The following is a 49,615-nucleotide window of genomic DNA, read 5'->3' on the forward strand; positions in this document are numbered from 1 at the left end:
GAAGCCGGTCTGGCCGAGAACTTCCAGATCCTCGACGGCGACGATCAGCAGCGACTGGTCAAGCGGGTGATCCGCGACCTCGGCCTCGACGAGCAGCGCTGGCCGGCACGCCAGGCCCAGTGGTTCATCAACGGGCAGAAGGACGAGGGCATCCGCCCGCAGCACATCCAGGCCGGCGGCGATCTGTTCCTCGGCACCATGCTGAAGATCTACGAAGCCTACGAGGCCGCCTGCGCGCGCACCGGGGTGATCGATTTCTCCGAGCTGCTGCTGCGCGCCCTCGACCTCTGGCGCGACCGCCCGAGCCTGCTGGAGCACTACCAGCGGCGCTTCCGCCATGTGCTGGTGGACGAGTTCCAGGACACCAACGCCGTGCAATACGCCTGGCTGCGCCTGCTCGCCAAAGGCGGCCAGAGCCTGATGGTGGTGGGCGACGACGACCAGTCCATCTACGGCTGGCGCGGCGCGCGGATCGAGAACATCCAGCAGTTCTCCAGCGACTTCCCCGACACCGAGGTGATCCGCCTGGAGCAGAACTACCGCTCCACCGCGGGCATCCTCAAGGCCGCCAACGCCCTGATCGCCAACAATCAAGGGCGCCTGGGCAAGGAGCTCTGGACCGAGGGCGAAGAAGGCGAACCCATTGGCCTGTATGCCGCCTTCAACGAGCACGACGAAGCCCGCTATGTGGTGGAGAGCATCGAAAGCGCACTGAAGGACGGCATGGCACGCAGCGAGATTGCCATCCTCTACCGTTCCAACGCCCAGTCGCGGGTGCTGGAAGAGGCCCTGCTGCGGGAGAAGATTCCCTACCGCATCTACGGCGGCCAGCGCTTCTTCGAGCGCGCCGAGATCAAGAACGCCATGGCCTACCTGCGCCTGCTCGACGGCCGCGGCAACGATGCCGCGCTGGAGCGGGTGATCAACGTGCCGCCACGCGGCATCGGCGAGAAAACCGTGGAGAACATCCGCGAGTTCGCCCGCGTCAATGAAGTCGCGATGTGGGAAGCGATCCGCCTGATGCTCGCCAACAAGGCCCTGCCTGGCCGCGCCTCCGGCGCCCTGGCGGCGTTCATGGAGCTGATCGAGAACCTTGCCGCCAAGGCCCTCGACATGCCCCTGCACCTGATGACCCAGACCGTCATCGAGCAGAGCGGCCTGGTGGCCTACCACAAGGATGAGAAGGGCGAGAAAGGCCAGGCCCGGGTGGAAAACCTGGAAGAACTGGTCAGCGCCGCCCGTGCCTTCGAGAACGAAGAGCCTGAAGACGGCCTCACGCCGCTGCAGGCCTTCCTCAGCCACGCCTCGCTGGAGGCCGGGGAAACCCAGGCCGACGCCTTCGAGGACAGCGTGCAGCTGATGACCCTGCACAGCGCCAAGGGCCTGGAGTTCCCGCTGGTGTTCCTGGTGGGCATGGAAGAAGGCCTCTTCCCGCACAAGATGAGCATGGAAGACCCGACCCGCCTGGAGGAAGAACGCCGCCTGGCCTATGTCGGCGTCACCCGCGCCATGCAGCGCCTGGTGCTGACCTACGCCGAAACCCGTCGGTTGTACGGCAGCGAGACCTACAACAAGGTCTCGCGCTTCGTTCGCGAGGTACCGCCGCAGCTGATCCGTGAAGTGCGGCTGAACAACAGCATCAGCCGTCCCATGGGTGCCGGCAGTCGCCACGATTCCATCTTCGATGGCGCCGCCGTGCCGGAAACGCCCTTCTCCCTGGGCCAGCGCGTCCAGCATGCGCTGTTCGGTGAAGGCACCATCCTCAACTTCGAAGGCGCCGGTGCCCAGGCACGGGTGCAGGTGAAGTTCGAGAGTGAGGGCAGCAAGTGGCTGATGCTGGCCTACGCCAAACTGCAGCCGCTCTGAGCCGACAATCACCACGATCCGCTGTGGGGGCGAATTCATTCGCTGTGCAGGCCGCAGGCCTGCCCTGAGGCCCTTGGGACAGCTACGCTGTCCTTCGCGAATGAATTCGCCCCCACAAGAGCAGCCGCCACCCCCTTCGGCATTACCCTCCGCCCGTCCGATGCCCCTGCCGCCTCCTTTCGCTTGGCCATACTGAGTGGCGGAGGTACGTCCATGCCCCGCTCTCCCAGCGCCCAGCACATACTCGATTGCGCCCTGAACCTGGCCGACACCTGCGGTTGGGAGCGGCTGCACCTGTTCGAGGTGGCCAACGAACTCGGCGTCGGCCTCGACGCCATCGCCAAACACTACAAACAGAAGGACGACCTGGTGGAGGCCTGGTTCGACCGCGCCGACCAAGCCCTGCTGGAACGCGGCAAGGGCAGCGACCTGCCGGCCCTGAACGCGGAAAAGCGCCTGGAAGAACTTCTTATCGCCTGGCTTGGCGCCCTGGCGCCGCACCGCTCGGTGACCGGGCAGATGCTGCTCTACAAGCTGGAGCCCGGTCATTTCCATTTGCAGGTGCTGGGCCTTTTGCGGGTCAGTCGCACGGTGCAGTGGTGGCGCGAAGCGGCACAGCGGGAAACCCTGCATCTGTGTCGCATCGCCGAAGAAAGCCTGCTGACTGGCGCTTACCTGCGCACCTTCATCCACTGGCTGCGTCACCCCATGGAAGACGAGGCCGACTTGCGCGCCCTGTTGCGCCAACAATTGCGCTGCGGCCCGCTGGTATTCCTGCTGCGCAGATGAACGGCATGCCCGGAAAAGGCCGACGGAGCTGTCCGACAAAATCCCGAAACACTCTGCCCCTAGCTATCGCGCGACTGACTGTGCAGCATGGCGCGCGTGGATTCATAACCAAGAGAAGCCTCTGATGCGCCGATTTCTCAGTATTGCCCTGGCCCTCTGCGTCAGCCTGACGCTCAGCCTGGATGTCAACGCCGCCAAGCGTATGGGTGGCGGCAAGTCCTTCGGCTCCGCGCCGACCCACCAGACCCGCCAGGCAGCTCCCGCCCAGCAAACCCCGAACGCCGCTGCCCCTGCTGCAGCCGGCAAAGCCGCCGCCGCGAGCGGTGCTTCCCGCTGGCTCGGCCCGCTGGCCGGCATCGCCGCCGGTGGCCTGCTCGCCTCCATGTTCATGGGCGACGGCTTCGATGGCATGCAGATCTTCGACTTCCTGATCATCGGCCTGATCGCCTTCCTGATCTTCCGCTTCCTGGCCGCACGCAAACGTGCCCAGCAGCAGGGTCAACCCGCCATGGCCGGCCATGCGCCGTTCCAGCGTGAAATGCCGCAGATGCCGCAGCAACAGCCGGCGTCGATCTTCGGCAGCGCTGCCCCGGTCGCCCAGCCCGCCTTCAATGCCCCGAGCTGGTTCAATGAGCAGCGCTTCGTCGAAGCCGGTCGCGAACACTTCATGGCCCTGCAACAGCACTGGGACGCGGCCGAGATGGACAAGATCGCCGAGTTCGTCACCCCGCAGATGCTGAGCTTCCTCAAGGAAGAACGCGCCAGCCTGGGCGACGCCTACCAGTCCACCTACGTCGAAAACCTTCAGGTGCAACTGGACGGCATCGACGAACTGGCCGACAAGACGGTCGCGACCCTGACCTTCAACGGCGTCTCCAAGTCTTCCCGCTTCGACCAGGGTGAAGTCTTCAGCGAAAGCTGGCGCATGGAGCGCGTCAACGGTGACAACCAGCCTTGGCTGGTGGCGGGCATCCGTCAGAACTGATCGCTTCTGCAATGAAAAACCCGGGCTTGTCCCGGGTTTTTCATTTCACTGATGGCGACCGCCACCCCTGCGCCAGCGCCGACGCGCAAGGGAGCGGCGGAACCAGAAGGGCGGCGGAATGGGCGGTCGAACGCCCTTGAGCTTCTTCATGATTCAGCGAGCCAGCGCTTTTCCGAAGCGCAGCCGATCATCGCCCTAATGGCAGAGCTCGCAGACTTCGGCATGGGGCACCAGCTTCAGGTACTCATCCATGCGCATGTGCACCAGGTTCTGGTGGTCGCCGGCTTCCAGGTAGATGTCACGTTGCCGGGTCAATTGCGGGTCCACCAGCATGTTCATGCCATAGGACTCGCCAAGGGCCGGCACGGCGCCCAGTTCGCAGTCCTTGAACAGACGGGATAGATCGGCTTCGTGGGTGAGTTGCCAGATCTTGGCATCCTTGCGCACCTTGCCCATGTCCAGATGGCGGCTGGCAGGCACCACTGCCATGAGGAAATGGCCTTGGCGATCGTCGAGGATTACCGTCTTGGCCAGGCGCTCGGCGGGGATATTGGCGACGCGTGCCGACTCCAGGCTGGTGGCCGAGTGCGGGTGTGGCACCAGATCGAATTCGGCATGGGCACGCTCCAGGCTGCGCTGCAGGGTTGCGGCCATTCGCATGTTGCACCTCCTGTGGATAACCAGGGATCGGAGGCTGCCTCGGGCAGCCGGATCAGTGCACAAAGTTTAGCCAGCGTGTCCGGACGGGCTGAAGCAGTTGGTGCTGAACAGGGCCGCCATTAGCAGCCTCGGGCCTAAGCGCGGCGCATGCCGATATGAGGAATGCCGTCGTCGAGGTACAGGTCGGTCACCGGCAAGAAGCCATAGCGGCCGTAGTAGCCCTGCAGGTGCGCCTGGGCGGAGAGGTACACCGGCATGCCCGGCCAGCGTTTGGCGGCTTCGTCCAGGGCCCGTTCCATCAACCCGTGGCCCAAGCCGCGGCCACGTGCCTGGGCGGCACTGACCACCCGTCCGATCACTACGTCGCCGCCCTGGGTGGCCGGGTCCAGCAGGCGCAGGTAGGCCAGGAGCGTGCCCTGTTCCCAGGCCATCACATGGCAGGTGCCGGCTTCCAGGTCCTGGCCGTCGACATCCAGGTAGGGGCAGTTCTGTTCCACCACGAACACCTGGCAGCGCAGGGCCAGAAAACAGTAGAGCTCGCGGGTATCGAGTTCGCTGTGGTGCTTGCAGGACCAGGTGATCGCCATGATGGGAGCCTCGACAAACGGATTGGCAACAGAATGTCCGCCACGTTACGACAAGGCTTTTTTCTTCCCAAGCCCGGCTACTGTATAAAGCGCATCCCAATGCATGAGGGCCTGTCGCCATGGAAGAAGTCATCGAACAACTGCGCGAACTCAACGAGCCAGTGCCGGTTCCCCTGGAGCTGCCGGACGAAGAGCAGTTGGTGGAGATCGAGGAGCAGCTGTTGATCAACCTGCCCTTCGAACTGCGCGAGTTCCTGCTCAAGGTCAGCGACGTGATCTACGGCCGTCTGGAGCCGGTGACGGTCACCGACCCGCAATCCCACACCTATCTGCCGGAAGTCGCCGCCGTCGCCTGGGACCTGGGCGTACCTCGCGACCTGGTGCCGCTCTGCCAGGACGGCCGTGACTACTACGTGGTCGATGGCGAAGGCGAAGTGGTGCTGTGGGACGGCGACGAAGGCGAGCTCACCGACGAGAGCTGGGACTCGGTCTGGCACTGGGCCCGGGACGTCTGGCTGACCAGTTGACCGACGACGCTCATGCCCCACGGAAGCGAGTCAGACTCGCTCCCGCGGGAAAGCGTCATCAGCCGCTGCGGGCCTGGGCGAAGTCCAGTTCCAGCAGGTTGAGGAGGAATTGGCCGAAGTAGGAAAGATCCTGCTCGATAGCAACGCGCGCGGCCTTGCCGTCGCCCGCCTGCAACGCCTTGAAGGCGTCCTCGTGGAAGTCGTTGAGACGCAATGACAGGTCCGCCTCGGTGAACAGGCGATTGAAGAAGGGGCCGACCTGCAGCCAGAGCGTTTCGATGGTCCGCAGCAGGATGGGGTTGCCACAGGCGCCGTAGAGCACCCGGTGGAACCGGCTGTTGTCGGTCAGGTAGCCCTGTACGTCGCGTTGTTCGATGGCGATATCCATGCGCTCCATGCACCCCCGCAGGACATCCAGCTCATCGCGGGAGAGCTGGCCCGCGGCCGCTTCTACGGCCATGCCCTCCAGCGCCATGCGCACCTGGAATATATGCTTGAAGCGTTCACGGGTCATCGGCGGCACGCGCACCGAGCGCTGTGGCTCGCCCTCCAGGGCGCCTTCAGCCACCAGGCGCTGCAAGGCGGCGCGTACCGGCATCGGGCTGGTGCCCCAGGCAGCGGCGAGATCGCGGATCTTCAGGCGCTCACCGGGTTTGAACTGGCCTGCCAGCAGGCCCTCGCGTAGTCGTTGGTAAAGCTCTTCCTGCAGGTTCTCGGCCATGGGCATATCACCGTGCAAGGGCCGGCGGCGCCGGCAGTTGGTTCAGGGTCAGGCTGCAGTTACGCATGGTTTTGGTCGCCTTCTGTTGTGGGTGGTTGCCTGGACCACGGGGCGAATCCGGACCAGAGGAGGCTTTCCCTCCGGCCTTTCGCTCTATCCTGTGATCACAAATCAGGTTTCACGTTAAATTTCAGCGCCTTTTTTCGCAAGTCTTGACAGAATTGTGATCACAAAACACGATGTGCAGAAATTCGAACGAGGTGTTCAATATGACTGCCAGTGGAATCAGCCAAGCCGCCGTGGAAACCTTCGCCGCCCGCGAGCGCACCCGCTTCCTCGAGCGCAACCCGAAATCCGTCGCACTCGCTGAACGCGCGCACAAGTCCCTCTACGCCGGCGTGCCGATGCACTGGATGGCCGACTGGTCCACGCCCTGCCCGCTGTTCGTCGAGCGCGCCAAGGGGGCCCGCTTCTACGACGTCGATGGCCACGAGTACATCGACTTCTGCCTGGGCGACACCGGCACAATGTTCGGTCACTCGCCGGACCCGATCGCCCGCGCCATCGCCGAGCAGGCCAACAACGGCCTGACCACCATGCTGCCGGGCGAGGATGCCGTGGTTTGCGGCGAGCTGCTGGCCCAGCGCTTCGGCCTGCCCTACTGGCAGGTGACCGCCACCGCCACCGACTCCAACCGCTATGTGCTGCGCTGGGCCCGAGCCATCACCGGACGCAAGACCCTGCTAGTGTTCGACGGCTGCTACCACGGCACCGTGGACGACGTGATGGTGCGCTGCCGCGATGGCGAGACCGTGCACCGCTCCGGTCTGGTCGGCCAGGCCTACGACCTGACCCAGCACAGCCGCGCCGTTCCCTTCAACGATGTCGAGGCGCTGGAAGCCGCGCTGGCCCAGGGCGACGTCTGTGCCCTGCTCTGCGAACCGGCGATGACCAACATCGGCATGGTCCTGCCCGATCCGGGCTTCATGCAGAAGTGCCGCGAGCTGACCCGCAAGTACGGCAGCCTGCTGATCATCGACGAGACCCACACCATCTCCACCAACATCGGCGGCTGCACCCAGCTGTGGAACCTCGACCCCGACTTCTTCGTGGTCGGCAAACCCATTGCTGGCGGCGTGCCTTGCGGCATCTTCGGCTGCAGCGCGGAGATGGCCGACAGGATGCTCGCCTCGCGCAAGCAGGCCCAGCAGGACAGCCATGGCCACGGCCACAGCGGCATGGGCACCACCCTCTCGGCCAACGCCCTGGCCATGCACTGCATGCGCGCCAACCTCGAACAGGTGATGACCCAGGCGGCCTACGACCACATGCTGCCGCTGGCCAAACGCTTGGCCGACGGATTCCGCAGCCTGATTGCGAAGCACGCCCTGAAATGGTCGGTGACCGAACTGGGCGCACGTAGCGAATTCCAGTTCTGCCCGGTGTCGCCGCGCACCGGCGCCGAGGCCGAAGCGGCCTTCCACGATGAGCTGCAGATGGCCCTGCACCTCTACCTGATCAACCGCGGCATCCTGATCACGCCGTTCCACAACATGACCCTGTGCTGCCCGGCCACCACCGCCGCCGACGTGGACACGTTGATTGCCACCCTGGACGAGGCCATCACCGAACTGCTGGCGATCCCCGGCGCCCGCGAATGATCCGTAGGGTGGATGACGCTCTTTTCATCCACCAACACCCAACCCCGGTGGATGGATGAAGCGCCCTCCACCCTACGCGAGAACGACCATGCAATTCGCCGATCCCCAGGAAGCCCGCGACTTCCTCGAACGCCACGCCGAAGTGCGCAGCATCGAACTGATGCTGATCGACGCCAACGGCATCCCCCGCGGCAAGCTGCTGCACCGTGACGAGCTGCTGCCGATCTTCGAGAACGGCCGTCCGCTGCCCAGCTCCATCCTCTCGCTGACCATCCAGGGCGAGGACGTCGAAGCCAGCGGCCTGGTCTGGGAAGTCGCCGACGCTGACTGTTGGACCTACCCGGTGCCCGGCTCGCTGACCCTGCAACCCTGGCGCACTACACCCACCGGCCAGGTGCAGGTCAGCATGCACCCGACCCAGGGTCTGCCGGCCACCCCCGGCGATCCGCGCCATGTGCTGGCCCGTACCATCGAGCGCCTCAAGGCCGACGGCTACCACCCGGTGATGGCAGTCGAGCTGGAGTTCTACCTGCTGGACAAGCGCCGCGATGCCAACGGCCGTCCACAGCCGGCGCTGCAGATGAATGGCGTGCGCCCGCAGGCGCCACAGGTCTACGGCGTCTACGAGCTGGAACAGCTGCAGCCCTTCCTCGACGACCTCTATGCGGCCTGCGAGGCCCAGGGTCTGCCGGTGCGCACCGCCATTTCGGAGTACGCCCCCGGCCAGTTGGAGCTGACCCTCGAACACCGCTTCGACGCACTCCAGGCGGTCGACGAAGGCATTCGCTACAAGCGCCTGGTGAAAGGTGTAGCCAACAAGCATGGGCTGGTCGCCTGCTTCATGGCCAAGCCCTTCGGCGACCTGGCCGGCAGCGGCCTGCACATGCACGTGAGCCTCGCCGATGAGCAGGGCAACAACCTGATGGCCAGCGAGGACCCGCACGGCACCCCACTGCTGCGCCACGCCATCGGCGGCATGATGGCCACGCTCAACGACACGCTGGCGATCTTCTGCCCCAATGCCAACTCCTACCGTCGCTTCCAGGCCAACAGCTATGCACCGCTCGCCAAGAGCTGGGGCGTGAACAACCGCACCGTGTCCTTCCGCGTGCCCGGCGGCCCGGCCAAGAGCCGCCATGTCGAGCACCGCATCTGTGGTGCCGACGCCAACCCCTATCTGGCTGCCGCCGCGATTCTCGCCGGTATCCACAAGGGCATTCGCGAGCAGATCGATCCGGGCGAGCCCATCGTCGGCAATGGTTACGAGCAAGCCAGGGAAACCCTACCCACCGACTGGCTGACCGCCCTGCGCAATCTGGAGCAGTCGACCTGGGCCAGGGACGCCCTGGGCGAGGACTTCCTGAAGATCTTCCTCGCCATCAAATGGGAGGAATTCCGCCAGTTCGTCAGCGAAGTGGGCGAGCAGGACTGGCGCTGGTACCTGACCCACGCCTGACGCCGGACTCGCGGTCCAGCGAAGCGCCCGGCCAGCCTGGCCGGGCGCTGAAGTTTGCCCGCCCGCCTGCTAGGCTCATCGGCATCCTCATCTCGTTCCGGGCCCGCCCAATGAAAGCTGCGATCCTCGCGCTGCTGTTGATGGCTCTCGGCGTCTGCCAAGCGGAGCCCTTGCGCGTAGGCCTGGAAAGCCAGGACTACCTGCCTTACTACCGGGCACTCCCCGGCAAGCCGGCTGAAGGCTATGCCATCGCGCTTCTGCAGCGCTTCGCCATCGACCAGGGCCTGGCCCTTGAGCTGGAAGCCCTGCCGATCAACCGCCTGCACCGCAATCTGCAAACCACCGACCGGTTGATGCTGGTGTTTCCCGACAACCCCGCCTGGTCGCGCCAGCTCAAGGGCGATGCGCGCCTGTATTACAGCCGACCGATCATCCGCATCGTCGACGGCAGCCTGGTGCTGCGCGAGCATCTGGGCCGGGGCATAGACGCGGTACGACGCCTGGGCACCGTACGCGGCTTCACCCCCGAGGCCTGGCAGGACCGCCTGCGCGACGGCCAGGTGCACTTGGTGGAGGCCAGCGATATCGGCGCGCTGGTACGCATGCTGCTGCGCCTGCGCATCGACGCCATCTATGCCAACCCGGAAGTGCTGCACCACTACCTGGACGCGAACACCAATCTGGGCGGTGATCGCCTGCTGCTGGACCCGGAACTGCCACTTGCGAAGACCGCGTTCCACGCCAGCAGCCTGAAGCATCCGGAGATACTGGAAGCCTTCGACCGCTTCCTGATCGAGCAGAGCGAGGAGCTGGCCCAGTTACGCAGGCAGCACGGCTTGGCCTGCGGTCCCAGCGACCTGGCGGAGGAATACCCGGCCTGCCAGCAACCCGATGCCGTGCCCTGACCGCGCGGTTATCCACAGCCCGCACGGCGTTGCGTGATTATCCCCTGTGGCGCCCAGGCACCAGCCTGCGTCTATCTCAGACCGCCCCCACTACCGACGAGGCCAGCATGGAACCCGGAACCGCACATCTGTCGATGACCGTCTTAATGACCCCGGACATGGCCAACTTCTCCGGCAACGTCCACGGCGGCACCCTGCTCAAGTATCTCGATGAAGTCGCCTACGCCTGCGCCAGCCGCTATGCCGGGCGCTACGTGGTCACCTTGTCGGTGGATCAGGTGATCTTCCGCGAACCCATCCATGTCGGCGAGCTTGTGACATTCCTCGCCTCGGTGAACTACACCGGCAACACCTCCATGGAGGTGGGTATCAAGGTGGTCACCGAGAACATCCGCGAACGCTCGGTCCGCCATACCAACAGCTGCTTCTTCACCATGGTCGCCCTGGACGACGAACGCCGCCCGGCACAAGTACCGCCCTTGCAGCCAGAAACCACGGACGAGAAGCGCCGATTCGCACAAGCCCAGCAGCGCCGCCAGATTCGCCAGGAGCTGGAACAGCGCTATCAGGAAATGCGCGAGGGCAACTGAGCCTTCGCGTTCCACACTGCTCCCCAAAATCAGTGGAAGGGCCTGTGGATAAGGTGTAGACCAACCTCCAGGCCCCGCACCACGTGTGCTTTACCACTAGCAGGCTATTTTCTGAGCATTTTCAATCACTTGCCTTGTGCGTTGCACACAGATGCTGTGCAGCAGATTGTGGATAAGCTGTTCGGACACTTCGCTATCCCCCGCCAGCCGGGCCTTTTCAGGAGTTGATCAACTTCTGATCAGGTTTCGCGCCCCCGCGAAGCACGCGCGGCTGCTGCCTTCTTCTTCGGGCGAAAATGCCCATCACAGAGCCTTTTCCCCCAGTTCCGGTGGATGCCTCTGTGGATAAGATGTCAATGGATGTACAGGGGCCAATCCTGGCGCAGCTTTCCACTGTCTGGACATTTTTCGAGCAAAATCATAGGGATAACTCGGTCATTGCGCACAATATCTGTGCAGCCATCTGTGGATAGCTTGTGCGGACAATGCTGCAGGTCACGGATGACGAGGCCTCCATCGAGATGATCACTTTCTATCCAGCTTGAAGCTGGCAAGGCCCCGCTGTGCATAAAGCGTTGCATCGCCTTTCCTGTAGGAGTGAGTTCATTCGCGAAACCTGGCCAGGACACCTTGGCTTGGCGGGCAGTCTTCCATAAAGGTGGCGAATGCCAGAGATCTGTTCACAGGGAACAGGTGCTTTAACCCAAAATCCGTGGACTCATCTGTGGATAAACTGTAGTTCGACCTCCAGGAAGCAAGCCCGACGCGGCTTCTCAGCTACTGTGCGTTTTTCGTTCTATTTCAATCACTTGCGCTATGCATTGCGCACATTATCTGTGCAGGTATCTGTGGATAAGCTGTTCAGGCATCGCTGCAGGCCAGTACTGGTGCATATTCCAGCCATCTGATCATTCCCTGACCAGTCCCGCCCCCGCGGCTACGCAGTCGCCTGGAGCGCCCAGCTACTGGTAAGTAACCCACAACCCCGTGAATGGTTTTCCACGTTTGTACCCAAATCGCGTGGATGGTCCTGTGCATAAGATGTCCATGGATGGCTGTAAGCCAGATGCGGCGCAGGTTTCCGCCAATTGAGCATTTTTCACGCAATTTCAATGACTTACACAGACGGCTGCACACAATATCTGTGCAGCCAACTGTGGATAAGCTGTGTGGGCACGGCTGTATCCCCCGACGGGCGTGGCCTGCATGAAAATGATCAATAAACGATCAGGTGCCGTGAACCAGACTTATCCCCCGCAGCAGCCGCAAACCGACATGCTTCCAGGTTCAGTGGTACCGGCCGGGAAGTTCGGCGCGCTCTGGATCTGCGCCACGTTGCAGAGGCTCTGGCTGAAACGGATCTCGTGGAAGACCGCATTGGCGTTCTGGCCGAAGAGGGTGTCGCCACCACCCGCCAAACCAGGCCACCGAGCGGTTGCTGTGGATAACTGGGCGCGCGAAGGTGCGGGGCCGGACGGCCCCGCAGGTAGGAATCAGTGCTGGTGCTCGGCGTTACCGGCCGGCGCCTCCTTCTCCACATGGATTTCCACTTCCAGGTCGCCCGCCTTCTGGAAGTGCAGGGTCATGGGGAACTTGTCACCCGCATTCAACGGCTGCTTCAGACCGAACATCATCAGGTGATAGCCACCCTGTTCCAGGCGCACTTCGCCACCAGCGGGAATGTCCAGGCCGCCGGGAACCTGCTGCATCTTCATCAGGCCGTCCTTGTGCAGGTGCTCGTGGACCTCGGTCTTGCCGGCGCGGGCGGTGTCGGCACCAAGCAGCTTGTCGGCCTCCGCACCCTTGTTGTGGATAACCAGGTAGGCGGCGCCATTGGGAGATACCGCGGGCACGGCCAGGGCCCAGGGATGTTCGATGTGCAGGTTGCCCGTGTCGTACTCATGGGCTGCCAGGCCACCGGAAAAACTCAGCAGGGCTCCGAAGGTCAGCAGGGTCTTGCGCATTGTTTGAACTCCATTCGAAAGGGATAGTGACGCCCGCCTCCGGGCGGGCGCAGATCGGGTATCAGCCCGTAACGGCACGGCTACCGCCGAAGCGGGACAGCACCAGCCAGTCCAGGGCCCAGATAAGCAGCAGCGAGATTCCCACCAGTGGAAATGCCGCACCCAGCACCACCATGATGCCCACGGCGGTTTTCCACAGCGGCAGCGAATGAGGCAACGGCGGCACGCCGAAACGCCCTTGGGGACGACGCTTCCACCACATCACCAGACCGCTGACGGCACTCAGCAGGATCAGCAGGCAGACGCCGAACATCAGCAACTGGTTGGCCAGCCCGAAGAACTTGCCTTCATGCAGTACCACGCCCATCTCGACGCTTTTCGCGACCACACCGTAGTCCTTCCAGCGCACGTCGGCCAGCACCTTGCCACTGTACTGATCGATGTGCAGCGTCGCATCGTTGCGCGGGTCATCGGCGAACACGGCGATGGTGAACACGCCGGTCGCATCCGCCGGCAGCGTCACGCTGTAACCCGGCACCACGCCTCGTTCGTTAGCGGTATCCACCACCTGCTGCAGGCCGATCTGTCCGGAGGTGCTGGTCATTTCACCGGCTGCGTGGCCCTTGTGGGCGGCATGGGGATCGGACACTGGCATTGGCGTGTTTTCCATCGCCCAGGCCACTGTCTGGTCAGAGGCACTGTTCAGGCTGCGGGCCTGCTGGTCGGATTTGGGCACCTCGTTCCACATGGCGGCCGGGAAGCGGTTCCAGACGTCGGCAAAGCGTTCTCCCCAGTAGCCGGTCCAGGTCATGCCGGTGAGCAGCATGAACAGCAGCAGCAGGGAACCCCAGAAGCCGGTCACCGCATGCAGGTCGCGCCAGAACAGCCGTCCGCGATTGGCCAGGCGCGGCCAGAACACGCCGCGCATGCCCTGGCCGCGTGGCCACCAGAGGTAGAGCCCCGACACCACCAGGACAATGCCCCAGCCAGCGGCCAGCTCAATCAGGCGATCACCCCAGGTGCCCACGAGCAAAGTGCCATGCAATGAACGAGCAACCGCCTGGAGGTTGTACTCGGCATCCTGCGTGCCGAGCACCTTGCCGCTGTAGGGATCGACGAAGACGTTCTGCTTGCTGCCATCGAGGCTGGCGACGAATTGCGCGCTATGGCTGTCATCGACTGGCGGCAGGTACTGCGTGACCTTGGCCTGTGGATAAACCTGCAGGAGCTTTCCCAGTTGCTGATCGGCGGCCAGCGCCTGCCCGGCAGGCTGGACCCGCATCAGGTCGCTGTAGAGCAGATTGTCCAGCTGGGGTTTGAACAGGTAGATGCTGCCGGTGACCGCCAGCATGATCATGAAGGGGATGACGAACAGCCCGGCATAGAAATGCCAGCGCCACGCCAGGTTGTAGAAGGAGACCGTGCTCTTCGACATTGTCGTGCTCCCGGATGAGCCAATGGTCCGCGCGCACAGCGGGCTTGCCGGAGCCTGTGCGAGAAATGCGGTAACGGGGTTGCTTGGATCAGGCGAGTGCAGCGGGGGGAGCGCGGGTCAGGGCACCGGGAAAGATTGCCCGGGAGCCATGGCCAGCCTGGGTCGCCGCGATCGGCACCGGGAGGGCGAGGTCAGTCAGGACCAGCCCGTGCAGCGCATTGGGGCTGAGGGCCGGTGAGTTGAACAGCAGAGTGCAGTAGCCGCACTTGGCCCAGGACATCTCGTGGCTGGGCATGGATGGCTCATGGCTGGGGGCACTGTGGTCAGTGGCGCAGGCCAGTTCGTCCATCCACGCCGGCGCTCCACCCGGCCCCATGTCTCGAGCCTGGGACACCAGCGGACCGACGAACAGCAGCAGCATGGCCAGAAGGCCAAGCCAGGCGCCGCGCTGTCGTGCTCTGCCGTGGGTCACTGGGAAGGTTCCATGCCGGTCTGCCGGGGGGGGGGGCGCCTATGCTAGCCAAGCCCCTGCCTGGGTAGAAGCCTAGTCGCTGGGGCAGAAGGCCGCAGGCCGAATGCGCCGCATTTCCAACCGTTTGGCCGCAAGACAGCTGCACCTGGCGGTGCCAGAATCCTCGCGTCGGATACCAGGCCCGGGAGGGCCTCGATGGAAACCCTCTATTTCTCCCCCATGCTGCTCGGGCTCAACCTGATGCTCGCCAGCGCCGTCGCCTGCACCGCGCTCTGGTATTTCTCGCGGCCCTACCGGGGCCCGGGATTCTGGATGGCCGGCGCCTGGACCCTGATTCTCGGCATCCTGCTGTTCATGGGCTTCATGGCCAGCGGCAGCCCGCTCCTGAATGTGCTGGGCAACGCCACCCAACTGGCAGGCGAAGCCATCCTGCTGCTCGGCGTGTTCCGCTTCCTGGGGCTGCGTCCGCCTTACTGGACGGTACCGGCCAGTGCCGGCGCCATGGCCGTGGTGAACTGCTGGTACTGGATCAGCCCGATCAATACCGAGCTGATGGTCGCCCTCTATGCCGCCATCGGCGGTGCCCTGCCGCTGCAAGCGTGCCATGTGCTCCTGGCCGAACGGCGCGAGCCCGCGCTGCGCAGCGTACGGCTGTTTGTCGGCATCACCTTGCTGGGCTATGCGCTGGTCACACTGCTGCGCGCGGCCATCGGCGTGCATGACTGGCTACAGCAGGTGGAACATCAGGATGTCACCCGCTCGGTGAGCTACCTGCTGCCCTACAACTTCGGCATCCCGCTCTGGGTCATCGCCCTCGTGGGCCTGGCGCTGATGACCATGCGCCGCATCCTCCAAGACAGCCAGCGCCATGCCCGCGAGGCCGAGGCTAGCGCGCACCGCTTCGAGCGCCTGATGGGTGTCGCCAACGCCGGCATGCTGGTGGTGGAGGACGGCCGCATCCTCGATGCCAACCCGATGCTCGAACAGCTCTTCGCCCAGCGGCGGGAGGAACTGCTCGGCCAACCCCTGTCCCAACTGGTCGGTGAGGCCGAGGTACCGCTGCTGGCCAACCTGCTACGGCAGGCCGATGGCCGCCCGCACGATATCGAGGCGCGGCGTGGAGACGGCGGCGGTTTCCCGGCTGAACTGGCCATAGCCTCTCTGGACGAATCCCAGCAGCGCCTGGTGGAGATCCGCGACGTCAGTCATCGCAAGGCCCTGGAGCGCCAGCTGCTGCACCTTGCCACCACCGATCCACTCACCGGTGCCCTCAACCGCCGTGCCTTCGAAGAACGTGCCGAACAGGAACTGCAGCGAGCGCGGCGGCAGAGTTCGCCACTGTGCCTGGCGCTGCTCGACCTGGACCACTTCAAGCAGATCAACGACCGCCATGGGCACCAGGTAGGAGACGACGTACTGCGTCAGTTCAGCCGGCTTTGCCAGCAGCAGGCGCGACGCACCGACCTCTTCGCCCGTTATGGCGGCGAGGAATTCATCTTCCTGCTGCCGGACACCAGCGCCGATTCCGCCCACCACCTGCTGGAGCGCTTGCGCATCGCGCTGCAAGGTCTGGAGATCGCCGCGCCTGGCGGCCCCATCCGGGTCAGCGTGAGCATCGGCCTGGCCAGCGTCAGCGCCAATGACGACTTGCACCACCTGCTGGGTGTGGCCGATGCGGCGCTCTACCGCGCCAAGCAACTGGGACGAAACCGCGTCGAAATGGCCAGCTGAAAACCTCCTTGGATGGTTTAAGCTTGGGCCTATCTTTCTGGAGTCATCATGCTGAGCCTGGCTGACGTTTTCCTGCTGATGTTGTTCGCCGCCGGTGCAGCCTGGCTGTGGCGCGGCCATGGTGTGCGCGAGCGTGCCCTGGCCTTGGCCAAACAGCACTGCGCCCGGCTCGATGTGGAACTGCTGGATGGCAATGTCGCCTTCCGCCGCCTGGCGATGGTGCGCGACGGCAAGGGCAATCGCCGTCTGGCACGCGTCTATGACTTCGAGTTCACCGTCACCGGCGAGCAGCGCCTTACCGGCAGCATTCAGATGTTCGGCAACCACCTGGGCCGCATCGACGTCGAGGCCCACCCGTTCAAGGCCGAACCCCAGCTCGATGACAAGGTTATCCACATGAACGAGTGGCGGCGTAGCCATCCCAAGCCGGATGAGCAGCGCCGGGTGGATTGAACCGCACCTGGCTCATCCGATAACAGGCAGCCCGCCCCGTGGCGCTGCATTCTGTGGATAACATCCCACCAGTCGCACTCGCAGTCATCGCTCAAAGCGCACGCAGCAGGAACTCGACCGTGCGTTCGGCGCTGGGCTGTGGATATTCCTGCATGAAGCAGTGGCCGCCCTCCACCACCTGGGCACTGACATGGCCGTTGAGGGCGGTCAGGCGCGCCACCGACTTGGCCACGAAGGGGTAGCTGTGCTGGCCGTGAAGAATCAGGGTAGGTGTGACGATGCGGCCCAGGGACGGCCACAGGCGTTTCGGGAAGGAACTGAAGATTTCCGCCTCGCGGCTCGGCCGGCACTTCAGCTCGACGCCGTTATCCACAGCCTTGATGGCGTGGTCGACGTAACCCTGCAGGGCCTCCTCGGTCCAGCCCTTGAAGATACCGCGTCCGTGCAGGCCGTTCCATACGGCCTGGCGGTCGGCCCAGTGGTTGCGTCGCGCTCGCGCTCGACTGGCCATGGTGGTGCGGCGGTGCAGGCCGAGGACTTCGGAAAAGGCCATCACGCCGATCATCGCCGGGGTGAAGATCACCGGATCGAGCAATACCGCACGGCTGAACAGCTCGGGATGGCGGGCCAGGATGAGGCTGCTCAGTACACCACCGAAGCTGTGCCCCACCGCCACCCGCGACACCTCGCCGAACTGCCCGCGCCCGCACTCGAACGCTTCCACCGCCAGTTCGGCATTACGGTTCCAGCCGAGGAAGCGGCCGCCATGGTCGCTGTCACCGTGGCCCTGGATATCGCAGAGCCAGAGGTCGAAATCCTCCGCCAGTGCCTGCAGCAAGGGCGTGTAGGTGCGACCGCAGAAACCATTGCCATGAAGGAAGTGCAGGAGCGGCTTGCCGGAGGCCGGGCTGTGCCAGCCCCGCAGGGTGAAACCGGCGGAAGTCGAGTGGGACCAAGGGATCAACTGCATCGAACGTGCCTCGAAATGTCTGCGCGAAGTGTATCCGCTGACATGCGTCGAGAGCAGTGGCCATAGCCGGCCGTGATATCGTCGCCGCCTCTGACCTGCGGACGCCACGCCTTGATTTCCCGCTCCCTGCGCATCGCCCTGCTGATCCTGCTGCTGCTCGCCGGCTTGTTCCTGGCGATGCATCTGGCCGGCCGCCAGGCGGAGCGCCAGGCCCTGCGCGATGAAGGTGAGCAGGCTCGCGAGCAACTCACGCTCTACGCCGGCAGCCTGCGCACCCTCATCGACCGCTTCCGCGCCCTGCCCGCCGTGCTGGCGCTGGACCCAGAGCTGCGGGGCACGCTGGCCGGGCCTGTGGATAAACACGAGCAGCAGCTGCTCAACCTCAAGCTCGAACAGATGAACCGCGCCGCCGGTTCCACCACCCTGGAACTGCTGAACCGCGATGGCCTGGCCGTGGCCGCGAGCAACTGGCGCCTGCCCACCAGCTTCGTCGGCCACAACTATGGCTTCCGTCCATACTTCGCGGAGGCCCGGCGCCATGGCAGCGGCCGCTTCTACGCGGTGGGCGTGACCAGCGGGATTCCTGGCTACTTCCTCGCCAGCGCCGTGCGCAGCGTCGACGAGGTCTTTATCGGCGCCATCGTGGTGAAGCTGGAATTCCCCGAGCTAGAACAAGAATGGGGGCAGCGATCGGACATCATCCTGGTCAGCGACGCCCGAGGCGTGGTGTTCATCGCCAACCAGCCAGGATGGCGCTACCGGGAACTGCAGCCGATCTCCGCCGAGGGCCGCGCCGAGATGGCCATCACCCGCCAGTACGACAAGCAACCCCTGGCTCCACTTATCCACACTACGCGCATCGACTTCGGCGAAGGCAGCCGACTGGTCCAGGTCGAAGGGCCGAACGGTCGCGCCGACTACCTCTGGGAAAGCCTGCCGCTGCCCAGTGAAGGCTGGACCCTGCACCTGCTGCGCACGCCGCAGGAGGCGGCCGGCAGCGCGCGTGCCGCCAGTCTGGCCGCCGGTGGCGCCTGGCTGGCGCTGTTCTTCCTCGGGCTGTTCCTGCACCAGCGCTGGCGCCTGGCGCGCATCCGCCAGCGCAGCCGGGAGGAGCTCGAACAACTGGTGGAGCAACGTACCGCCGCCCTGCGCACCGCCCAGGACGGGCTGATCCAGGCCGCCAAGCTGGCGGCCCTGGGACAGATGTCCACAGCCCTGGCCCATGAGATCAACCAGCCGCTCACTGCACTGCAGATGCACCTGGCCAGCCTGCGCCTGATGCTCGACAGCGGCCAGCTGGAGCAAGCGCGCAAGGCGCTGTCCCGCCATGATGAGCTGTTGCAGCGCATGGCCGCGCTAACCGGCCATCTCAAGACTTATGCACGCAAGACCCCCGGCGGCCTGCGCGAGTGCCTGGAACTGGGCAGTGTTGTGGATAAGTCCCTGCAGCTGCTGGCGCCCAATCTGCGCGATGCCAGGGTGCAGATCAGCCAGGAGCTGAACACGCCGGCCTGGGTATCAGGCGATGCCATCCGCCTGGAGCAGGTACTGGTCAATCTGCTGCGCAACGCCCTTGACGCCGTGGCCGGCAAGCCAGACCCGAGATTGTGGATAACACTGCGCCGCGAAGACGGCCACTGGCTGCTTGAAGTCGCCGACAACGGCGGCGGCATCGCCGAAGCGGATCTGCCACGGGTCTTCGACCCCTTCTTCACAACCAAACCGGCGGGTGCCGGCCTGGGAATCGGGCTGGCGGTGTCCTACGCCATCGTCCATGAATTGGGCGGCACCCTGAGCGCCACCAACCAGGGCGAGGGCGCATTGTTCAGCCTGCGCCTGCCTGTGGATAAAGCCAGAGAGGAATAGCCATGACAGCCCAGGTGATCTTCGTCGACGACGAAGCGGCCATCCGCGAAGCCGTGCGAGAGTGGCTGGAGCTATCCGGCTTCGAAGTGCGGGTGGAATCCAGCGCTGAGGACTGCCTGAAACGCCTTGATGCCGATTTCCCCGGGGTAGTCGTCAGCGACCTGCGCATGCCCGGCATGGACGGCATGGCCCTGCTGCAGGCGGTGCAAGCGCTGGACCGCGAACTGCCCTTCCTGATGGTCACCGGCCATGGCGATGTGCCCCAGGCGGTCGAAGCCATGCGCCTGGGTGCCTATGACTTCATCGAGAAGCCCTTCACCGCCGAGCGCCTGCTGGAAAGCCTGCGCCGCGCCCTGGAAAAGCGCCGGCTGGTCCAGGAAAACCGTCGTCTGCGCGTGCAGGCGGAGCTCAAGGACCAGCTCGACGGCCGCCTGCTTGGTGTTGCCCGCCCCATGGCGCAACTGCGACGTCAGGTGCTCGACCTCGCCGCGACACCCGTGAACATCCTGCTGCGTGGCGAGACTGGCTCCGGCAAGGAAATGGTCGCGCGCTGCCTGCACGACTTCGGTCCCCGCGCCGGCAAACCCTTCGTGGCACTGAACTGTGCGGCCATCCCGGAGAATCTCTTCGAGAGCGAACTGTTCGGCCACGAAAGCGGCGCCTTTACCGGCGCCCAGGGCAAACGCATCGGCAAGATCGAGCACGCCCACGGCGGCACGCTGTTCCTCGACGAGATCGAAAGCATGCCCTTCGCCCAGCAGGTGAAGCTGCTGCGGGTTCTGCAGGAACAGCGCCTGGAGCGCCTGGGCTCGAACCAGAGCATTGCTGTGGATATCCGCGTGGTCGCCGCCACCAAACCGGATCTGCGCGAGGAAGTCCGCGCCGGGCGCTTCCGCGAGGACCTGCTCTACCGCCTGAACGTGGCCGAACTGCAGTTGCCACCGCTGCGCGAGCGGCGTGAGGACATTCCCCTGCTGTTCGAGCACTTTGCCCGCCAGGCCAGCGAGCGGCTGGGCCGGCCACAACCGACCCTGACACCGGCCGAGCTGGCGCAACTGCTGGCCCACAATTGGCCAGGCAACGTGCGCGAACTGGCCAACGCCGCCGAGCGCCACGTACTGGGGTTATCCACAGGCCAGGCAGAGCGCCAAGGCGAACCCTCCCTGGCCGACCTGATGGAAGCCTACGAAGCGCAATGCCTGCGCCAGGCCCTGGCCCGGTGCCAGGGCGACATCAAAGCGGTGATGACCTTGCTGCAACTGCCGCGCCGCACCCTCAACGAGAAGATGGTCCGCCACGGCCTGGAGCGCAGCGAGTTCCTCCCGGTCGCCGACGATTGACCTCACCCTACACGTGGAATTTCGCCATCGGCGGAATCTTGCTCATCGCCCCCGCGGCATCGGCAGGATTCCGCGCATGAGCGCTGCAAAATCAGTCTGGAACCCTTCTAGTCCGCACCTTTTCTCCCCTGGCACAGCTCCTGCTATGTGCCCTGCGCACAAGCGCGGCCTTGGCCAGCGCCCACGACAACAACTACTAAGCGTCGAGGAAAAATGATGGATAGCTCCAGCACCCTGGCTGCCTCTGCAGAACCCCGCACGACATCGCAACGCATCAAATCCATTTTCAGCGGATCAGTCGGCAACCTGGTCGAGTGGTACGACTGGTACGTGTACGCCGCCTTCTCGCTGTACTTCGCCAAAGCGTTCTTCCCCCAGGGCGACATGACCGCCCAACTGCTCAACACGGCGGCGATCTTCGCCGTGGGCTTCCTGATGCGCCCCATCGGCGGCTGGTTGATGGGCATCTACGCCGACCGCAAGGGCCGCAAGGCCGCGCTGCTGGCCTCGGTACTGCTGATGTGCTTCGGCTCGCTGATCATCGCCCTGACCCCCAGCTACGAGACCATTGGTGTGGCGGCACCGATCCTGCTGGTGGTCGCACGCCTGTTGCAGGGCCTCTCGGTGGGCGGTGAATACGGCACCTCGGCCACCTACCTGTCGGAGATGGCAACCAAGGAGCAACGCGGCTTCTTCTCCAGCTTCCAGTACGTGACCCTGATCTCCGGTCAGCTCATCGCGCTGGCGGTGCTGATCATCCTCCAGCAGACCCTGACCACCGAGCAGCTGGAAAGCTGGGGCTGGCGCGTGCCCTTCTTCATCGGCGCCCTGTGCGCGGTGGTGGCCATGTTCCTGCGTCGCGGCATGGAAGAGACTGACTCCTTCACCAAGAAGAAGGACAAGCCGAAGGAAAGCCTGCTGCGCACCCTGATGCGCCACCCGAAGGAAGTGCTCACCGTGATCGGCCTGACCATGGGCGGCACCCTGGCCTTCTACACGTACACCACCTACATGCAGAAGTACCTGGTGAACACCGTGGGCATGGCCAAGAACGACTCGACCATGATCTCGGCCGCCACGCTGTTCCTGTTCATGCTGCTGCAGCCCATCGTCGGCGGGCTTTCCGACAAGATCGGCCGGCGCCCGATCCTGATCGCCTTCGGTGTGATGGGCACCCTGTTCACCTACCCGATCCTCAGCACGTTGCACACCATCGAGACCTGGTGGGGCGCGTTCTTCCTGATCATGGCGGCGCTGATCATCGTCAGCGGCTACACCTCGATCAACGCCGTGGTGAAGGCCGAGCTGTTCCCCACCGAGATCCGCGCCCTGGGCGTGGGCCTGCCCTACGCACTGACCGTGTCGATCTTCGGCGGCACCGCCGAGTACGTGGCCCTGTGGTTCAAGAGCATCGGCATGGAAAGCGGCTTCTACTGGTACGTCACCGCCTGTATCGCCTGCTCGCTGCTGGTGTACGTGTTCATGAAGGACACCCGCACCCATTCGCGGATGAACCAGGACTGATCCCGGACAGGGATCGACATCAGACGGGCCCTTCGGGGCCCGTTTTCGTTTCCGCCCCGAACATGCACGGACCGTAGGATGGCGTAGAGCGAAGCGAAACCCATCACCGTGGAACCTGGACCTCGCGTGACGCCGCCCGCCCCATCCTACGGAAGCCGGCAAGCCGCCATTCCCGCCTTCAGCACCGCCTCGTCCTGGGGCCCGGCGAAGATCAGCTCCAGACGCGAATCCCTGCGCCATTCGCTGGCTTGCCAGTGGATCGGCGCGCCGTCCAGGGCGTTGCCGGAGAGCCAGCCGGCGTTGCTCTGCAGTACCAGCTTGGCGCGGCGCCAGGGCAGGCTGGCCAGCCATTGCTGCACACGCATCAGCTCGAACTGTTGGCTGGGATGCCAGCGCCAGCCGATGCTCCAGGCGTCGTCGTTCGCCTGGATCTGGCAGATCGGTTCGGCCGGATTCCTCCACAGAACCTGAGGCTTATCCACACCTGTTGGTAAGTCATTGATACCAACAGCTTTTCCACTCTGTGCATGGATGCCTGGAAGACACTGGATATCGAGCCTACCCTGTGTCGTCCACAGCAGGGGTACGGCAGGTAATTTGGCGGCAAGTTGTTCACAGGTGACCGAATCCAGGTTCTCGGCCTTGTTTAATAGCACAAGGCCAGCAATGGAAATGGCCTCCCGCTGGCTGTCTGGCAGTAGCTGGCCCGTAGCCAGCGCCGCTGCGTCAAGCACCATGACGCTTGGCTGTAGCGCCAAAACGCCTTCCCAAGGGGGTTCGCGTAGCTGTCGCAGTAGCTCGACCGGGTGTCCGAGTCCGGACGGCTCTATCAGTAGCCGGTCCGGCCGTGCCTTGCGCAGAAGCCGGCCAAGGCCAACCTGGAAGGGCGCGCCGTTGACGCAGCAGACGCAGCCGCCCGCCACCTCGGCGATGGCGATGCCGTCGCCGTTGCGGGTCAGCAATGCGGCGTCCAGGCCAATCTGGCCGAATTCGTTGATCAGCACCGCCCAGCGTTCGTGCGCGGGACGCTGCGCCAGCAGATGACGGATCAGGCTGGTTTTGCCGGCACCCAGGGGGCCGGCGATGAGATGGGTAGGGATATGAGTAAGCATGGACCTATGGTGCTGCTTCACAGCGGGCTTAGAAAGCACCGTGCTAGAGTCGCGTCCTTCATTGCCTGGAGACCCTCCCGATGCGTGTCTGGTTGTTACCCGTGCTGCTGTTGCTGTCCTCTGGTGCCCATGCCGAAGCCTGTGTGGTGCACAGCCAGGGCGAGGGCGTGGACGTGAGGATCTGCCAGGAAAACCGTAGCATCCCGCGGCAACTCTTCCGTGACGGCTTCTGCAAGCCGGAACTGAAAGGGCAGAAGATCGACGTGAGCTTTGTGGATAACTGCCCCACCGGCGCCTTTGGTGTCTGCCGCAATGCGAGGGTCAGCAACCAGCCCTATCGCCAGGACATCCACTATTACGGCGTAGCCAGCGATGCGCGCTACCTGAAGCCCTTTTGCGAAGGGCAGAGCCAGGGTCAGTGGGAGTGACGCAGAGCCGCCAGAAGCTGCACCTAACCCAGCCAGTCAAGTGTAAGCAGCAACCGGCCCTTGCCCGGCGCGGCCTGCGGCGATCTGTGGATAATTCCACGCCCTTCATTGCCTTGCCACTTCTCGCCCTTGAACAGGGCAACATGGCCGGCAGCCATCTGCTGGTTATCCACAACCCGGGCCGGCTCGGCGGCCGGATCGCCCAACCGCGATCGCAGCATCTCGCCCTCCCGCAGCCACTGGCTGCCCGCTCCCGCGTAGGTGGTGATCAGCCTCAGCGGCACATGGTCAACGTGGAAGCGCGGGCACATGGGTTTGTCCAAGCGGCGCAGACGCAAGCCGATGCGCCGGGCATCCACCAGACAGGCGAAGGCCCGTACCAGCCAGCTCACGTCCGCGACGAATCCCCGGTGCCCCTCCAGGTCGGCGAAGCCGGCGACGAGGTCAGAGAGGTTGGGCTCGCAGTCCGCGTCTGGCAGTTCCAGGATCAGGGACTCGGCCAGCGGCTCACCTAGCGCCAGCAGGCTATTGGCGAAGCCCTGGATATGCAGGGGGAGTTGCCGGCGCCAGATGGCGAGGTTGACCCCGTCCTGCAATGCCTCACCGAGCACGTCCGGGCCATCACCCAGCACCGGGTACGGGGTCGAGTCCAGCTGCTGTGCCAGCATCAGGCGGCCTCCTCGATATGCCACGGGCCGAAGGGGTCGGGCAGCAGACTCCAGCCTTCCGGCCCCCCGGCCATCTCGTCGTCATCCAGCAGGCAGGCATCCAGATCGGCGTGCAGGCGCTGGAAGTCGATCCCCTGGCCGATGAACACCAGTTCCTGGCGGCAGTCTCCCACGTCGGCCGTCCAGTGCTGGAGAACCGTGCGCAGGCCCTCCTCGTCGTCGGGCCAGCGCTCACGGGGTACGAAGCGCCACCAGGCACCGGCCAGGCCGTAGCGCATCAGGCCACCGGCCTGGGACCAGCTACCGGCATCGCGGTAGCGGCTGGCCAGCCAGAAGAATCCCTTGGAACGCAACAGGCGACCATTGCTCCATTCGCGGTTCAGAAAGTGGAAGAAGCGCTGCGGATGGAACGGCCTTCGCGCGCGGTACGCCGTGGAAGCGATGCCATATTCCTCGGTTTCCGGGGTGTGCTCGCCCCGCAACTCCTTCAGCCAGCCCGGCGCCTGGGCGGCACGATCGAAATCGAACCGGCCGGTATCGAGGATACGCTTGAGGTCCACCTGGCCCATGACCATCGGCAGCACATCGGCATCAGGATTGAGGCGGCGCAGGATGGCGGTCAGTTCTTCGCGCTCAGCACTGGAGATCAGGTCGGCCTTGCTGATCAACAACACGTCAGCGAATTCCACCTGCTCGATCAGCAGGTCGCTGATCGAGCGTTCATCGTCCTGCCCCAAGGATTCACCATGGCTTTCGAGGCTTTCCCCGGCCTGGTAGTCACGCAGGAAGTTCACCCCATCCACTACCGTCACCAGGGTATCCAGGCGGGCCGTGTCGGAGAGGCTTCGGCCCTGCTCGTCGCGAAAGGTGAAGGTCTCGGCCACCGGCAACGGTTCGGAGATGCCGGTGGATTCGATCAGCAGGTAATCGAAGCGCCCCTCGTGGGCGAGGCGGCTGACCTCTTCCAGCAAGTCCTCACGCAGGGTGCAGCAGATGCAACCGTTGCTCATCTCGACGAGGCGTTCTTCGGCGCGGTTCAGGCTGACGTCCCGCTGTACCTCGCTGGCATCGATGTTGATTTCGCTCATGTCGTTGACGATCACGGCCACACGTAGCTGATCGCGATTGCGCAGCACGTGGTTGAGCAGCGTGCTCTTGCCGGCGCCGAGGAAGCCGGACAGCAGGGTGACAGGTAGGCGTTGGTCCATGGTGGTGTCCTTCAGGCGGGGCGCTGGTGGCGTTCTTGTAGTTCCTGGCGTTGCTTGGCCTCCAGGCAGAGGGTTGCCGTGGGCCGTAGCAACAGGCGACGCAGGCCAATGGGATCGCCGCTTTCCTCGCACCAGCCATACTCGCCGCGGGCGATGCGACTCAGGGCTTCGTCGATCTTGTCCAACAGGCGCTTCTCCCGTTCCAGCAGGCGCAGTTGCCACAGGCGCTGTTCCTCGCGGCTGGCGAGATCGATTTCGTCACTGGCCGGCTCGACCTCGCGCAGCGCACCAAACTCAGCGTCGATGTGCCGGCGCAATTCCTCTCGCTGGCGCTCCAGGAGATCGCGGAAGTACGCCCGCTGGATGTCGTTCATGTAGGACTCGGCAGGCTGGGCCAACAGTTCTTCGCGGCTGAGTGGAGTGTCTGGCATGGTGGCGATCTTCATTGACTTACATTTGTTATAACATAACATTAACCACCGATTTCAAGAGCCCATCCGATGAACGTCATCCCCCTCCCGGATATCGCCGCCCAAGCCACTAGCCAAAACCTGGCCCTGGACTGGGTCGGCATGTGCGGTATTGCCCAGCCATTGCTGGTAGACAGCCAGCGCGTCGTCGCGCACGCCGATGCCGGCGTCAGCCTGGATGACGCCAGTGCCCGGGGTATCCATATGTCGCGGCTTTACCTGGCGCTGGAAGAACTGGAGCAGTTGGAACTGTCCACCTACCTCCTGCGCCGGGTGCTGGCGCGCTTCCTGGATAGCCATCAGGGACTGTCCAATAGCGCCAGCCTGAGGCTGTACGGCGAGATGCTGCTGAAGCGACCAGCGCTGATCAGCGCCCTTTCTGGATGGCGGGCATATCCCTTTGAAATCCTTGCGCGCCAGGATCGACGGGGGTTCCACGTGGAACTTCAGCTGGAGCTGATCTATTCCTCCACGTGCCCATGCTCCGCCGCCCTGGCTCGTCAGTTGATCCAGCAACGCTTCACCGAGGATTTCACCGACCAACCACTCGACCGGGAGCGCGTGCTGGCCTGGCTGGGCAGCACCCAGGGCATAGTCGCCACCCCGCACAGCCAGCGCAGCAACGCCAGGCTGTGGGTGCGTCTGGGAACGTTCCAATCCATTCCGATTCGTCGTCTGGCGGATCTGGCCGAACAGGCCTTGGGCACCGCCGTCCAGACAGCCGTCAAGCGCGCGGATGAGCAAGCCTTTGCCCTGGCCAATGGCCAGAATCTGATGTTCTGCGAGGATGCCGCTAGACGCCTGGGCAGGTCCCTGCGCGAACAGGATTGGCTGGAGGGCTTCAGGCTACGGGTTGTGCATTCGGAGAGCCTCCACGCCCACGACGCCGTAGCCGAGTATGCCTGGCGCTATGAGACGTAGAGGTCGGCCCTGCTCCACGGCAGTTCAAGGGCTCCATCCGCACGGGGCTTTGTGGCGAGAATCTGGTGCAGGTTGATCCAGCCCTTCTGGAAGGCATGAGAACATCCCGCCAGATACAGCCGCCAAATGCGTAGCGCCTGCTCAGGCACCAGCTGGGAGGCCTTCGCCAGGTTGGCTTCCAGATTGCTGCTCCAGAACTCCAGGGTCCGCGCGTAGTGCAGTCGCAAGCTCTCCACATCTGCCACTTCGAAGCCGACCAGACTCAGCTCAGTAACCATAGTCGCCAGATGCGGCAACTCGCCATGGGGGAAGACGTAACGGTCGATAAAGTCGCCAGCACCCCGTCCGACCGGACGACCATCCGGATGCCGCGCGGTAATGCCATGGTTCATAACCAGCCCACCTGCGCGCACCGCACCATACAGCCGCTGGCAGTAGACCGGCAGATTGGCATGGCCGACGTGTTCGAACATGCCGACGCTGACCACCTTGTCGAAGCGACCGTCCTGCGGCAAGTCACGATAATCCAGCAGTTCCAGATCGATCTGATCCTCTAGCCCTTCGGCCTTGACCCGTTCCCGCCCCAGAGCCAGTTGCTCTTGGCTCAGGGTGATGCCGAACACCCGGACGCCGTACTCACGGGCAGCGAAGCGCGCCAGCCCGCCCCAGCCACAACCCACGTCCAGCAGGTACTCGCCGGGCTTCAGACGAAGCTTGCGGCAGAGGTGGTGCAACTTGGCCTGCTGGGCGCTGGCCAGATCTTCGGTACCGGTGGGGTAGTAAGCGCAGGAATAGACCATCTCGGGGTCCAGCCAGAGCGCATAGAAGTCATTGGACAGATCGTAGTGATAGGAGACAGCCGCAGCGTCAGTGGCCTTGTCGTGGGATTGGCGCTCGGGCACCGCCTCCTCTTCGTCACCGATCAGCGCTTCGCTCAGGGCATCGCCAACCCGAATCACCTCCAGAATCGGCCCGGTGAGTTCCACGCGCCCTTCGACGTAGGCAGCGCCCAGCGTGTCGAGGCTCGGCCGGTTGAGCAACGAGACCAGACTGGGATCTTTCACCGTCATGGTCACCGTGGGATTCGGGCCGAGGTCGATTTCCTTGCCATCCCAGAGCTGCACGCGTAACGGCAGCTTCAGATCGCGCAGGAGCGGTGGAAGTTGCGCAAGCATGGGGACTCCTCCTTCACCAAGGACACTGGAAAGGTAGACCACCCTGAACGGTTGTCAGGCTATCGAGTTGATAGCCTCCATCAAGTTGGACAACAAAAAAAGCCCGGCGAACCGGGCTTCTCCAGTTCGAAGTGCCTGAACTATTCGACAGTCACGGACTTCGCGAGGTTTCGCGGTTGGTCCACGTCAGTGCCCTTGAGCACAGCGACATAGTAGGACAGCAGCTGCAGCGGGATGGTGTAGAGGATCGGTGCCAGGGAGTCATCAATGTGCGGCATGGCCACCACATGAGTGCCCACGCCGTTGTCGATACCGGCTTCGCGGTCAGCGAACACGATCAGCTCACCGCCACGGGCACGCACTTCCTGCAGGTTGGATTTGAGCTTTTCCACCAGTTCGTTGTTCGGTGCGACGGTGACCACCGGCATGTCGCTGTCCACCAGGGCCAGCGGACCGTGCTTGAGTTCACCGGCCGGGTAGGCCTCGGCATGGATGTAGGAGATTTCCTTGAGCTTCAGCGATCCTTCCATCGCCACCGGGTACTGAGCACCGCGACCGAGGAACAGCGTGTGGTGCTTCTCGGCAAACAGCTCCGCGACCTTCTCCACGGTCTTGTCCATGGCCAGGGCTTCGCCCAGACGGGTCGGCAGACGACGCAGTTCTTCCACCAGATGGGCTTCTACGCCGGCATCCAGCGTGCCGCGCACCTGGCCGAGGGACAGCGTCAGCAGCATCAGACCGACCAGCTGGGTGGTGAAGGCCTTGGTGGAGGCCACGCCGATTTCCGGGCCGGCCTGGGTCAGCAGGGTCAGGTCGGATTCGCGCACCAGGGAGCTGGTGCCGACGTTGCAGATGGCCAGGCTGGTCAGGTAGCCCAGCTCCTTGGCATTGCGCAGGGCGGCCAGGGTATCGGCGGTTTCGCCGGACTGGGAAATGGTCACGAACAGGGTGTCCGGCTGCACCACGACCTTGCGGTAGCGGAACTCGCTCGCCACTTCGATCTGGCAAGGGATACCGGCCAAGTCTTCCAGCCAGTAACGGGCGACCATGCCGGCGTGGTAGCTGGTACCGCAGGCGACGATCTGCACGTTGCGGACCTTGGCGAAGAGCTCAGCGGCACGCGGACCAAAGGCGTTGACCAGCACATGGTCGGTGCCCAGCCGGCCTTCCAGGGTGCGTTGCACGACCTTGGGCTGCTCGTGGATTTCCTTGAGCATGAAGTGGCGATACTCGCCCTTGTCGGCAGCTTCGGCGCCTTCGTGGTACTGCACCTGCTCACGCTGAACCGCGTAACCCTGCTGGTCCCAGATCTGCACGCTATCGCGGCGGATCTCGGCGATGTCGCCTTCTTCCAGATAGATGAAGCGGTCGGTGACCTGGCGCAGCGCCAGTTGGTCGGAGGCGAGGAAGTTCTCGCCCAGGCCCAGGCCGATCACCAGGGGGCTGCCGCTGCGGGCTGCGAGCAGGCGGTCGGGCTGGCTGGCACTGATCACAGCCAGACCGTAGGCGCCATGCAGCTCGGCCACTGCGGACTTGAGTGCGTCGGCAAGGTCGGTGTCGGTCTTCAGTTTGTGGTGTAGGAGGTGCACGATGACTTCGGTATCGGTATCCGAGGTAAAGACGTAGCCAAGCCCCTTGAGCTGCTCACGGAGTGCTTCGTAGTTCTCGATGATGCCGTTGTGCACGACGGCCAGCTGGTCACCAGAGAAATGCGGGTGGGCGTTGTGCTCGCTGGGGGCGCCGTGGGTCGCCCAACGGGTGTGGGCGATGCCCAGTCGACCGGCCAGGGGTTGCTCGGCCAGGGCCTGATCCAACCCGGCAACTTTGCCGACGCGGCGACGACGGTCCAGATCGCCGTCGTTGGTGAAGACGGCTACCCCGGCACTGTCATAACCACGGTATTCGAGGCGCTTCAGGCCCTCGACCAGGATTGCGGTGATATTGCGCTCGGCGATGGCGCCAACGATGCCACACATGGCTGTTCTCCTATCTCAATCAATACGCGCGCAGATCAGCTTGACCCCGCGCGCAGCTATCTGTTCGCGCGCTTCGGCAGCAAGGCGCTCATCGGTAATCAGGGTATGGATGCTGCTCCAGGGCAGCTCCAGGTTGGGGATGCGCCGGCCGACCTTGTCGGATTCGGCGAGGACGATCACCTCTCGGGCCACTTCGGCCATGACCCGCGAAAGCCCCAGCAGTTCATTGAATGTGGTCGTGCCGCGTTGCAAATCGAGGCCGTCAGCGCCGATGAAGAGCTGGTCAAAATCGTACGAACGCAGAACCTGTTCGGCCACCTGGCCCTGGAAGGACTCGGAATGCGGGTCCCAGGTGCCACCGGTCATCAGGAGCACGGGCTCATGCTCCAGCTCGCGCAAGGCGTTGGCGACGCTGAGGGAATTGGTCATCACCACCAGGCCAGGCTTGCGGCCGAGCTCGGGGATCATCGCCGCGGTGGTGCTGCCGCTGTCGATGATGATGCGCGCGTGTTCGCGGATGCAGCCGACCGCAGCGCGGGCGATCGCCAGCTTGTAGGACGATACCGGCTGGCTGCCTTCCCCGATCAGTTCCTGGGGCATCGGCACGGCACCGCCGTAACGGCGCAGCAGCAGGCCGTTCTTCTCCAGGGCGGTAAGGTCTTTACGGATGGTCACTTCGGACGTGGCGAAGGCCTTTGCCAGCGCGTCGACACTCACCTCACCCTGCTCTTCGAGCAGAGCAAGGATAGCGTGGCGGCGTTGGGGCGTATTGCGCTTCGACATCGGCAAAAGTTTCGTTTCGAAAGATAATGGCGCGAATCAAAACCTAACGAAGCTTCTTCGTCAACCCCGAAAACGACAAAAGGCGGCCTGGGCCGCCTTTTGTCTGGATCAAACGTTATCCACAGGCTGCTTATCCACAGGCCTACTTCTTGATCTTCACCGGACGCTTCCAGCCTTCAATGTTGCGCTGCTTGGCACGGCCGACGGCCAGGGTATTGGCGGGTACGTCCTGCGTGATGATCGAGCCGGCACCGGTGGTCGCACCGTCGCCCAGGGTGACCGGGGCCACCAAGGCGCTGTTGGAACCGATGAAGACGTCTTCACCCATCACGGTGCGGAACTTGTTGGCGCCATCGTAGTTGCAGGTGATGGTGCCGGCGCCAATGTTGGTACGTGCACCGATCTCGGCATCGCCCAAATAGGCCAGGTGGCCGGCCTTGGCGCCCTCTCCCATCACGGCGTTCTTCAGCTCGACGAAGTTACCCACATGGGCATTGGCGCCCAGCACGGTTCCAGGACGCAGGCGCGCGAACGGACCACAATCAGCACCCGCGCCCAACTCGGCACCTTCCAGGTGGCTGTTGGCCTTGACCACAGCACCACGACGCAGGGTGGAGTCCTTGATCACGCAGTTGGGGCCGATCTGTACGCCGTCCTCGATCACGACCTTGCCTTCGAGGATCACGTTCACATCAATCAGTACATCGCGGCCCACGGTCGCCTCGCCGCGAAGGTCAAAGCGGGCCGGATCCAGCAGGGTCACCCCCTGGGCCATCAAGCGGCGAGCGGCACGTTTCTGGTAGTGGCGTTCGAGTTCTGCGAGTTGGATGCGATCGTTGGCCCCCTGTACTTCCATGGCGTCATGGGGGTGCTCGGTGGCCACCACCAGGCCATCGGCCACAGCCATCGCAATGACGTCGGTAAGGTAGTACTCGCCCTGGGCGTTGTCGTTGGACAGGCGTCCGAGCCAATCAGTCAGGCGCTTCCCGGGAACGGCGAGGATGCCGGTATTACCTTCACGGATGGTGCGCTGCTCAGCGGTGGCGTCCTTGTGCTCGACGATGGCCTTCACCACGCCGCCGGCGTCACGAACGATACGGCCGTAGCCAGTGGGGTCTTCCAGCTCAACAGTAAGCAGGGCGAGCTGATCTTCCCTCACCTTATCCAGCAGACGCTGCAGGGTTTCCACTTCGATCAACGGCACGTCGCCGTAAAGGATCAGCACGCGCTCGGCGGACAACTGCGGCAGGGCCTGGGCGACAGCGTGGCCGGTACCCAGCTGCTCAGCCTGGAGGACGAAGTTCAGGTCCTCTGCGGCCAGCCGCTCACGTACGGTTTCAGCACCGTGGCCGATCACCACATGGATGCTCTTGGGCTCGAGCTTGCGGGCGGTATCGATGACGTGGCCGAGCATGGCCTTGCCGGCCACCGGATGCAGGACCTTGGGCAGGGCCGAACGCATGCGCGTGCCCTGGCCAGCGGCGAGGATGACGATATCGAGGGACATGGGAAAAATCACCGAATCAGGCTGGTAAGCGAAAACCGGAATGCCGGAAAAGAAAAAGGGCAGCCAAGGCTACCCTTTTACTTATCCACAATGAAGCCTTGGGCCTTAGCCGCCGAACTTCTTGCGGATCTGCTGGACGGTACGCAGCTGCGCCGCGGCCTCGGCCAGACGAGCGGAGGCGGCAGAGTAATCGAACTCCGCGCCCTTCTCGTGGAGGGCCTTCTCAGCAGCCTTGAGGGACTCCTGAGCAGCAGCTTCGTCCAGGTCGCCGGCGCGCAGCACGGTGTCGGCCAGGACCTTCACCATGTTGGGCTGGACCTCGAGGAAACCACCAGAGATGTAGTACACCTCCTCCTCACCACCCTGCTTGACCAGGCGGATCGGACCCGGCTTGAGGTCGGTGATCAGCGGGGCGTGACCCGGAGCGATACCCAGATCGCCCAGGTTGCCGTGCGCAATCACCATCTCCACCAGACCGGAGAATATCTCCGCTTCGGCGCTGACGATATCGCAATGGACAGTAATAGCCATACGCTTGCCTCACGTAAGCGCCCGTTGCCGGGCGCTCAGGGGGTTACAGTTTCTTCGCTTTCTCGATGGCTTCTTCGATGCCGCCGACCATGTAGAACGCCTGCTCGGGCAGGTGGTCGTAGTCACCGTTGAGGATGCCTTTGAAGCCAGCGATGGTGTCCTTCAGCGACACGTACTTGCCCGGGGAACCGGTGAAGACTTCGGCCACGAAGAACGGCTGGGACAGGAAGCGCTGGATCTTACGAGCACGGTTAACGAGCTGCTTGTCCGCTTCGGACAGTTCGTCCATACCCAGGATCGCGATGATGTCCTTCAGTTCCTTGTAACGCTGCAGAACGTACTGGACACCACGAGCGGTCTCGTAGTGGTCCTGACCGATCACCAGCGGGTCCAGCTGGCGGGAGGTCGAGTCCAGCGGATCAACGGCCGGGTAGATACCCAGGGACGCGATGTCACGGGACAGTACGACGGTGGCGTCCAGGTGGGCGAAGGTGGTCGCCGGGGACGGGTCGGTCAGGTCGTCCGCAGGAACGTATACGGCCTGGATGGAGGTGATCGAACCGGTCTTGGTGGAGGTGATGCGCTCTTGCAGAACGCCCATTTCCTCGGCCAGGGTCGGCTGGTAACCCACAGCGGACGGCATACGACCCAGCAGCGCGGACACTTCGGTACCGGCCAGGGTGTAGCGGTAGATGTTGTCGACGAACAGCAGAACGTCGCGGCCTTCGTCACGGAACTTCTCGGCCATGGTCAGCCCGGTCAGTGCAACGCGCAGACGGTTGCCCGGCGGCTCGTTCATCTGGCCGTATACCAGGGCCACTTTGTCCAGAACGTTGGAATCCTTCATCTCGTGGTAGAAGTCGTTACCCTCACGAGTACGCTCACCCACGCCGGCGAACACAGAGTAACCGCTGTGCTCGATCGCGATGTTACGGATCAGTTCCATCATGTTTACGGTCTTGCCTACACCGGCGCCACCGAACAGGCCGACCTTACCGCCTTTGGCGAAGGGGCAGACCAGGTCGATTACCTTGATGCCGGTTTCCAGCAGCTCGTTGCCACCCGCCTGCTCGGCGTAGGACGGAGCGTCGCGGTGGATAACCCAACGCTCTTCTTCGCCGATGGGGCCTGCTTCGTCGATCGGGTTGCCCAGCACGTCCATGATGCGGCCCAGGGTCGCTTTACCGACCGGGACGGAAATGGCCTTGCCAGTGTTGGAGACGTCCAGGCCACGCTTGAGGCCTTCGGTCGAACCCATTGCGATGGAACGAACCACGCCGTCGCCCAGCTGCTGCTGAACTTCGAGGGTGGTTTCGACGCCGCTGACTTTCAGCGCGTCGTATACGTTCGGCACCTGATCACGCGGGAATTCCACGTCGATAACGGCGCCGATGATTTGAACGATACGTCCGCTACTCATATCTGGTTCCTCTAAATATATGAACCGGTCTTAAACCGCGGCAGCGCCGCCGACGATTTCCGAAATCTCTTGAGTGATCGCTGCCTGACGCGCCTTGTTGTAGATCAGCTGGAGGCTGCTGATCAGGTCACCGGCGTTGTCGGTGGCGTTCTTCATCGCGATCATCCGTGCCGCCTGCTCGCAGGCGTTGTTCTCTACCACGGCCTGATACACCTGGGATTCCACGTAGCGCACCAGCAGACCTTCGAGGATCTCCTTGGCGTCGGGTTCGTAGAGGTAATCCCAGTGATGCTTCAACTCTTGATCCGGGTCGGCCACCAGCGGAACCAGTTGGTCCACGGTCGGCTTCTGCGTCATGGTGTTGACGAACTTGTTGGAGACCACGAACAGGCGATCGATACGGCCATCCAGGTATGCATCGAGCATAACCTTGACGCTGCCGATCAGGTCGTTGATCGAGGGTTCCTCGCCGAGGTGGCTGATGGCTGCAACGACGTTACCGCCGTAGTTGCGGAAGAAGGCCGCACCCTTGCCACCAATCACGCAGAGGTCGATCTCCACGCCGTCCTGACGGTAACCCGCCATGTCTTTGACCAGAGTCTTGAACAAGTTGATGTTCAAGCCGCCGCACAAACCACGGTCGCTGCTCACCACCACGTAACCGACGCGCTTGACCTCACGCTCGATCATGAAGGGATGGCGGTATTCCGGGTTCGCGTTGGCCAAATGACCGATCACCTGGCGGATGCGCTCCGCGTAGGGGCGGCTGGCAGCCATGCGCAGTTGAGCCCTGCGCATCTTGCTGACCGCCACCTTTTCCATGGCGCTGGTGATCTTCTGCGTGCTTTTGATGCTCGCAATCTTGCTGCGAATCTCTTTTGCGCCTGCCATGTAACACCTATCGGGTTAGCAGGCGGGGGGCCTTACGACCCCCCGCTGCGGCTTACCAGGTTTGGGTGGCCTTGAACTTCTCGATACCAGCCTTGATGCCGGCGTCGATCTCGTCGTTGAAGTCACCCTTCTCGTTGATCTTCGCCATCAGTGCGGCGTGATCACGGTTGAAGTAGGCGATCAAGGCTTGTTCGAAGGCGCCGATCTTGGCGAGCTCGATGTCCTGCAGGAAGCCACGCTCAGCGGCGTACAGGCTCAGCGACATGTCGGCAATGGACATGGGCGCGTATTGCTTCTGCTTCATCAGCTCGGTAACGCGCTGACCATGCTCGAGCTGCTTGCGGGTAGCCTCGTCCAGGTCGGAAGCGAACTGCGCGAACGCAGCCAGCTCACGGTACTGGGCCAGGGCGGTACGGATACCACCGGACAGCTTCTTGATGATCTTGGTCTGGGCCGCGCCACCAACACGGGATACCGAGATACCGGCGTTGACGGCCGGACGGATACCCGAGTTGAACAGGGCGGATTCCAGGAAGATCTGACCGTCGGTGATGGAGATCACGTTGGTCGGAACGAACGCGGAAACGTCACCAGCCTGGGTTTCGATGATCGGCAGGGCGGTCAGGGAACCGGTCTTGCCTTTCACAGCGCCGTTGGTGAACTTCTCGACGTACTCTTCGGAAACGCGGGAAGCGCGCTCCAGCAGACGGCTGTGGAGATAGAACACGTCGCCCGGGTAGGCTTCGCGGCCCGGCGGGCGGCGCAGCAGCAGGGAGATCTGGCGGTAGGCTACGGCCTGCTTGGACAGGTCATCGTAAATGATCAGGGCGTCTTCGCCGCGGTCGCGGAAGAATTCACCCATGGTGCAGCCAGAGTACGGAGCGATGTACTGCAGAGCAGGGGATTCGGAAGCACTGGCGGCCACGATGATGGTGTTGGCCAGGGCGCCGTTTTCTTCCAGCTTGCGAACAACGTTGGCGATGGTCGATTGCTTCTGACCGATGGCTACGTATACGCAGCGGATGCCGCTGTCTTTCTGGTTGATGATGGCGTCGACAGCCAGGGCGGTCTTGCCGATCTGACGGTCGCCAATGATCAGCTCACGCTGGCCACGGCCGATCGGGATCATGGCATCAACGGCCTTGTAGCCGGTCTGTACCGGCTGGTCTACCGATTTACGCCAGATCACGCCCGGCGCTACTTTTTCCACCGCATCGGTGGCAGCAGCGTTGATCGGACCTTTGCCGTCGATCGGGTTGCCCAGGGCGTCAACGACGCGACCCAGCAGTTCCGGACCAACCGGGACTTCCAGGATGCGGCCGGTGCACTTGGCGCTCATACCTTCGGCCAGGCCGGTGTACTTGCCCAGGATTACGGCACCTACGGAGTCTTGCTCCAGGTTCAGCGCCATACCGTAAACGCCGCCCGGGAACTCGATCATCTCACCGTACATCACATCGGCCAGGCCGTGAATGCGCACGATGCCGTCGGAGACGGAAACGATGGTGCCCTCGTTGCGGGCTTGGGAAGAGACGTCGAGTTTCTCGATACGTCCCTTGATGATTTCACTAATTTCGGAAGGATTGAGTTGCTGCATTGCTCTGCTGCCCCTTCAAACTCAAGATTTCAACGCTTCGGCCAGTTTCGCGATTTTGCCGCGAACCGAGCCATCGATAACCAGGTCGCCGGCGCGGATGACTACACCACCTATGAGGCTGGAGTCTTCCACGGCGTGCAGACGCACTTCCCGGCTGAGCCGTGCGCTGAGAACCTTGGCGAGTTTGTCTTGCTGTTCATCGCTCAATGCGAAGGCACTGGTGACTTCCACGTCTACCGATTTCTCTTGTTCGGCCTTGTAGAGCTCGAACTGTTCGGCGATTTCCGGCAGCAGCACGAGGCGGCCATTCTCGGAAACAACGTGGATGAAGTTCTGTGCCTGGGCGTCGAACTTGTCGCCAACCACCTCTATGAAGGTGTTGGCTTTCTCTGCGCTCGTCAGTCGCGGGGCTTTGAGCACACGCTGCATGGTGTCGTCCTGCGACACCGCAGCGGCCAGGCCTAGCATGGCCGACCAAGAGGCCAGCTGCTGATGGGCCTGGGCGTACTCGAAAGCAGCCTTGGCGTAAGGTCGGGCCAGCGTGGTCAGTTCTGCCATGATCGCCCTCGCTTAAATTTCGGCTGCCAGTTTGTTAACCAGCTCCGCGTGCGCGTTTTGATCGATAGTGGCACCCAGGATCTTCTCGGCACCATTAACGGCCAGGCTACCCAGTTGGGCGCGCAGCGCGTCTTTGACGCTGTTCAGTTCCTGTTCGATCTCAGCCTGAGCTTGCGCCTTCAGGCGCTCACCTTCAGCACGTGCCTGATCGCGAGATTCGTCGACGATCTGGGTAGCGCGCTTTTTGGCTTGCTCAATGATTTCAGCTGCCTGAGCCTTGGCTTCGCGCAGTTGCTGACCCACTTTTTCATGGGCCAGCTCCAGGTCACGAGCCGCACGGTTGGCAGCGTCCAGGCCATCAGCGATCTTCTTCTGACGTTCACGCAGAGCAGTGATGACCGGAGGCCACACGAACTTCATGCAGAACAGTACGAAGATGAAGAACGCAACGGACTGGCCGATCAGGGTTGCATTAATATTCACGCCAACACCTCGCTCGTTCGTTGTCAGTCGAATCCTCGAAAATCGAGGATTACTGGGCTACCTGAGCAATGAACGGGTTAGCGAAGGTGAAGAACAGAGCGATACCAACGCCGATCATGGTTACGGCGTCAAGCAGACCGGCCACGATGAACATTTTAACTTGCAGCATCGGAACCATTTCCGGCTGACGAGCAGCGCCTTCCAGGAACTTGCCACCCAGCAGACCGAAGCCAATGGCGGTACCCAGGGCACCCAGACCAATCAGCAGAGCTACGGCGATCGCGGTCAGACCTACTACAGTTTCCATTTTTCCTCCCGACTTTATGTCGTGTTGGTTAAGGTTTAAGTGAAGCGGTAAAGCGAAATCGTTTTGTTCCCACTGCCCTTGCGGGCTTCCCGCGCCGTGGCGCGAGACCATCAGAACCACAGGTGCACTTGATTTCTTCCCAGCGGGAGAGCGACCAGGTGCACCAAGAGATTCTTAATGGTTGTCCTCATGCGCCATCGACAGATAGACGATGGTCAGCATCATGAAGATGAAGGCCTGCAGGGTGATGATCAGGATGTGGAACACAGCCCACGCCCACTGCAGGGCAATGCCCAGGCCGCTCAGCAGCAGAATGCCGGCGCCGAACATCACGGCGATCAGGATGAACACCAGCTCGCCGGCGTACATGTTGCCGAACAGACGCAGTGCCAGGGAGATCGGCTTGGCGATCAGGGTGACGAACTCGAGCAGGAAGTTGACCGGAATCAGCAGGATCTGAACGAAGATGTTCTTGCTGCTGAAGGGGTGCAGGGTCAGTTCGCCGAGAAAGCCGCCGATGCCTTTGACCTTGATGCTGTAGAAGATGATCAGGCCGAACACCGAGAAGGCCATGCCAAGGGTGGCATTCGGGTCGGTGGTCGGAACGGCACGGAACGGAATGTGCGAATCACCGGAGATGAGGACGGCCAGCATCGGGATCCAGTCCACCGGGATCAGGTCGATGGCGTTCATCAGGAAGATCCAGACGAAGATGGTCAGCGCCAGCGGGGCGATCAGCGGATTACGACCGTGGAAGGTGTCCTTCACGTTGGTGTCGACGAAGTCGATCATGACTTCCACCAGGTTCTGCAGACCGCCAGGGATGCCGGAGGTGGCTTTCTTGGCCGCCAGGCGGAACAGGAGCACGAAGATCAGGCCCAGTCCGATGGACCAGCCCAGGGTGTCGACGTGGAAGGCCCAGAAGCCCATTTCCTTGGCTTGCTCGGCGCTGTGGGCGAAGCCCCAATCGCCATTGGGCAGACGACCGAAGGTCAGGTTCTGCAGGTGGTGCTGGATATAGCCCGAAGCGGTTTGCTCTGCCATGTTTGCCTCAAACGCCCTAAGGTTTCGAAAATCTTGTTCTCATCAGCAGGGGCGCGAACCAGCTGACGGACTGAGTCAGCAGGAAAGCGCCGAAAACTGCCGGCGCATCCAGGGGTTTCACACCTGCAAACGTCAGTGCAAACAGCACTGCCGTCAAAATCAACTTGCCCATCTCGCCCGCATAGAAAGAGCGGACTATCGCCTGGGCTGCACGGGCTCCGCTGTAACGGAACGCCTTGCGGGCGAAATACAGGTTCGGCAACCAGGCGATCAAGCCGCCGCACAAGCCAGAATATCCAGCCACCGTACCCCGCCACTGCCAGAGAACGACAGCGGCGAGCAGCAGTACGACCAGTTGAACCAGCAGTACCGGGAAAACCGGTAGACGATGGAAGGGCAAGCGGTTTGGCGTGCGGATTTCCATCGCAGCAGTTCCTCTGGTGTCGGCCGCTGGAATCAACGACTTGGCATACTTTGTGCCGACAAAATTGCGCGCAGAGTATAGGGGGGGAACCCCCCCTGTTCAACTGCCGGGTAGTGAAATCCGACCGTCGCTACAGCGCCAAATGTTTCAGCGAATGTGGGCCAGGACGCCCTGTAGTTCGTCGAGGGAGTTGTAACGGATGACCAGTTGACCTTTGCCTTTCTGGCCGTGCTTGATCTGCACCGGAGCGCCCAGCCGCTCAGCCAGGCGCTGTTCAAGCCGGCTGATATCCGGATCGGCCTTGACCGGTTCGACAGCTTTTTCAGTAGCGTTCAGCCACTGCCGTACCAGTGCTTCGGTTTGGCGCACGGTCAGACCTCGTGCGACAACATGTCGCGCCCCTTCCACCTGACGTTCCAGGGGTAGACCGAGCAGCGCCCGGGCGTGTCCCATTTCCAGATCGCCGTGGGAGAGCAGGGTCTTGATCTCTTCAGGCAAGCCGATCAGGCGCAGGAGGTTGGTAATGGTGACGCGGGACTTGCCGACCGCTTCAGCCACTTGCTGCTGGGTGAGTTGGAATTCCTGCTGCAGGCGCTGCAGCGCGATGGCTTCCTCGATGGGATTGAGGTCCTCACGCTGGATGTTCTCGATCAGCGCCATGGCGATGGCGGCTTCGTCGGGCACTTCTCGGACCATGGCCGGGATCTTGTCCAGCCCGGCTTGCTGGCTGGCGCGCCAGCGGCGCTCACCGGCGATGATCTCGAAGCGGCCCGCACCGATGGGGCGCACCACGATGGGCTGCATGACGCCCTGAACCCTGATCGACTGGGCCAGTTCTTCCAGGGCCGTTGGGTCCATGTCGCGGCGGGGTTGGTACTTACCGCGTTGGATCAGGTCCAGGGGCAGGTGCTGAAGCTCGCGGGTATCGACCTTTACGGCTTCTTCTTCAAGCGTGGTGACTGTACTGCCGCCCAGCAGGGCGTCCAAGCCACGGCCCAGACCTCGTTTTTTCGCGGCCATGCGGATTCCTTATGCGGTAGCGGTTTTGGCTTTGGCGCGCTGGCGTCGGACCAGTTCGCCAGCCAGCGCCAGATAGGCGATGGCGCCACGGGATTGCTTGTCGTAGACCAGGGCCGGCATGCCAAAGCTAGGGGCTTCGGCCAGCCTTACGTTACGAGGAATGACAGCGTCGTAGAGCTTGTCGCCGAAGTGTTCCTTGAGCTGCGCCGAAACGTCGTTGGTCAGGCTGATGCGCGGGTCGTACATGGTGCGCAACAGGCCTTCGATCTTCAGGTTCGGGTTCAGCAACTGGCCGATGCGCTGGATGCTGTTCATCAGGTCCGACAAGCCTTCGAGTGCGTAGTACTCGCACTGCATGGGGATGATCACGCCGTCGGAAGCGACTAGCGCGTTGATCGTGAGCATCGACAGCGAAGGTGGGCAGTCGATGAGGATGTAATCGTAATTCTCGCGAATCGGCGCGAGGGCTTCGCGCAGGCGATGTTCCTTGCTGGGCATGTCCAGCAGTGCCACTTCCGCAGCTGTGAGATCGCGGTTGGCCGGCAGTAGCTGGTAGCCGCCGTGCTCGGAGTACTGCATGGCCGTAGCCAGGTCGCACTCACCGGTCAGCACGTCATAGACGGAATGCTCAAGGGCAAGCTTGTCGATGCCGCTGCCCATGGTGGCGTTGCCCTGGGGATCGAGGTCGATCAGCAGCACGCGTCGCTTGGTAGCGACCAGCGACGCGGCGAGGTTGACACAGGTGGTGGTCTTGCCGACCCCGCCTTTCTGATTGGCGATTGCGAATACCTTGGCCATGGCTGCCTTCCCCCTCATAGCGTGCGGCGCAGTATCAGCAGATGGCGCTGACCTTGGCAACCGGGAACCTCCAGCTGATGCGCGGACTCGACGCGGAAGTCCGCGGGCAGTGCCTGCAGCTCGTCATCCGGGTGCAAGCCTTTCATGGCCAGCCAGCGTGTTTCACCATCTCCGAGATGGCGCGTCCAGTTACTGAAATCCTCCAGCGAACTGAAGGCGCGCGACACGATGCCATTGAACGGCCGCTCGGGAGTGAAGGCTTCGACCCGGTTGTGGACAACTTCGAGGTTGGTGAGTTTCAGCTCCAGCTTCACCTGAGTGAGGAAACGAGTCTTCTTGCCATTGGAGTCGAGCAGTGTGAAGCGCCGCTCCGGAAACAGGATGGCCAACGGTATGCCCGGCATACCACCGCCGCTACCGACGTCCAGCCAGTTATCCCCAAGCTCGGCGACACGAGACACAACGCTCAGGCTATCGAGGAGGTGGCGCGAGACCATTTCATCCGGATCACGCACCGCAGTCAGGTTGTAGGCCTTGTTCCACTTGATCAGCAAGGCCAGGTAGGCGAGGAGTTTTTCCTGCTTTTCCGGAGTGAGTTCGACAGCGAGTTGCTGTGCGCCAGTGGCCAGTTCGTCGGCATGGCGCTGGGAAACCAGGGACATCAGGCGCTCTGCTCCAGCTTGCGGCCGGCACCGCGTTTCTTCAGGTGGATCAGCAACAGGGAAATCGCCGCTGGGGTCACGCCGGGGATACGACCGGCCTGGCCGAGAGTCTCCGGACGGGAGTTGCCGAGCTTGTGCTGGATCTCCTTGGAGAGACCCGAGATGGTGGCGTAGTCCAGGTCGTCGGGTAGTCGAATATCTTCGCTGGCCCTAAGGCGCGCGATCTCGTCCTGCTGCCGATCGATGTAACCGGCGTACTTGGTCTTGATTTCTACCTGCTCGGCTACTTGCGAATCCTCGGCGCCGCCTCCGGTGATTTCCACCAGTCCGGCGTAATCGATTTCCGGACGACTCAGCAGGTTGAGCAGGTTGTATTCATGGGTAAGCGGGGTCCCGAAGCGGTGGGCGATTGCATCACCCTCGGGAGTACCCGGACGGACCCATGTGCTCTTCAGCCGTTGCTCTTCAAGCGCGATGCCCTCGCGCTTGGCTTCGAAAGCTGCCCAGCGGTTGTCGTCCACGAGGCCGAGCTCGCGGCCTTTTTCGGTGAGACGCAGGTCGGCGTTATCCTCGCGCAGGATCAACCGGTATTCGGCGCGCGACGTGAACATGCGGTAGGGCTCCAGGGTGCCCAAGGTAATCAGGTCGTCTACCAGTACGCCGATGTAGGCTTCGTCGCGACGCGGACACCAGGTGTCCTTGCCTTGGGCGCGCAGGGCCGCGTTGGCGCCAGCGAGCAGGCCCTGGGCACCCGCTTCTTCGTAGCCAGTGGTGCCGTTGATCTGACCGGCGAAGAACAGGCCGGAGATGACTTTGGTTTCCAGGCTGTACTTCAGGTCGCGCGGATCGAAGTAGTCATATTCGATGGCATAGCCCGGACGCACGATATGGGCGTTTTCCATTCCGCGAATGGACCGGACGATGTCCAGCTGCACGTCGAATGGCAGCGAGGTGGAGATGCCGTTGGGATACAGCTCATTGGTGGTCAGACCTTCCGGCTCGAGGAACACCTGGTGACTGTCCTTGTCGGCGAAGCGGTGGATCTTGTCTTCGATGGACGGGCAGTAGCGCGGGCCGATGCCTTCGATCACGCCGGAATACATCGGCGAGCGATCGAGGTTACTGGCGATGATCTCGTGGGTCCGTGCGTTGGTATGGGTGATCCAGCAACTGACCTGGCGCGGGTGCTGTTCCTTCGAGCCGAGGAAGGACATGACCGGGATCGGGGTGTCGCCAGGTTGCTCGGTCATCACCGAGAAATCCACAGAGCGACCGTCGATGCGCGGCGGGGTGCCGGTTTTCAGTCGACCGACACGCAGCGGCAACTCTCGCAGGCGGCGGGCCAGCGCAATGGACGGCGGATCGCCTGCGCGGCCGCCGGAATAGTTCTGTAGGCCAATGTGGATAAGTCCGCCGAGGAAGGTGCCCGCGGTGAGCACTACGGACTCAGCGAGGAAGCGCAAACCCATCTGAGTCACCACGCCTCTGACCTGGTCCTTCTCGACGATCAGGTCGTCGCAGGCCTGCTGGAATATCCACAGGTTCGGCTGGTTCTCGAGTATCTCGCGAATAGCAGCCTTGTAGAGCACGCGGTCAGCCTGAGCACGCGTGGCACGAACGGCTGGTCCCTTGCGGCTGTTCAGCACACGGAACTGGATGCCCCCCAGGTCCGTGGCGGTAGCCATGGCGCCGCCGAGCGCATCGATCTCTTTGACAAGGTGGCTCTTGCCGATGCCACCGATGGCTGGGTTGCAGCTCATCTGGCCGAGGGTTTCCACATTGTGAGTCAGCAGCAGGGTCTTCACGCCCATGCGTGCGGCCGCCAAGGCGGCCTCAGTGCCGGCATGGCCGCCACCGATCACGATCACGTCAAAACGGGAAGGGAAATCCACCACGCACCTCGTGCCTGTTCAAGGCTGGGAAATAGAGAAAGCCGCACAGTATAGGGGAATTCACTCGCTCTCATGAAGCCGTCTGGCCAAAAAATAGCCAGTAGCTTTACCCGAGCTTATCCCTGGGGAGTTATCCAGATGGGGAAAAGTCTCTGTGGGTAAGAATAGAAAAGAGAGAAGAATTTCTTAAAAAGCCTGTTTTTATGTTTATACCTTAGGGAGAGGCTTTTCTGTTGATAAGTCAATCAGAGCCTTTAAGAGCGGCCGTCTCAGAGGATGATAACTCTGTGGCGATCCTGACCGTAGCCATTGAGTATGCCGTCAGAAAGCTGTGTATCTAAATGGTAGTTATGCACAGGAGATTTATCCCTTGGCTTTTCACCAGGGTTATGGACTGGGTTAAAGACTAGTTATCAACAGGGTTCCGGCAAACCATTTTCCAGGCGGAAAGGCAGGAACGAACCGCCCGTTTGGCAGGCAGTCGCGTTCTCTGTGGATAAGAAGGGAGGGGGCTTACTTGCCGATGCAGAAACTGGAGAAGATGCGGCCGAGCAGGTCGTCGGAGCTGAATGCGCCAGTGATTTCGCCCAGAGCCTGCTGGGCTTGCCGCAGGTCCTCGGCGAGAAGTTCGCCAGCGCCGGCGAGCGTGAGCTGGGAACGACCATGATCAAGGAAGGAACCCGCCTGGCGAAGGGCTTCCAGGTGACGACGACGGGCGCTGAAGCTGCTTTCGGCGGTCTGTTGATAACCCATGCAGGCCTTCAGGTGTTCGCGAAGCAGCTCAAGGCCGTCTCCGGAGCGAGCCGACAGGCTGAGGGTGACATGCCCATCGTCGCTGATTTCCAGCGCGCTTGTCTCGCCACTGAGGTCGGCTTTGTTTCGGATCAGGGTGACCTTTGCCGGGTCCGGCTTCTGGTCAAGGAACTCTGGCCATAGCGCGAAGGGATCCGCCGCTTCAGGCGCGGTAGCGTCTACCACCAGCAGTACCCGATCAGCTTCACCAATGGCTTTCAGGGCGCGCTCGACGCCAATCTTTTCCACATGGTCGTCGGTATCGCGCAAGCCGGCAGTATCTACAACGTGGAGGGGCATGCCATCGATGTGGATATGTTCCCGCAGCACGTCGCGGGTGGTGCCGGCAATGTCGGTTACGATGGCTGCTTCGCGCCCTGCCAGCGCATTCAACAGGCTGGATTTGCCTGCATTTGGGCGACCGGCGATCACTACGGTCATGCCATCGCGCAGCAGAGCGCCCTGGCCTGCCTCACGGATGACTGTGGATAAGTTTTCCCGCACGCCATCCAGCAAGCCCAGCACGTGGCCATCGGCGAGGAAATCTATTTCTTCCTCGGGGAAGTCGATGGCGGCCTCCACGTAGATGCGTAGCTCTATCAGCTTCTCGGTCAATCCATGCACGCGCTTGGAGAACTCGCCTTGCAGCGAGCGCAAGGCATTGCGCGCTGCCTGTTCGGAGCTGGCTTCGATGAGATCGGCGATGGCTTCCGCCTGGGCCAGGTCGAGTTTGTCATTGAGGAATGCACGCTCGCTGAACTCACCGGGACGTGCCTGGCGAGCCCCCAGTTCCATGCAACGGCGCAGCAGCAGGTCGAGCACAACGGGGCCGCCGTGGCCCTGGAGCTCAAAGACATCCTCCCCGGTGAAGGAGTTAGGGCCTGGGAAATAGAGCGCAATTCCTTGGTCCAGGGTTTGCCCGGAACCATCGAGGAAGGGTCCGTAGTGAGCGAAGCGGGGTTTGGGCGAGCGACCGCTGATGGCTTCGGCAATTCGCGCGGCGTGGGGCCCGGATACGCGGACGATGCCCACGCCCGCGCGGCCCTGGGCGGTGGCGACGGCGACGATGGTGTCACGGATAGGATTCATCTGTGGATACCTTGGGATCTACGAATGGCAGATAGCAAGACGCCCCCAGAGGGGGCGTCTTGTTCAAGCTGTCTGGCGTCGCTGTCAGGCTGCTGCCTTCTTGCTGGCCGCCTCGATCTGCCGGGTAATGTACCACTGCTGCGCGATCGACAGGACGTTGTTGACCACCCAGTACAGTACCAGGCCGGCCGGGAACCACAGGAAGAAGAAGGTGAAGATGATCGGCATCAGCTTCAGTACCTTGGCTTGCATCGGGTCCGGCGGCGTCGGGTTCAGTTGCTGCTGGATGAACATGGTGGCGCCCATGATGATCGGCAGGATGAAGAACGGGTCCTTGATCGACAGGTCGGTGATCCAGAACATCCACGGGGCCTGGCGCATTTCTACGCTTTCCAGCAGTACCCAGTAGAGGGCCAGGAAGACTGGCATCTGCACGAGAATCGGTAGGCAGCCGCCCAGCGGGTTGATCTTCTCCTTCTTGTACAGCTCCATCATCGCCTGGGACATCTTCTGGCGATCGTCACCGAACTGTTCTTTCAGGGCCTGGAGCTTCGGCGACACGGCTCGCATACGCGCCATGGACCGATAGCTGGCGGCAGAGAGCGGGAAGAACGCTGCTTTGATCAGGATGGTCAGGACGATGATCGACCAGCCCCAGTTACCCAACAGGCTGTGGATATGTTGCAACAGCCAGAAGATCGGCTGTGCGATGAACCACAGGAAGCCGTAGTCGACGGTGAGTTCCAGGCCCGGGGAGAGTTCCTTGAGGTGATCCTGGGTCTTCGGACCGGCGTAGAGAATCGCGGACGTTTCGGCCGAAGCGCCTGCTGGCACGTTCAGCGAGGGGCCTACGAAACCGACGATGTAATTTCCACGGGAGTCCTTGCGGGTCTGGATGGCGTTGTTCTGGTCCTTCGGTGCGACCCAGGCGGTCACGAAGTAGTGCTGCAACCAGGCGACCCAGCCTCCCTGCACGGTTTCCTTGAAGGGCTGCTTGTCCATGTCTTTCATGGAAAGCTTCTTGTACGGCTCGTCCGGAGTCCAGACAGCAGCACCCAGATAGGTGGACACACCAGTGGCTGTGGTTGCGGACGGGTCGGCACTGGCGTCACGTTTGAGCTGGGCATACATGCTGCCGGACCAGGGTTGGGCGCTCTGGTTGTCGACCTTGTAGGCCACCTGCAGTTCGTACTTGCCGCGATTCAGGGTGAAGCGCTTGGTGTAGTTCACACCGGCTTCGCTGAAAGTCAGGTCGACTACCAGTTGTTCCTGACCATCGGCCAGTTTGAAACTGCGCTGAGTGGCGCTGTACATGGGGCGGCCGTTGGCCCGGGCGTCCGGACCGTTGGCACCGACCAGGCCGCTTTGGGCCTGGTAGAGGCGCTCACCGCCATTGTCGAACAGCTGGAAAGGCACATCCGGATGATCCTGGCGGCGCGGGTACTTCGGCAGGGTCAGCTGGACGATGTCACCGCCATTCGGATCGATGGCCAGGCTCAGTACGTCGGTTTCAACACGGATCAGTTCGCTGCTGGGAGCGACGGTCTGGGGAGTTGCCGGCTCGCTGCGCTCAGCGCTGGCGGTCGGCACGTCGTCGCCGGACTTGGCGGTTGCGTTGTCGTCCGGCAGCGTCGATTGCGCGGAGCTTGCGCTGTTGCCTGCACTCGGCAAGGCGGCTTGGCCGTAGTCCTGGTTCCACTGCAGAACCATCAGGTAGGACACGATTGCCAGGGCGACGATCAGGATCGAGCGTTGAATATCCATGATTACTCGGCCATCGAAGGAGGTTGGGGAGTGTTGGCAGGTGGCACCGGGTCATAGCCGCCCGGATTCCACGGATGACAGCGGCCCAGGCGACGCAGGGTCAGCCAGCCGCCACGCAGGACGCCATGTTGTTCGATGGCCTCCTGCGCGTAGCAGGAACAACTGGGATAGAAACGACAGTGACTGGCCATCAGTGGACTGATGGCATAGCGATAGAACTGGATCGGAGCGAGGGCCAGTTTACGCATGGGGACTGTCGGACACCCCTGATCCGGGAGAAGGTTCAGGGCGAGTCCGGCTGCGCGCGAGGCGTTTCCAGAGTTTGCCGAACTGATGCTTCAGCTCAGGATTCTCCAGATCGCCAATGCCTTTGCGCGCCACGATTACGATGTCCCACCCGACCAGTAACTCAAGGTTATGGCGGAAGGATTCGCGAATCTGGCGTTTTAGGCGATTGCGCTCGACGGAAAGCTTGACGCTTTTCTTGCCAATCACCAGACCCAGGCGGGGGTGATCAAGGCCGTTGTCACGCGCGAGGAGCAGGACGTGTTTGCCGGGAACCTTTCCGGTGGGTGAGTCGAAGACTGCCTTGAACTGTCGGGGTATCAGCAGTCGCTTTTCCCGATCGAAGCCCTGACTCACCACCCGTTCCGGATAAATCAGACGGTCAGGCGCTTGCGGCCCTTGGCGCGACGACGCGACAGGACTTGACGGCCGTTCTTGGTGGCCATACGGGCACGGAAACCGTGGGTGCGAGCGCGCTTGATGGTGCTGGGTTGGAAAGTGCGTTTCATGATGCTTTTACCTGGTGGTCACTACGGGCCGGAAGTGGCCCCCGTTTAAAGAGACCGGCAATTCTAGTGAAACGGTGCGGGCAGGTCAATTTCCAACCAGCGCTGTCGAGTAAAAGAATATAGAAGAAAGGGAAATTTAAAAAAGCTTGGTTATGTTTTTTATAACTGTGCCCCCGCCTTGCCTGTGGAAAACCCGGCACAGGCCGCATGCAGCCTGTGTGTGAGTCGACTAACAACCTTGTCAGAAAGAGGTGGTCTGGCTGTGCGCGATCTGGGTAGAAGCTGGGGGTGAAAGGCGAGGTTACCCACAGGCGAGTTATGCAGGCACTTTTCCCCAGGAGAGAAGGCCGGGTTATGGCATGGTTATCCACAAGATTCATGCCAAGCACAGCGTGATTCTGCGCGGTGAATAACATATTGATTTTATTCACCCATTCGACATCTTTCGTGTGGATAACTCATCCCGTGGCGGCTACAATGACCGCTGTTTTGTTTGAGTCCGGCATCATTCCGACTTGGGGGACATCCGTGTCAGTGGAACTTTGGCAGCAGTGCGTGGAGCTCTTGCGCGATGAGCTGCCTGCCCAGCAATTCAACACCTGGATCCGCCCATTGCAGGTTGAAGCCGATGGAGACGAACTGCGCGTTTACGCGCCGAATCGGTTCGTGCTCGATTGGGTCAACGAGAAGTACATGGGGCGGCTCCTCGAGTTGCTCGGCGAACGGGGCAACGGCCTGGCGCCTGCTCTTTCCTTATTAATAGGCAGTAAGCGCAGCCCGGCACCGCGGAAGGCACCAC

Annotated in this window: 49 protein-coding genes (1 of these 49 cut by a window edge); 16 read left to right on the forward strand and 33 right to left on the reverse strand. The window is 62.7% G+C overall.

Annotated elements, in window-relative coordinates; genetic code table 11:
- The 3 genes from uvrD to FFS60_RS13825 all read left to right on the forward strand — a co-directional run.
- Positions 1-1,866, forward strand: the 3' portion of a protein-coding gene (gene uvrD, locus FFS60_RS13815) for a DNA helicase II (protein WP_137822289.1). Its footprint begins 315 nt before the window's first position; 1,866 of the gene's 2,181 nt are visible here — the last part of the coding sequence; the start codon falls outside the window, past its left edge; the stop codon is at positions 1,864-1,866.
- Positions 1,867-2,079: 213 nt separating this feature from the next.
- Positions 2,080-2,655: a TetR/AcrR family transcriptional regulator gene (locus FFS60_RS13820; RefSeq protein WP_028626968.1), complete on the forward strand. Its 576-nt coding sequence runs from the start codon at positions 2,080-2,082 to the stop codon at positions 2,653-2,655.
- A gap of 124 nt (positions 2,656-2,779) precedes the next feature.
- On the forward strand, positions 2,780-3,640 hold the full coding sequence (locus tag FFS60_RS13825) for a Tim44 domain-containing protein (RefSeq protein ID WP_028626969.1): 861 nt from the start codon (positions 2,780-2,782) through the stop codon (positions 3,638-3,640).
- A gap of 195 nt (positions 3,641-3,835) precedes the next feature.
- On the opposite strand, the gene FFS60_RS13830 is transcribed toward FFS60_RS13825, so the two are convergent.
- Complete coding sequence (locus FFS60_RS13830) at positions 3,836-4,300, reverse strand: aminoacyl-tRNA deacylase (protein WP_137822290.1); 465 nt, start codon at positions 4,298-4,300, stop codon at positions 3,836-3,838.
- 134 nt (positions 4,301-4,434) lie between these two features.
- A complete protein-coding gene (locus FFS60_RS13835; RefSeq protein ID WP_028626971.1) occupies positions 4,435-4,887 on the reverse strand; it encodes a GNAT family N-acetyltransferase in 453 nt (150 codons plus the stop codon).
- A 119-nt stretch (positions 4,888-5,006) separates the two neighbouring features.
- Between FFS60_RS13835 and FFS60_RS13840 the strand changes: the two genes are divergently transcribed.
- Positions 5,007-5,414, forward strand: coding sequence for an SMI1/KNR4 family protein (locus FFS60_RS13840; protein WP_028626972.1), 408 nt, complete (start codon positions 5,007-5,009; stop codon positions 5,412-5,414).
- 58 nt (positions 5,415-5,472) lie between these two features.
- Here the strand turns inward: FFS60_RS13840 and FFS60_RS13845 are convergent, their stop codons facing one another.
- Positions 5,473-6,135, reverse strand: coding sequence for a GntR family transcriptional regulator (locus FFS60_RS13845; RefSeq protein ID WP_137822291.1), 663 nt, complete (start codon positions 6,133-6,135; stop codon positions 5,473-5,475).
- Positions 6,136-6,404: 269 nt separating this feature from the next.
- Between FFS60_RS13845 and FFS60_RS13850 the strand changes: the two genes are divergently transcribed.
- From FFS60_RS13850 to FFS60_RS13865, 4 genes are all read left to right on the forward strand, one after another.
- Complete coding sequence (locus tag FFS60_RS13850; RefSeq protein WP_028626974.1) at positions 6,405-7,796, forward strand: aspartate aminotransferase family protein; 1,392 nt, start codon at positions 6,405-6,407, stop codon at positions 7,794-7,796.
- A gap of 88 nt (positions 7,797-7,884) precedes the next feature.
- Positions 7,885-9,252: a glutamine synthetase family protein gene (locus FFS60_RS13855; RefSeq protein WP_137822292.1), complete on the forward strand. Its 1,368-nt coding sequence runs from the start codon at positions 7,885-7,887 to the stop codon at positions 9,250-9,252.
- Between the two features lie 110 nt (positions 9,253-9,362).
- Positions 9,363-10,157, forward strand: coding sequence for an ABC transporter substrate-binding protein (locus tag FFS60_RS13860; protein WP_137822293.1), 795 nt, complete (start codon positions 9,363-9,365; stop codon positions 10,155-10,157).
- Between the two features lie 107 nt (positions 10,158-10,264).
- Positions 10,265-10,747, forward strand: coding sequence for an acyl-CoA thioesterase (locus tag FFS60_RS13865; protein ID WP_028626977.1), 483 nt, complete (start codon positions 10,265-10,267; stop codon positions 10,745-10,747).
- A gap of 1,493 nt (positions 10,748-12,240) precedes the next feature.
- Here FFS60_RS13865 and FFS60_RS13870 read toward each other — a convergent pair.
- The 3 genes from FFS60_RS13870 to FFS60_RS13880 form a co-directional block, all read right to left on the reverse strand.
- Positions 12,241-12,711 carry a copper chaperone PCu(A)C gene (locus FFS60_RS13870; RefSeq protein ID WP_028626978.1) on the reverse strand — a complete coding sequence of 157 codons (471 nt, stop codon included), beginning with the start codon at positions 12,709-12,711 and terminating at the stop codon, positions 12,241-12,243.
- A 61-nt stretch (positions 12,712-12,772) separates the two neighbouring features.
- On the reverse strand, positions 12,773-14,146 hold the full coding sequence (locus FFS60_RS13875; RefSeq protein ID WP_028626979.1) for a PepSY domain-containing protein: 1,374 nt from the start codon (positions 14,144-14,146) through the stop codon (positions 12,773-12,775).
- Positions 14,147-14,234: 88 nt separating this feature from the next.
- Entirely contained in the window at positions 14,235-14,618 is a 384-nt protein-coding gene (locus FFS60_RS13880) for a DUF2946 domain-containing protein (RefSeq protein WP_028626980.1), read from the reverse strand.
- Positions 14,619-14,813: 195 nt separating this feature from the next.
- On the opposite strand from FFS60_RS13880, the gene FFS60_RS13885 reads away from it, so the two are divergent.
- Positions 14,814-16,349 carry a sensor domain-containing diguanylate cyclase gene (locus tag FFS60_RS13885; RefSeq protein ID WP_137822294.1) on the forward strand — a complete coding sequence of 512 codons (1,536 nt, stop codon included), beginning with the start codon at positions 14,814-14,816 and terminating at the stop codon, positions 16,347-16,349.
- Positions 16,350-16,397: 48 nt separating this feature from the next.
- The gene (locus FFS60_RS13890) at positions 16,398-16,802 is read left to right on the forward strand and encodes a DUF3301 domain-containing protein (RefSeq protein ID WP_028626981.1); all 405 of its coding nucleotides are present in this window, start codon (positions 16,398-16,400) and stop codon (positions 16,800-16,802) included.
- Positions 16,803-16,893: 91 nt separating this feature from the next.
- Here the strand turns inward: FFS60_RS13890 and FFS60_RS13895 are convergent, their stop codons facing one another.
- Complete coding sequence (locus tag FFS60_RS13895) at positions 16,894-17,772, reverse strand: alpha/beta fold hydrolase (protein WP_137822295.1); 879 nt, start codon at positions 17,770-17,772, stop codon at positions 16,894-16,896.
- Positions 17,773-17,883: 111 nt separating this feature from the next.
- Between FFS60_RS13895 and FFS60_RS13900 the strand changes: the two genes are divergently transcribed.
- The 3 genes from FFS60_RS13900 to FFS60_RS13910 all read left to right on the forward strand — a co-directional run bounded on the left by FFS60_RS13900 (position 17,884) and on the right by FFS60_RS13910 (position 22,502).
- Positions 17,884-19,638, forward strand: a complete 1,755-nt coding sequence (locus tag FFS60_RS13900; protein WP_256658083.1) for an ATP-binding protein — start codon at positions 17,884-17,886, stop codon at positions 19,636-19,638.
- A gap of 2 nt (positions 19,639-19,640) precedes the next feature.
- A complete protein-coding gene (locus FFS60_RS13905; RefSeq protein ID WP_137822296.1) occupies positions 19,641-20,978 on the forward strand; it encodes a sigma-54 dependent transcriptional regulator in 1,338 nt (445 codons plus the stop codon).
- Positions 20,979-21,194: 216 nt separating this feature from the next.
- Entirely contained in the window at positions 21,195-22,502 is a 1,308-nt protein-coding gene (locus tag FFS60_RS13910; protein WP_028626985.1) for an MFS transporter, read from the forward strand.
- 146 nt (positions 22,503-22,648) lie between these two features.
- Here FFS60_RS13910 and FFS60_RS13915 read toward each other — a convergent pair whose 3' ends face one another.
- The gene (locus FFS60_RS13915; RefSeq protein ID WP_137822297.1) at positions 22,649-23,614 is read right to left on the reverse strand and encodes a GTP-binding protein; all 966 of its coding nucleotides are present in this window, start codon (positions 23,612-23,614) and stop codon (positions 22,649-22,651) included.
- Positions 23,615-23,694: 80 nt separating this feature from the next.
- Between FFS60_RS13915 and FFS60_RS13920 the strand changes: the two genes are divergently transcribed.
- The gene (locus FFS60_RS13920; protein WP_137822298.1) at positions 23,695-24,042 is read left to right on the forward strand and encodes an NADH:ubiquinone oxidoreductase; all 348 of its coding nucleotides are present in this window, start codon (positions 23,695-23,697) and stop codon (positions 24,040-24,042) included.
- Between the two features lie 23 nt (positions 24,043-24,065).
- Here FFS60_RS13920 and FFS60_RS13925 read toward each other — a convergent pair whose 3' ends face one another.
- From FFS60_RS13925 to dksA, 3 genes are read right to left on the reverse strand one after another with little or no spacing between them, the layout of a single operon-like run.
- A complete protein-coding gene (locus tag FFS60_RS13925; RefSeq protein WP_137822299.1) occupies positions 24,066-24,710 on the reverse strand; it encodes a DUF1826 domain-containing protein in 645 nt (214 codons plus the stop codon).
- Positions 24,710-25,918, reverse strand: a complete 1,209-nt coding sequence (gene zigA / locus FFS60_RS13930) for a zinc metallochaperone GTPase ZigA (protein WP_137822300.1) — start codon at positions 25,916-25,918, stop codon at positions 24,710-24,712. Before zigA ends, FFS60_RS13925 begins: the two co-directional genes overlap by 1 nt.
- 11 nt (positions 25,919-25,929) lie before the next feature.
- Positions 25,930-26,349 carry an RNA polymerase-binding protein DksA gene (gene dksA / locus FFS60_RS13935; protein WP_137822301.1) on the reverse strand — a complete coding sequence of 140 codons (420 nt, stop codon included), beginning with the start codon at positions 26,347-26,349 and terminating at the stop codon, positions 25,930-25,932.
- 69 nt (positions 26,350-26,418) lie between these two features.
- Here dksA and folE2 point away from each other — a divergent pair, with 69 nt between their 5' ends.
- Positions 26,419-27,309: a GTP cyclohydrolase FolE2 gene (gene folE2 / locus FFS60_RS13940; RefSeq protein ID WP_137822302.1), complete on the forward strand. Its 891-nt coding sequence runs from the start codon at positions 26,419-26,421 to the stop codon at positions 27,307-27,309.
- Here the strand turns inward: folE2 and cfaB are convergent.
- From cfaB to rpmH, 22 genes are all read right to left on the reverse strand, one after another.
- The gene (cfaB, locus tag FFS60_RS13945) at positions 27,297-28,484 is read right to left on the reverse strand and encodes a C17 cyclopropane fatty acid synthase CfaB (protein ID WP_028626992.1); all 1,188 of its coding nucleotides are present in this window, start codon (positions 28,482-28,484) and stop codon (positions 27,297-27,299) included. The two genes, folE2 and cfaB, sit on opposite strands and share 13 nt — an antisense overlap.
- Before the next feature lie 140 nt (positions 28,485-28,624).
- The gene (glmS, locus tag FFS60_RS13950) at positions 28,625-30,460 is read right to left on the reverse strand and encodes a glutamine--fructose-6-phosphate transaminase (isomerizing) (RefSeq protein WP_137822303.1); all 1,836 of its coding nucleotides are present in this window, start codon (positions 30,458-30,460) and stop codon (positions 28,625-28,627) included.
- 15 nt (positions 30,461-30,475) lie between these two features.
- Entirely contained in the window at positions 30,476-31,243 is a 768-nt protein-coding gene (locus FFS60_RS13955) for a DeoR/GlpR family DNA-binding transcription regulator (protein WP_028626994.1), read from the reverse strand.
- A gap of 142 nt (positions 31,244-31,385) precedes the next feature.
- Positions 31,386-32,750, reverse strand: a complete 1,365-nt coding sequence (gene glmU / locus FFS60_RS13960) for a bifunctional UDP-N-acetylglucosamine diphosphorylase/glucosamine-1-phosphate N-acetyltransferase GlmU (protein ID WP_137822304.1) — start codon at positions 32,748-32,750, stop codon at positions 31,386-31,388.
- Between the two features lie 105 nt (positions 32,751-32,855).
- On the reverse strand, positions 32,856-33,281 hold the full coding sequence (locus tag FFS60_RS13965; RefSeq protein ID WP_028626996.1) for a F0F1 ATP synthase subunit epsilon: 426 nt from the start codon (positions 33,279-33,281) through the stop codon (positions 32,856-32,858).
- A 43-nt stretch (positions 33,282-33,324) separates the two neighbouring features.
- Positions 33,325-34,701, reverse strand: coding sequence for a F0F1 ATP synthase subunit beta (gene atpD / locus FFS60_RS13970; protein ID WP_028626997.1), 1,377 nt, complete (start codon positions 34,699-34,701; stop codon positions 33,325-33,327).
- A gap of 30 nt (positions 34,702-34,731) precedes the next feature.
- Positions 34,732-35,592 (reverse strand): F0F1 ATP synthase subunit gamma, encoded by an 861-nt coding sequence (gene atpG / locus FFS60_RS13975; protein ID WP_137822305.1) that lies wholly within the window; start codon positions 35,590-35,592, stop codon positions 34,732-34,734.
- Positions 35,593-35,644: 52 nt separating this feature from the next.
- Complete coding sequence (gene atpA / locus FFS60_RS13980; protein WP_028626999.1) at positions 35,645-37,189, reverse strand: F0F1 ATP synthase subunit alpha; 1,545 nt, start codon at positions 37,187-37,189, stop codon at positions 35,645-35,647.
- 21 nt (positions 37,190-37,210) lie between these two features.
- The gene (locus tag FFS60_RS13985) at positions 37,211-37,747 is read right to left on the reverse strand and encodes a F0F1 ATP synthase subunit delta (protein ID WP_028627000.1); all 537 of its coding nucleotides are present in this window, start codon (positions 37,745-37,747) and stop codon (positions 37,211-37,213) included.
- A 12-nt stretch (positions 37,748-37,759) separates the two neighbouring features.
- A complete protein-coding gene (locus FFS60_RS13990) occupies positions 37,760-38,230 on the reverse strand; it encodes a F0F1 ATP synthase subunit B (RefSeq protein ID WP_077527493.1) in 471 nt (156 codons plus the stop codon).
- Between the two features lie 49 nt (positions 38,231-38,279).
- The gene (gene atpE / locus FFS60_RS13995; RefSeq protein ID WP_003457994.1) at positions 38,280-38,537 is read right to left on the reverse strand and encodes a F0F1 ATP synthase subunit C; all 258 of its coding nucleotides are present in this window, start codon (positions 38,535-38,537) and stop codon (positions 38,280-38,282) included.
- 174 nt (positions 38,538-38,711) lie between these two features.
- A complete protein-coding gene (gene atpB, locus FFS60_RS14000; RefSeq protein WP_028627002.1) occupies positions 38,712-39,581 on the reverse strand; it encodes a F0F1 ATP synthase subunit A in 870 nt (289 codons plus the stop codon).
- Positions 39,582-39,597: 16 nt separating this feature from the next.
- Positions 39,598-40,005, reverse strand: a complete 408-nt coding sequence (locus FFS60_RS14005) for a F0F1 ATP synthase subunit I (RefSeq protein ID WP_137822306.1) — start codon at positions 40,003-40,005, stop codon at positions 39,598-39,600.
- Between the two features lie 147 nt (positions 40,006-40,152).
- On the reverse strand, positions 40,153-41,025 hold the full coding sequence (locus FFS60_RS14010; RefSeq protein WP_028627004.1) for a ParB/RepB/Spo0J family partition protein: 873 nt from the start codon (positions 41,023-41,025) through the stop codon (positions 40,153-40,155).
- Between the two features lie 9 nt (positions 41,026-41,034).
- Complete coding sequence (locus FFS60_RS14015; protein WP_028627005.1) at positions 41,035-41,823, reverse strand: ParA family protein; 789 nt, start codon at positions 41,821-41,823, stop codon at positions 41,035-41,037.
- A gap of 14 nt (positions 41,824-41,837) precedes the next feature.
- Positions 41,838-42,485 (reverse strand): 16S rRNA (guanine(527)-N(7))-methyltransferase RsmG, encoded by a 648-nt coding sequence (rsmG, locus tag FFS60_RS14020; RefSeq protein WP_137822307.1) that lies wholly within the window; start codon positions 42,483-42,485, stop codon positions 41,838-41,840.
- Entirely contained in the window at positions 42,485-44,377 is a 1,893-nt protein-coding gene (gene mnmG / locus FFS60_RS14025; protein WP_137822308.1) for a tRNA uridine-5-carboxymethylaminomethyl(34) synthesis enzyme MnmG, read from the reverse strand. The genes rsmG and mnmG overlap by 1 nt, the downstream gene beginning before the upstream one ends.
- 513 nt (positions 44,378-44,890) lie before the next feature.
- The gene (mnmE, locus tag FFS60_RS14030) at positions 44,891-46,258 is read right to left on the reverse strand and encodes a tRNA uridine-5-carboxymethylaminomethyl(34) synthesis GTPase MnmE (protein WP_137822309.1); all 1,368 of its coding nucleotides are present in this window, start codon (positions 46,256-46,258) and stop codon (positions 44,891-44,893) included.
- 84 nt (positions 46,259-46,342) lie between these two features.
- Complete coding sequence (yidC, locus tag FFS60_RS14035; protein WP_028627009.1) at positions 46,343-48,022, reverse strand: membrane protein insertase YidC; 1,680 nt, start codon at positions 48,020-48,022, stop codon at positions 46,343-46,345.
- Between the two features lie 2 nt (positions 48,023-48,024).
- The gene (gene yidD / locus FFS60_RS14040) at positions 48,025-48,270 is read right to left on the reverse strand and encodes a membrane protein insertion efficiency factor YidD (protein WP_137822310.1); all 246 of its coding nucleotides are present in this window, start codon (positions 48,268-48,270) and stop codon (positions 48,025-48,027) included.
- Positions 48,263-48,667, reverse strand: coding sequence for a ribonuclease P protein component (rnpA, locus tag FFS60_RS14045; RefSeq protein WP_028627011.1), 405 nt, complete (start codon positions 48,665-48,667; stop codon positions 48,263-48,265). The genes yidD and rnpA overlap by 8 nt, the downstream gene beginning before the upstream one ends.
- Before the next feature lie 14 nt (positions 48,668-48,681).
- Positions 48,682-48,816: a 50S ribosomal protein L34 gene (gene rpmH, locus FFS60_RS14050; protein ID WP_003290924.1), complete on the reverse strand. Its 135-nt coding sequence runs from the start codon at positions 48,814-48,816 to the stop codon at positions 48,682-48,684.
- 528 nt (positions 48,817-49,344) lie between these two features.
- Between rpmH and FFS60_RS14055 the strand changes: the two genes are divergently transcribed.
- On the forward strand, positions 49,345-49,615 hold a 271-nt coding region (locus tag FFS60_RS14055), incomplete at its 3' end, for a DnaA N-terminal domain-containing protein (RefSeq protein WP_305955951.1).

This window comes from Pseudomonas sp. D(2018) (assembly GCF_005502555.1).
GTDB lineage: Bacteria > Pseudomonadota > Gammaproteobacteria > Pseudomonadales > Pseudomonadaceae > Metapseudomonas > Metapseudomonas resinovorans.

Excerpts from the sequence above, each read along its gene's own strand:
- atpG (WP_137822305.1), bottom strand. The coding sequence starts at position 35,592 with ATGGCAGGCGCAAAAGAGATTCGCAGCAAGATTGCGAGCATCAAAAGC.
- FFS60_RS13855 (WP_137822292.1), top strand. The coding sequence starts at position 7,885 with ATGCAATTCGCCGATCCCCAGGAAGCCCGCGACTTCCTCGAACGCCAC.
- yidC (WP_028627009.1), bottom strand. The coding sequence starts at position 48,022 with ATGGATATTCAACGCTCGATCCTGATCGTCGCCCTGGCAATCGTGTCC.
- yidD (WP_137822310.1), bottom strand. The coding sequence starts at position 48,270 with ATGCGTAAACTGGCCCTCGCTCCGATCCAGTTCTATCGCTATGCCATC.
- glmU (WP_137822304.1), bottom strand. The coding sequence starts at position 32,750 with ATGTCCCTCGATATCGTCATCCTCGCCGCTGGCCAGGGCACGCGCATG.
- rsmG (WP_137822307.1), bottom strand. The coding sequence starts at position 42,485 with ATGTCCCTGGTTTCCCAGCGCCATGCCGACGAACTGGCCACTGGCGCA.
- FFS60_RS13915 (WP_137822297.1), bottom strand. The coding sequence starts at position 23,614 with ATGCTTACTCATATCCCTACCCATCTCATCGCCGGCCCCCTGGGTGCC.
- FFS60_RS13890 (WP_028626981.1), top strand. The coding sequence starts at position 16,398 with ATGCTGAGCCTGGCTGACGTTTTCCTGCTGATGTTGTTCGCCGCCGGT.
- dksA (WP_137822301.1), bottom strand. The coding sequence starts at position 26,349 with ATGCCAGACACTCCACTCAGCCGCGAAGAACTGTTGGCCCAGCCTGCC.
- FFS60_RS13845 (WP_137822291.1), bottom strand. The coding sequence starts at position 6,135 with ATGGCCGAGAACCTGCAGGAAGAGCTTTACCAACGACTACGCGAGGGC.
- FFS60_RS13860 (WP_137822293.1), top strand. The coding sequence starts at position 9,363 with ATGAAAGCTGCGATCCTCGCGCTGCTGTTGATGGCTCTCGGCGTCTGC.
- FFS60_RS13885 (WP_137822294.1), top strand. The coding sequence starts at position 14,814 with ATGGAAACCCTCTATTTCTCCCCCATGCTGCTCGGGCTCAACCTGATG.
- FFS60_RS13925 (WP_137822299.1), bottom strand. The coding sequence starts at position 24,710 with ATGCTGGCACAGCAGCTGGACTCGACCCCGTACCCGGTGCTGGGTGAT.
- FFS60_RS13985 (WP_028627000.1), bottom strand. The coding sequence starts at position 37,747 with ATGGCAGAACTGACCACGCTGGCCCGACCTTACGCCAAGGCTGCTTTC.
- FFS60_RS13895 (WP_137822295.1), bottom strand. The coding sequence starts at position 17,772 with ATGCAGTTGATCCCTTGGTCCCACTCGACTTCCGCCGGTTTCACCCTG.
- glmS (WP_137822303.1), bottom strand. The coding sequence starts at position 30,460 with ATGTGTGGCATCGTTGGCGCCATCGCCGAGCGCAATATCACCGCAATC.
- FFS60_RS13870 (WP_028626978.1), bottom strand. The coding sequence starts at position 12,711 with ATGCGCAAGACCCTGCTGACCTTCGGAGCCCTGCTGAGTTTTTCCGGT.
- FFS60_RS13920 (WP_137822298.1), top strand. The coding sequence starts at position 23,695 with ATGCGTGTCTGGTTGTTACCCGTGCTGCTGTTGCTGTCCTCTGGTGCC.
- folE2 (WP_137822302.1), top strand. The coding sequence starts at position 26,419 with ATGAACGTCATCCCCCTCCCGGATATCGCCGCCCAAGCCACTAGCCAA.
- FFS60_RS13830 (WP_137822290.1), bottom strand. The coding sequence starts at position 4,300 with ATGCGAATGGCCGCAACCCTGCAGCGCAGCCTGGAGCGTGCCCATGCC.
- FFS60_RS14005 (WP_137822306.1), bottom strand. The coding sequence starts at position 40,005 with ATGGAAATCCGCACGCCAAACCGCTTGCCCTTCCATCGTCTACCGGTT.
- cfaB (WP_028626992.1), bottom strand. The coding sequence starts at position 28,484 with ATGCTTGCGCAACTTCCACCGCTCCTGCGCGATCTGAAGCTGCCGTTA.
- FFS60_RS13955 (WP_028626994.1), bottom strand. The coding sequence starts at position 31,243 with ATGTCGAAGCGCAATACGCCCCAACGCCGCCACGCTATCCTTGCTCTG.
- FFS60_RS14015 (WP_028627005.1), bottom strand. The coding sequence starts at position 41,823 with ATGGCCAAGGTATTCGCAATCGCCAATCAGAAAGGCGGGGTCGGCAAG.
- FFS60_RS13865 (WP_028626977.1), top strand. The coding sequence starts at position 10,265 with ATGGAACCCGGAACCGCACATCTGTCGATGACCGTCTTAATGACCCCG.
- atpA (WP_028626999.1), bottom strand. The coding sequence starts at position 37,189 with ATGCAGCAACTCAATCCTTCCGAAATTAGTGAAATCATCAAGGGACGT.
- FFS60_RS13850 (WP_028626974.1), top strand. The coding sequence starts at position 6,405 with ATGACTGCCAGTGGAATCAGCCAAGCCGCCGTGGAAACCTTCGCCGCC.
- FFS60_RS13835 (WP_028626971.1), bottom strand. The coding sequence starts at position 4,887 with ATGGCGATCACCTGGTCCTGCAAGCACCACAGCGAACTCGATACCCGC.
- FFS60_RS13825 (WP_028626969.1), top strand. The coding sequence starts at position 2,780 with ATGCGCCGATTTCTCAGTATTGCCCTGGCCCTCTGCGTCAGCCTGACG.
- atpE (WP_003457994.1), bottom strand. The coding sequence starts at position 38,537 with ATGGAAACTGTAGTAGGTCTGACCGCGATCGCCGTAGCTCTGCTGATT.
- FFS60_RS14010 (WP_028627004.1), bottom strand. The coding sequence starts at position 41,025 with ATGGCCGCGAAAAAACGAGGTCTGGGCCGTGGCTTGGACGCCCTGCTG.
- FFS60_RS13820 (WP_028626968.1), top strand. The coding sequence starts at position 2,080 with ATGCCCCGCTCTCCCAGCGCCCAGCACATACTCGATTGCGCCCTGAAC.
- atpD (WP_028626997.1), bottom strand. The coding sequence starts at position 34,701 with ATGAGTAGCGGACGTATCGTTCAAATCATCGGCGCCGTTATCGACGTG.
- rpmH (WP_003290924.1), bottom strand. The coding sequence starts at position 48,816 with ATGAAACGCACTTTCCAACCCAGCACCATCAAGCGCGCTCGCACCCAC.
- FFS60_RS13965 (WP_028626996.1), bottom strand. The coding sequence starts at position 33,281 with ATGGCTATTACTGTCCATTGCGATATCGTCAGCGCCGAAGCGGAGATA.
- FFS60_RS13840 (WP_028626972.1), top strand. The coding sequence starts at position 5,007 with ATGGAAGAAGTCATCGAACAACTGCGCGAACTCAACGAGCCAGTGCCG.
- FFS60_RS13875 (WP_028626979.1), bottom strand. The coding sequence starts at position 14,146 with ATGTCGAAGAGCACGGTCTCCTTCTACAACCTGGCGTGGCGCTGGCAT.
- zigA (WP_137822300.1), bottom strand. The coding sequence starts at position 25,918 with ATGGACCAACGCCTACCTGTCACCCTGCTGTCCGGCTTCCTCGGCGCC.
- FFS60_RS13905 (WP_137822296.1), top strand. The coding sequence starts at position 19,641 with ATGACAGCCCAGGTGATCTTCGTCGACGACGAAGCGGCCATCCGCGAA.
- FFS60_RS13910 (WP_028626985.1), top strand. The coding sequence starts at position 21,195 with ATGGATAGCTCCAGCACCCTGGCTGCCTCTGCAGAACCCCGCACGACA.
- mnmE (WP_137822309.1), bottom strand. The coding sequence starts at position 46,258 with ATGAATCCTATCCGTGACACCATCGTCGCCGTCGCCACCGCCCAGGGC.
- atpB (WP_028627002.1), bottom strand. The coding sequence starts at position 39,581 with ATGGCAGAGCAAACCGCTTCGGGCTATATCCAGCACCACCTGCAGAAC.